The 57,474-nt window shown below is 61.4% G+C and carries 47 protein-coding genes, 1 tRNA gene and 2 pseudogenes (1 of these 50 only partly in view); 32 read left to right on the forward strand and 18 right to left on the reverse strand.

Annotated features, from left to right (window positions below):
* Positions 1–167: 167 nt before the first annotated feature.
* Positions 168–1,331, reverse strand: a complete 1,164-nt coding sequence (gene carA, locus ABFC66_RS06315) for a glutamine-hydrolyzing carbamoyl-phosphate synthase small subunit (RefSeq protein ID WP_346740097.1) — start codon at positions 1,329–1,331, stop codon at positions 168–170.
* Positions 1,332–1,675: 344 nt separating this feature from the next.
* Here carA and ABFC66_RS06320 point away from each other — a divergent pair, with 344 nt between their 5' ends.
* From ABFC66_RS06320 to ABFC66_RS06335, 4 genes are all read left to right on the forward strand, one after another.
* Positions 1,676–2,140 (forward strand): GatB/YqeY domain-containing protein, encoded by a 465-nt coding sequence (locus tag ABFC66_RS06320; RefSeq protein ID WP_346740098.1) that lies wholly within the window; start codon positions 1,676–1,678, stop codon positions 2,138–2,140.
* A gap of 210 nt (positions 2,141–2,350) precedes the next feature.
* The gene (gene dnaG, locus ABFC66_RS06325; RefSeq protein WP_346740099.1) at positions 2,351–4,258 is read left to right on the forward strand and encodes a DNA primase; all 1,908 of its coding nucleotides are present in this window, start codon (positions 2,351–2,353) and stop codon (positions 4,256–4,258) included.
* Between the two features lie 253 nt (positions 4,259–4,511).
* On the forward strand, positions 4,512–6,488 hold the full coding sequence (rpoD, locus tag ABFC66_RS06330) for an RNA polymerase sigma factor RpoD (protein ID WP_346740100.1): 1,977 nt from the start codon (positions 4,512–4,514) through the stop codon (positions 6,486–6,488).
* A gap of 344 nt (positions 6,489–6,832) precedes the next feature.
* A complete protein-coding gene (locus ABFC66_RS06335; RefSeq protein WP_346740101.1) occupies positions 6,833–7,282 on the forward strand; it encodes a hypothetical protein in 450 nt (149 codons plus the stop codon).
* A 9-nt stretch (positions 7,283–7,291) separates the two neighbouring features.
* On the opposite strand, the gene ABFC66_RS06340 is transcribed toward ABFC66_RS06335, so the two are convergent.
* On the reverse strand, positions 7,292–7,894 hold the full coding sequence (locus ABFC66_RS06340) for a TetR/AcrR family transcriptional regulator (RefSeq protein WP_346740102.1): 603 nt from the start codon (positions 7,892–7,894) through the stop codon (positions 7,292–7,294).
* Positions 7,895–7,906: 12 nt separating this feature from the next.
* Positions 7,907–8,329, reverse strand: coding sequence for an ester cyclase (locus ABFC66_RS06345; protein ID WP_346740103.1), 423 nt, complete (start codon positions 8,327–8,329; stop codon positions 7,907–7,909).
* A 136-nt stretch (positions 8,330–8,465) separates the two neighbouring features.
* On the opposite strand from ABFC66_RS06345, the gene ABFC66_RS06350 reads away from it, so the two are divergent.
* Both ABFC66_RS06350 and ABFC66_RS06355 read left to right on the forward strand, forming a co-directional pair.
* A complete protein-coding gene (locus ABFC66_RS06350) occupies positions 8,466–8,924 on the forward strand; it encodes a MarR family transcriptional regulator (RefSeq protein ID WP_346740104.1) in 459 nt (152 codons plus the stop codon).
* 30 nt (positions 8,925–8,954) lie between these two features.
* Positions 8,955–9,356, forward strand: a complete 402-nt coding sequence (locus tag ABFC66_RS06355) for a DUF1398 family protein (protein ID WP_346740105.1) — start codon at positions 8,955–8,957, stop codon at positions 9,354–9,356.
* 195 nt (positions 9,357–9,551) lie between these two features.
* Here ABFC66_RS06355 and ABFC66_RS06360 read toward each other — a convergent pair whose 3' ends face one another.
* From ABFC66_RS06360 to ABFC66_RS06375, 4 genes are all read right to left on the reverse strand, one after another.
* The gene (locus ABFC66_RS06360; protein WP_346740106.1) at positions 9,552–9,788 is read right to left on the reverse strand and encodes a hypothetical protein; all 237 of its coding nucleotides are present in this window, start codon (positions 9,786–9,788) and stop codon (positions 9,552–9,554) included.
* Between the two features lie 487 nt (positions 9,789–10,275).
* A complete protein-coding gene (locus ABFC66_RS06365) occupies positions 10,276–11,016 on the reverse strand; it encodes a hypothetical protein (protein WP_346740107.1) in 741 nt (246 codons plus the stop codon).
* Between the two features lie 140 nt (positions 11,017–11,156).
* The gene (locus ABFC66_RS06370) at positions 11,157–12,317 is read right to left on the reverse strand and encodes a hypothetical protein (RefSeq protein WP_346740108.1); all 1,161 of its coding nucleotides are present in this window, start codon (positions 12,315–12,317) and stop codon (positions 11,157–11,159) included.
* 662 nt (positions 12,318–12,979) lie between these two features.
* A complete protein-coding gene (locus ABFC66_RS06375) occupies positions 12,980–14,032 on the reverse strand; it encodes a methyltransferase domain-containing protein (protein ID WP_346740109.1) in 1,053 nt (350 codons plus the stop codon).
* A gap of 202 nt (positions 14,033–14,234) precedes the next feature.
* Between ABFC66_RS06375 and panD the strand changes: the two genes are divergently transcribed.
* Positions 14,235–14,591 carry an aspartate 1-decarboxylase gene (gene panD, locus ABFC66_RS06380; RefSeq protein WP_346740110.1) on the forward strand — a complete coding sequence of 119 codons (357 nt, stop codon included), beginning with the start codon at positions 14,235–14,237 and terminating at the stop codon, positions 14,589–14,591.
* 3 nt (positions 14,592–14,594) lie between these two features.
* Here panD and ABFC66_RS06385 read toward each other — a convergent pair whose 3' ends face one another.
* Positions 14,595–15,341 (reverse strand): SIMPL domain-containing protein, encoded by a 747-nt coding sequence (locus tag ABFC66_RS06385; protein ID WP_346740111.1) that lies wholly within the window; start codon positions 15,339–15,341, stop codon positions 14,595–14,597.
* A gap of 126 nt (positions 15,342–15,467) precedes the next feature.
* Between ABFC66_RS06385 and ABFC66_RS06390 the strand changes: the two genes are divergently transcribed.
* Positions 15,468–15,544: transfer RNA gene (locus tag ABFC66_RS06390), tRNA-Ile, on the forward strand.
* A gap of 41 nt (positions 15,545–15,585) precedes the next feature.
* Here ABFC66_RS06390 and ABFC66_RS06395 read toward each other — a convergent pair.
* Together ABFC66_RS06395 and ABFC66_RS06400 are read right to left on the reverse strand one after the other, a co-directional pair.
* Positions 15,586–16,788, reverse strand: coding sequence for an EAL domain-containing response regulator (locus ABFC66_RS06395; RefSeq protein ID WP_346740112.1), 1,203 nt, complete (start codon positions 16,786–16,788; stop codon positions 15,586–15,588).
* Positions 16,789–16,808: 20 nt separating this feature from the next.
* Entirely contained in the window at positions 16,809–20,075 is a 3,267-nt protein-coding gene (locus ABFC66_RS06400) for an MASE4 domain-containing protein (RefSeq protein ID WP_346740113.1), read from the reverse strand.
* Between the two features lie 619 nt (positions 20,076–20,694).
* On the opposite strand from ABFC66_RS06400, the gene ABFC66_RS06405 reads away from it, so the two are divergent.
* Genes ABFC66_RS06405 through ABFC66_RS06445 form a run of 9 tightly spaced genes read left to right on the forward strand, consistent with a single transcriptional unit; the run spans position 20,695 to position 29,057 of the window.
* Positions 20,695–22,074, forward strand: coding sequence for an SRPBCC family protein (locus ABFC66_RS06405; RefSeq protein ID WP_346740114.1), 1,380 nt, complete (start codon positions 20,695–20,697; stop codon positions 22,072–22,074).
* On the forward strand, positions 22,074–22,637 hold the full coding sequence (locus ABFC66_RS06410) for a 3-phenylpropionate/cinnamic acid dioxygenase subunit beta (protein ID WP_346740115.1): 564 nt from the start codon (positions 22,074–22,076) through the stop codon (positions 22,635–22,637). The genes ABFC66_RS06405 and ABFC66_RS06410 overlap by 1 nt, the downstream gene beginning before the upstream one ends.
* Positions 22,638–22,687: 50 nt before the next feature.
* Positions 22,688–23,515: a 3-(cis-5,6-dihydroxycyclohexa-1,3-dien-1-yl)propanoate dehydrogenase gene (gene hcaB, locus ABFC66_RS06415; RefSeq protein ID WP_346740116.1), complete on the forward strand. Its 828-nt coding sequence runs from the start codon at positions 22,688–22,690 to the stop codon at positions 23,513–23,515.
* A gap of 14 nt (positions 23,516–23,529) precedes the next feature.
* Complete coding sequence (locus ABFC66_RS06420; RefSeq protein WP_346740117.1) at positions 23,530–24,405, forward strand: VOC family protein; 876 nt, start codon at positions 23,530–23,532, stop codon at positions 24,403–24,405.
* Between the two features lie 25 nt (positions 24,406–24,430).
* Positions 24,431–25,282, forward strand: coding sequence for an alpha/beta fold hydrolase (locus ABFC66_RS06425; RefSeq protein WP_346740118.1), 852 nt, complete (start codon positions 24,431–24,433; stop codon positions 25,280–25,282).
* Positions 25,272–26,051 carry a fumarylacetoacetate hydrolase family protein gene (locus ABFC66_RS06430; RefSeq protein ID WP_346740119.1) on the forward strand — a complete coding sequence of 260 codons (780 nt, stop codon included), beginning with the start codon at positions 25,272–25,274 and terminating at the stop codon, positions 26,049–26,051. The genes ABFC66_RS06425 and ABFC66_RS06430 overlap by 11 nt, the downstream gene beginning before the upstream one ends.
* 9 nt (positions 26,052–26,060) lie before the next feature.
* On the forward strand, positions 26,061–27,008 hold the full coding sequence (locus ABFC66_RS06435) for an acetaldehyde dehydrogenase (acetylating) (protein WP_346740120.1): 948 nt from the start codon (positions 26,061–26,063) through the stop codon (positions 27,006–27,008).
* The gene (dmpG, locus tag ABFC66_RS06440) at positions 27,005–28,015 is read left to right on the forward strand and encodes a 4-hydroxy-2-oxovalerate aldolase (RefSeq protein WP_346740121.1); all 1,011 of its coding nucleotides are present in this window, start codon (positions 27,005–27,007) and stop codon (positions 28,013–28,015) included. Before ABFC66_RS06435 ends, dmpG begins: the two co-directional genes overlap by 4 nt.
* A 49-nt stretch (positions 28,016–28,064) precedes the next feature.
* Positions 28,065–29,057: an AraC family transcriptional regulator gene (locus tag ABFC66_RS06445; RefSeq protein ID WP_346740122.1), complete on the forward strand. Its 993-nt coding sequence runs from the start codon at positions 28,065–28,067 to the stop codon at positions 29,055–29,057.
* Between the two features lie 110 nt (positions 29,058–29,167).
* Here the strand turns inward: ABFC66_RS06445 and ABFC66_RS06450 are convergent, their stop codons facing one another.
* The gene (locus ABFC66_RS06450; RefSeq protein WP_346740123.1) at positions 29,168–32,137 is read right to left on the reverse strand and encodes a PAS domain S-box protein; all 2,970 of its coding nucleotides are present in this window, start codon (positions 32,135–32,137) and stop codon (positions 29,168–29,170) included.
* A 305-nt stretch (positions 32,138–32,442) separates the two neighbouring features.
* Between ABFC66_RS06450 and ABFC66_RS06455 the strand changes: the two genes are divergently transcribed.
* A complete protein-coding gene (locus ABFC66_RS06455; protein ID WP_346740124.1) occupies positions 32,443–33,255 on the forward strand; it encodes a tetratricopeptide repeat protein in 813 nt (270 codons plus the stop codon).
* 12 nt (positions 33,256–33,267) lie between these two features.
* Here ABFC66_RS06455 and ABFC66_RS06460 read toward each other — a convergent pair whose 3' ends face one another.
* The 3 genes from ABFC66_RS06460 to ABFC66_RS06470 are packed head-to-tail and all read right to left on the reverse strand — an operon-like array spanning position 33,268 to position 35,359.
* Positions 33,268–33,651 carry a TadE family protein gene (locus ABFC66_RS06460; protein WP_346740125.1) on the reverse strand — a complete coding sequence of 128 codons (384 nt, stop codon included), beginning with the start codon at positions 33,649–33,651 and terminating at the stop codon, positions 33,268–33,270.
* Positions 33,648–34,100 (reverse strand): TadE/TadG family type IV pilus assembly protein, encoded by a 453-nt coding sequence (locus ABFC66_RS06465; protein ID WP_346740126.1) that lies wholly within the window; start codon positions 34,098–34,100, stop codon positions 33,648–33,650. The genes ABFC66_RS06460 and ABFC66_RS06465 overlap by 4 nt, the downstream gene beginning before the upstream one ends.
* Positions 34,101–34,114: 14 nt before the next feature.
* Positions 34,115–35,359 (reverse strand): Tad domain-containing protein, encoded by a 1,245-nt coding sequence (locus tag ABFC66_RS06470; protein WP_346740127.1) that lies wholly within the window; start codon positions 35,357–35,359, stop codon positions 34,115–34,117.
* Between the two features lie 403 nt (positions 35,360–35,762).
* On the opposite strand from ABFC66_RS06470, the gene ABFC66_RS06475 reads away from it, so the two are divergent.
* The 10 genes from ABFC66_RS06475 to ABFC66_RS06520 all read left to right on the forward strand — a co-directional run bounded on the left by ABFC66_RS06475 (position 35,763) and on the right by ABFC66_RS06520 (position 45,420).
* Positions 35,763–35,960: a Flp family type IVb pilin gene (locus ABFC66_RS06475; RefSeq protein ID WP_346740128.1), complete on the forward strand. Its 198-nt coding sequence runs from the start codon at positions 35,763–35,765 to the stop codon at positions 35,958–35,960.
* A 99-nt stretch (positions 35,961–36,059) separates the two neighbouring features.
* Complete coding sequence (locus tag ABFC66_RS06480) at positions 36,060–36,593, forward strand: prepilin peptidase (protein WP_346740129.1); 534 nt, start codon at positions 36,060–36,062, stop codon at positions 36,591–36,593.
* Positions 36,593–37,453: a Flp pilus assembly protein CpaB gene (gene cpaB, locus ABFC66_RS06485; RefSeq protein ID WP_346740130.1), complete on the forward strand. Its 861-nt coding sequence runs from the start codon at positions 36,593–36,595 to the stop codon at positions 37,451–37,453. The genes ABFC66_RS06480 and cpaB overlap by 1 nt, the downstream gene beginning before the upstream one ends.
* 56 nt (positions 37,454–37,509) lie before the next feature.
* Entirely contained in the window at positions 37,510–38,928 is a 1,419-nt protein-coding gene (locus ABFC66_RS06490) for a type II and III secretion system protein family protein (protein WP_346740131.1), read from the forward strand.
* A gap of 4 nt (positions 38,929–38,932) precedes the next feature.
* A complete protein-coding gene (locus ABFC66_RS06495; protein WP_346740132.1) occupies positions 38,933–39,307 on the forward strand; it encodes a CpaD family pilus assembly lipoprotein in 375 nt (124 codons plus the stop codon).
* Between the two features lie 2 nt (positions 39,308–39,309).
* Positions 39,310–40,515: a cellulose synthase operon protein YhjQ/BcsQ gene (locus ABFC66_RS06500; RefSeq protein WP_346740133.1), complete on the forward strand. Its 1,206-nt coding sequence runs from the start codon at positions 39,310–39,312 to the stop codon at positions 40,513–40,515.
* Positions 40,516–40,658: 143 nt separating this feature from the next.
* Positions 40,659–41,924, forward strand: coding sequence for a CpaF family protein (locus ABFC66_RS06505; protein ID WP_346740134.1), 1,266 nt, complete (start codon positions 40,659–40,661; stop codon positions 41,922–41,924).
* On the forward strand, positions 41,921–42,883 hold the full coding sequence (locus tag ABFC66_RS06510; protein WP_346740135.1) for a type II secretion system F family protein: 963 nt from the start codon (positions 41,921–41,923) through the stop codon (positions 42,881–42,883). The genes ABFC66_RS06505 and ABFC66_RS06510 overlap by 4 nt, the downstream gene beginning before the upstream one ends.
* Positions 42,884–42,909: 26 nt before the next feature.
* Complete coding sequence (locus ABFC66_RS06515; RefSeq protein ID WP_346740136.1) at positions 42,910–43,851, forward strand: type II secretion system F family protein; 942 nt, start codon at positions 42,910–42,912, stop codon at positions 43,849–43,851.
* A gap of 180 nt (positions 43,852–44,031) precedes the next feature.
* A complete protein-coding gene (locus ABFC66_RS06520; RefSeq protein ID WP_346740137.1) occupies positions 44,032–45,420 on the forward strand; it encodes an MFS transporter in 1,389 nt (462 codons plus the stop codon).
* Between the two features lie 3 nt (positions 45,421–45,423).
* Here the strand turns inward: ABFC66_RS06520 and ABFC66_RS06525 are convergent, their stop codons facing one another.
* Positions 45,424–46,461, reverse strand: coding sequence for an AI-2E family transporter (locus ABFC66_RS06525; RefSeq protein ID WP_346740138.1), 1,038 nt, complete (start codon positions 46,459–46,461; stop codon positions 45,424–45,426).
* Between the two features lie 213 nt (positions 46,462–46,674).
* Here ABFC66_RS06525 and ettA point away from each other — a divergent pair, with 213 nt between their 5' ends.
* Positions 46,675–48,330 (forward strand): energy-dependent translational throttle protein EttA, encoded by a 1,656-nt coding sequence (gene ettA, locus ABFC66_RS06530; protein ID WP_346740139.1) that lies wholly within the window; start codon positions 46,675–46,677, stop codon positions 48,328–48,330.
* A 75-nt stretch (positions 48,331–48,405) separates the two neighbouring features.
* Here ettA and ABFC66_RS06535 read toward each other — a convergent pair whose 3' ends face one another.
* Together ABFC66_RS06535 and ABFC66_RS06540 are read right to left on the reverse strand one after the other, a co-directional pair.
* Positions 48,406–49,083 carry an ABC transporter substrate-binding protein gene (locus ABFC66_RS06535; protein ID WP_346740140.1) on the reverse strand — a complete coding sequence of 226 codons (678 nt, stop codon included), beginning with the start codon at positions 49,081–49,083 and terminating at the stop codon, positions 48,406–48,408.
* 185 nt (positions 49,084–49,268) lie between these two features.
* Positions 49,269–49,979: pseudogene (locus tag ABFC66_RS06540) on the reverse strand (VacJ family lipoprotein); the annotation flags it as partial.
* A 407-nt stretch (positions 49,980–50,386) separates the two neighbouring features.
* Between ABFC66_RS06540 and ABFC66_RS06545 the strand changes: the two are divergent.
* From ABFC66_RS06545 to metH, 3 genes and pseudogenes are all read left to right on the forward strand, one after another.
* Entirely contained in the window at positions 50,387–51,376 is a 990-nt protein-coding gene (locus ABFC66_RS06545; RefSeq protein ID WP_346740141.1) for a metalloregulator ArsR/SmtB family transcription factor, read from the forward strand.
* Positions 51,373–52,266, forward strand: coding sequence for a methylenetetrahydrofolate reductase [NAD(P)H] (gene metF / locus ABFC66_RS06550; protein WP_346740142.1), 894 nt, complete (start codon positions 51,373–51,375; stop codon positions 52,264–52,266). The genes ABFC66_RS06545 and metF overlap by 4 nt, the downstream gene beginning before the upstream one ends.
* 17 nt (positions 52,267–52,283) lie before the next feature.
* Positions 52,284–56,049: pseudogene (metH, locus tag ABFC66_RS06555) on the forward strand (methionine synthase).
* Between the two features lie 329 nt (positions 56,050–56,378).
* On the opposite strand, the gene ABFC66_RS06560 reads toward metH, so the two are convergent.
* Positions 56,379–57,474, reverse strand: the 3' portion of a protein-coding gene (locus tag ABFC66_RS06560; protein WP_346740143.1) for a hydantoinase B/oxoprolinase family protein. Its footprint extends 2,495 nt past the window's final position; only the last 1,096 of its 3,591 coding nucleotides appear in the window; its start codon lies off the right edge, out of view; it ends in the stop codon at positions 56,379–56,381.

Raw genomic sequence — 57,474 nt, forward strand, 5'->3', positions numbered from 1 at the left:
TCATGATCGTCGCCGGGTTCGAGTTCACCAGAATGATCCGGTAGCCCTCTTCCTTCAGCGCCTTGCAGGCCTGCGTACCCGAATAATCGAACTCGCAAGCCTGACCGATGATGATCGGGCCCGCGCCAATGATGAGAATGCTTTTGATGTCTGTACGTTTGGGCATTTCAGCGTTTCCCCTCCTCGATCAGCTTCACGAAGCGCTCGAAGAGGTAGTGGGAGTCCTGCGGGCCCGGCGAGGCTTCCGGGTGATATTGAACGGAGAAGACGGGCTTGCCCTTGAGGCGCAGCCCCGCATTGGTGCCGTCGAAGAGGGAGACATGCGTCTCCTCGACATCGGCGGGCAGGCTTTCGCGCGCGACGGTGAAGCCGTGGTTCATCGAGGTGATCTCGACCTTGCCCGTCGTGTAATCCTTCACCGGATGGTTCGCGCCATGATGGCCCTGATGCATCTTTTCTGTCTTGGCGCCGAGCGCGATGGCGAGCATCTGGTGACCGAGGCAGATGCCGAAGACCGGCTTGCCGCTGGCGACGAGCTTGCGGATTTCGGGCACGGCATAGGTGCCGGTTGCCGCCGGATCGCCGGGGCCGTTTGAAAGGAAGACGCCATCGGGGTTCATCGCCAGAATGTCTTCGGCCTTCGTGTCGGCGGGCACGACGGTGACGTCGCAGCCGACGCTCGTCAGGCAGCGCAGGATGTTGCGCTTGATGCCGAAGTCGATGGCGACGACCTTGTGCTTGAGGTCATGGCCAGCTTCAAAACCCTTGCCCCATTTCCAGGTCGACTCGTTCCAGCCGTAGCTCTGGCCGGTCGTGACTTCCTTGGCGAGGTCGAGGCCGATAAGGCCGGACCAGCCGCGCGCCTTTTCAAGCAGCGCCGGAATGTCGAACTTGCCGTCCGGGTGATGGGCGATGATGCCGTCCGGCATGCCTTTTTCGCGGATCAGGCGGGTCAGCGCGCGCGTGTCGAGACCGGCAAGGCCGATGATGCCGCGGCCGCGCAGCCAGCGGTCGAAATGCCGTGCCGCGCGATAGTTGGAGGGATTGGTGATGTCGGCCTTGAGGATGCAGCCGCGCACGCCGGAAGAGGCGGCGAGGTTCGAGGTTTCGATGTCCTCGTCATTCGCGCCGATATTGCCGATATGCGGAAAGGTGAAGGTGATGATCTGCCCGGCATAGGAAGGGTCGGTCAGGATTTCCTGATAGCCGGTGATGGCGGTGTTGAAGCAGACTTCGCCCACCGCTTCGCCCGTCGCGCCGACGCCCATGCCTTCGAGAACGGTTCCGTCCTTCAGCACCAGGATCGCTGTCGGTTTGCCGCTCTCGCTCATGGCCGTTCTCCCGCGTGATCGCGCGCCGATTCCTCCCCGGAATGCTGCGTGCCCTGCGGCATGCGCCATTCCGTGGCGGCTTTCGTCGACACTCTCATATAATGCATCTCCTGGGGAGGAAGTGTCCGCCAGATAGCGCCGGGGCGCTAGGCTCCGCTTGGCAGACTCAGTTTCCCGTCGAATTTCGCGGAAACTAAAGGAAGGCTCTCTGCGCGTCAAGTTTGCGACGGGTGAAAATAATCAAGCCTGTTCAATGCCTTATCGTCTTTCTTCGCAGGCGCGGCAAATTTGCCCCGGTTGCCCGGCTGGTTTAGGTTGTGCGCTTCAGAAATCGGAGAAGAAGAATGAGCCAGTCCTTGCGCGAAAGCATCATGCAGCAGGTCAAAGACGCCATGAAGGCGGGCGACAAGCCGCGCGTTTCGGCGCTGCGCCTGATGCAGGCCGCGATCAAGGACAAGGACATCGCCTCGCGCACCGACGGCCGCAACGAGGGCGTTTCGGACGCCGAGCTTCTCGAGCTTTTCACCAAGATGGTGAAGCAGCGCCGTGAATCCGTTGAGCTTTACGAGAAGGGCGGCCGCCCGGAACTCGCCGCGCAGGAGCAGGCGGAGATTGCCGTCATCGAGAGCTTCATGCCGAAGCAGCTCACCGAAGACGAGACCCGCGCCGCCATCGAAGCCGTGATGAAGGAACTCGGCGCCTCGTCGATCAAGGACATGGGCAAGGTCATGGCCGAACTGAAGACGCGCTATGCCGGCCAGATCGACTTCGCCAAGGCGGGCGGGCTGGCGAAGAGCCTGCTGGGCTGAGTTTTTTCATGTCGTCATGGCCCGGCTTGACCGGGCCATCCACGCCTTCCTTTTCAGGCGCAGCCTAAAGACGTGGAGACCCCGCATGAAGCGGGGCATGACGACTGAGAAGAGGGTGGGCGACTTATCCACAGCCCCCGCGCGACTCGCATTGCCGCACATGAAATGCGACAATCGCGCTTCAACCGATAATCCGGACACCGGCGCGACATGAGCTTCCCAAAAGGCTTCCTCGACGAGCTGAAGGCGCGTATCCGCGTCTCGGAAGTCGTTGGCCGCAAGGTGAAGCTGATCCGGCGCGGGCGCGAATTCGTCGGCCTTTCGCCCTTCACCAATGAGAAGAACCCGAGCTTCACGGTCAATGACGACAAGCAGTTCTGGCATTGCTTCTCGTCCGGTGAACATGGCGACGTCATCAAGTTTCTCGAAAAGACCGAGAACCTTTCCTTCATCGAAGCGGTGGAGCGGCTCGCCTCCGAGGCTGGCATGGAGATGCCGCAGCGCGACCCGCGCGCCGTCGAGAGGGTGAAGGAAGAGGCCAGCCTCATCGACGTGATGGAGATGGCTGCCGAATTCTTCCGCGAGAAGCTGCATGCGGGCGTCGGCGCGGAGGCGCGGGCCTATCTCGACCGGCGCGGCCTCCGGCGCGAGACGATCGAGAAGTTCGGCCTGGGCTATGCGCCGGAAGACCGCCACGCGCTGCTGCGCCACCTGAAGGCGAAGGGCATCGACGTCGCGCAGATGGCGGAAGCAGGGCTCATCATCGCCGGTCCCGACATTCCCGAACCATATGACCGCTTCCGCAACCGCGTGATGTTCCCGATTGCCGATGCGCGGGGGCGGACGATTGCTTTTGGCGGACGTGCGCTCGATTCCGAAGCCAAGGCCAAATACCTGAACTCGCCCGAGACGCCGCTCTTTCACAAGGGGCGTGGCCTCTACAACCTCCATCGCGCGCGCAAACCTGCCTATGACGCTGGAACGGTCATCGCCGTCGAAGGCTATATGGATGTGATCGGCATGGCGCAGGGCGGCATCGAGAACGCCGTCGCCCCGCTCGGTACCGCGCTCACCGAAGACCAGATCGGCCTCATGTGGCGCATGGCGCCGGAGCCGATCCTTTGTTTCGACGGCGACAAGGCAGGTCTTCGCGCCGCCTTTCGCGCGGTGGAGCGCGTGCTGCCGCTGCTGAAGCCCGGCCATTCGCTGCGCTTTGCCTTGCTCCCCGGCGGCAAGGACCCCGACGACCTCGTTCGCGAGGAGGGCGGCGAGGCCATGCGCGAGGTGCTGGCGGCGGCCCGTCCGCTTGCCGACATGGTCTGGGAGAAAGAAGTCTCGGCGGGCACATGGGACACGCCGGAGCGCCGCGCGGCGCTCGAAGCCCGCATCGAGGAGGTGATCGGACAGATAGCCGACCCGAAGGTGAAATCCTATTACGCGCAGGAGCTGCGCGCCCGCATCGCGAAGCTTTTCGGCCGGGAACGGGGGCAGGGGGGCAACCGCCGCCAACCCAATGACCGTGCCCGCGGGGGGCAGCAGGGTTGGGGCCAGCAGGGCGGCGGGTGGAAGGGCGGACGCTTCGTCCGCGACCCGCGGCTGACCCCGGTGACGCCGGAACTCCGTCGCTCGGCCCTCGTGCAGGACAAGGGCGCGGGCGTGCAGAAAATGGAGCAGTTGCTGCTCTCCGTTCTGCTCAACCACCCGGAGCTTCTGGAAGAATATTGCGAGGAACTGGCGCGGGTTGAGATCAAGACTCAGGCGCTTGACAGATTACGCAATGAAATCATAGATATAGCAGCCCTTCATGCGCCCCTTGACAGGGAGGCGCTGAAGAACCATTTGGTCTCTAGGGATTTGGCGGATATAGCACATCGTCTGGAAGGTGGGGCGGCGCTTGCAAGCGAACGTTTCGCCGGGCCGGGCTCGTCGCGTGAGGAAGCTGAAACCGGTTTTCTGCACACCTTGGAACGGCACCACCGGACGATTACCCTTGAGGCCGAACTCAGGGCTGCGGAGCGCGCTCTGGCAGAGGATATGAACGAAGAGAACTGGACGCGGCTGCAGGCGATCCATGCACAGCTTGAGCGTTCGGAGCTTCTCGAAGGGAAGACGGAGTAGGATATCGGGGCGGGCTGCGGACACGAAATGCAGCCGGTGACAGTCGAGCTTTCAGGGGGAAGCGGATCGGTCATCAAGACAATATCGATTAGAGGAAACCCGCGGGGTGCGCGTGGCCGGTGAAGTCGGACGCGGGCAAAGCGGGTTTCGTGAATTTGGCGCCTTCGCCTGTCGGGCGAATGGCTGCGGGACACATCAATACCTGGGCCTTTGTTTAACGGGTCCGTTCAGGTTTCAGGCGGAGAGTTGCTGAATGGCGAGCAAGACGGCAGAGCAGGCGGAAGCCCCGGAAGCGGCACCCGAGGTCGTTCAGGACGGCCCCCTTCTCGATATGTCCGACGCCGCGGTCAAGAAGATGATCAAGGCCGCGAAGGTGCGCGGCTTTGTGACCTATGACGAGTTGAACAAGGTTCTGCCGTCGGAAGAATTCTCATCCGAACAGATCGAGGACACGCTGTCGATGCTCTCCGAAATGGGCATCAACGTCGTGGAGAACGACGAGGCCGAGGAAAACGCCGAAGGCGGCGAGGCCGAAGTCGAAGCGGATGAGGACGAAGAAGAATCCTCTACCGGCAAGGCCATCGCGACCACCACCACGACGACCACCTCGCTCGACCGCACCGACGACCCCGTACGCATGTATCTGCGCGAGATGGGCTCGGTGGAGCTTCTGTCGCGCGAAGGCGAAATCGCCATCGCCAAACGCATCGAGGCCGGCCGCGAGACCATGATCGCGGGCCTCTGCGAAAGCCCGCTGACCTTCCAGGCCATCATCATCTGGCGCGACGAGCTGAACGAAGGGAAGATTCTCCTTCGCGACATCATCGACCTCGACGCCACCTATGCCGGCCCCGACGCGAAGAAGATCGACCACTCCCAGGCAGCTCTGAACGGCGAAGCGCCGCCGCGCATCGAGCCGGAAGAGGAAGAGGTCGACGACGAGGGCGAGGACAGCGAGAACTCCATGTCGCTCGCCGCGATGGAAGCGGAACTGAAGCCCAAGGTTCTCGAAAGCTTCGACCGCATCGCCAACGACTACAAGAAGCTCCGCAAGCTGCAGGACCAGAAGGTCGAGGCCGCGCTCAAGGGCGAGGATTTCGCCGTCGCCTCCGACAAGAAGTATCAGAAGCTCACCGCCGACCTCATCGTGGAAGTGAAGAGCCTCTCGCTCAACAACAACCGCATCGAAAGCCTTGTCGAGCAGCTTTACGCGATCAACAAGCGCCTGATGGCGATGGAAGGCCGCCTGCTGCGTTTTGCCGAAAGCCACGGCATCCCGCGCGAGGAATTCCTGAAGCAGTACTACAATGAAGAGCTCGACCCGAACTGGCTTCGCCGCGTCAGCCGCCTCAAGGGCAAGGGCTGGGCGAGCTTCGCCAAGGACGAGCGTGATCAGGTGAAGGATCTGCGCGGCCAGATTCACCAGCTCGCCACCGAGACCGGCCTCGACATCGGCGAATATCGCCGCATCGTCTCGACCGTGCAGAAGGGCGAGCGCGAGGCGCGCATCGCGAAGAAGGAAATGGTGGAGGCGAACCTTCGTCTCGTCATCTCCATCGCGAAGAAATACACGAACCGCGGCCTTCAGTTCCTCGACCTCATTCAGGAAGGCAATATCGGCCTGATGAAGGCGGTCGATAAGTTCGAATATCGCCGCGGCTACAAGTTCTCGACCTATGCGACGTGGTGGATCCGTCAGGCGATCACGCGTTCGATCGCCGACCAGGCACGCACCATCCGCATCCCGGTCCATATGATCGAGACGATCAACAAGCTCGTGCGCACCTCGCGCCAGATGCTCCACGAGATCGGCCGCGAGCCGACGCCGGAAGAGCTGGCCGAAAAGCTCGGCATGCCGCTTGAAAAGGTCCGCAAGGTCCTGAAGATCGCCAAGGAGCCGATCTCGCTGGAAACGCCGATCGGCGACGAGGAAGACAGCCATCTGGGCGACTTCATCGAGGACAAGAACGCGATCCTGCCGATCGACGCGGCGATCCAGTCGAACCTGCGCGAGACGACGACGCGCGTTCTGGCCAGCCTCACGCCGCGCGAGGAGCGCGTGCTGCGCATGCGCTTCGGCATCGGCATGAACACCGACCACACGCTGGAAGAAGTCGGCCAGCAGTTCTCGGTCACGCGCGAACGCATCCGCCAGATCGAGGCGAAGGCGCTCAGGAAGCTGAAGCACCCGTCGCGGAGCCGCAAGCTCAGGTCGTTCCTCGACAACTAGGTCGGCGGACGGAAAAACGAACAAAGCCCGGACATCCACTGTCCGGGCTTTTTTCATGCATCGACCATAAAACGCGGTGTCGTCCCGGCGAAAGCCGGGATCCACTCGGCGTTTGTCTTGTCGCGGTCTCGGATGGATCCCGGCTTTCGCCGGGATGACATTCCTTTTGAAGCAGGCGAGGGCATCCGCCGCTCAGTTCTTCCCTTTCCGCGCTTCCGTATCGTCGAGCTGCCGCACATCCTTCCTCACTCCAGCGTTCGCGCCCGAAGCGGTTGGATCATGGCTGGCCAAGGGGCTAGCATCTCTTCTTGCCGGCGGGGGCCGGACACAAGGGGGAGGCAATCATGGATATTCAACGGGGCGGCCGCGTCATTCTCATAAGCGGCCTCACGCTGGTTCTCGTCGGGCTTGTCTGGGGGCTCGTCGTGCCGCAGACGCCGTTTCCGAGGCTCGCGCTTACGGCGCACACGGAATTCGAGGTGAACGGCATCCTGCTCATCGTTCTCGCTGGCCTGCTGCTGAAGTTCCGGCACAGCGTCGGCCCGCGCTCGGTGGCGGTCATGGTCGCCTATGCGTGGCTTGCATGGGTAATGATGGCGTCCGAGGTGGCCAATTCCTGGTGGGGAACCAAGGGCATCCTGCCCATCGCGGCCGCACAGGCCGGCGCGACGGGCGGCGCTTCATGGCAGGAGACCTTCGTGACGCTCGCCCATGTCGTTCCGGGCCTCACGCTCATTCTCGCATGGACCTTGCTCCTCATCGGCTTTGTGAGGGGCCCTGCGACGCAAGCATGAGGCGCGGCCTTAGCTCTTCGGCTTCTTCGCCGCCTCAATCAGTGCGCGGATCGCCCACCGCTTCACCTTGCGCGCTTCCGCATCGTCGAGCTGCAGCACGTCCTTGAAGACGATCATCGCCTCCGTGCCGACGATGAGCGCCAGCGCGTTGGTGAGCGTTTCGAGCGACGCGGGGCGGAACTCCTTGCGCGAGGGCGCGAGCGCCGCCTCGATCAGCGGCGTGCGCCTGTTCTGACGGGCGGGCAGGTCGCCCGTCGCGCCGTTCGCCCGCGTCATCAGCGAATTGGCGAGGAAAAGCCGCAGCGGGCCCTCGTTTTCGAGGATCATGCGGTGAAAGGCATCGTCGACGCGGTCGACGCGCGAGACGGCATCGCCCGCCGAACTGCCATGGAACAGTTCCTCGGCGTCGGGAATGGCGACGTCGAGCGGCGCCTCCAGCAGAAGCGTTTCGACATTCGGGAAATAGCGATAGGCGGTCGCCCGCGAGACAAGCGCCTCCTCGGCGATCTCTTCGAGGCTCGGCTTGCGGCCCTGCTTCAGGAGACGCGCCGCCGCCTGAAGCAGATCCTTGCGTGTGCGCCGCTTCTGGTTGGGGCGGCCGTTGCTTTCCATCGGTGCCACGGATCAGCCCTGCGGCAGCTGTCGCATGATGGCGGCGAGATCGAGCCAGACGTTTTCGCGCTGGATATCGCCCTTGTCCGTGAATTCGAAAACATGCAGCAAGCGGAACTCCAGCGGACGTCCCTTGCCTTCGAGGCCGAAGGGCGTCCCCACGGCCTTGCCGCTCCAGAGCGATTCATCGACCATGAAGCCGTCGCCGTAATAGCGCTTGAGGTTCTGCACCTGTCCGTCCGAAAGATCGGCGAAGAGGGCCTTGTAAAAGCCGCGCGCGCCCGCGCGGTCATGCGCGGGGCCCGTCGGCCAGCCGACAATGTCATGCTCGACGTCGGGCGCCAGCGTCGCCAGCACGCCGTCGATATCGTCGCGCGCCTCGAAGCTGAAATGCTCGTCGATCTTGCGGTCCATCTCTTCCCGTGTGAGCGCCATGGCTGCCTCCTTCGTTGTCGGGTAACGGCAACATAATGAGACAAAAGTATCATCACAACAGAAAAATCTCTTACGAAAGAAGTTGCCAAGGAAACTGGTTCGAGATAGTTTCCTTGGCAACCAATGGAGTCCCGCGATGACGAAGCCGAAGATCAGTCCGCTGGAGGCGCATCTCGGCTACTGGCTGCGCTACGTATCGAACCATGTCTCGCATGCCTTCGCCCGCAAGCTCGAGGCGCGCGGCGTGACGGTCGCGGAATGGGTGGTGCTGCGCGAACTCTATGACGAGGAAGCGCTTGCCCCCAGCGTCGTCGCGGAGCGGATCGGCATGACGCGCGGCGCCGTCTCGAAGCTTGCCGACAGGCTCGTCGCCAAGGCGCTCGTCGCCCGCGCGGCGCAGGGCAGGGACCGCCGCTATCAGGCGTTGAGCCTCACGGGGCCGGCGCGCGCTCTGGTGCCAGGGCTCGCGGCGCTCGCCGACAGCAACGACGAGGAATTTTTCGGGCATCTCGCCCCCGCCGAGCGCGCGGCGCTGGCGGAGGCGATGAAGGACATTGTGCGGCGTCTCGGTCTGGGGTCGGTCCCGGTCGATTGAACGCCATCCGCGCAAAAAGGAGAGAACGGCATGAAGAGCGATGTGATCGCGGTGATCGAGGAATGCACGAAGGCTTCCGACGAGGCGCGCCTCACCTTTCCCGAAGTGGTGGCGAGGCTCGCGGCGGCGGGAGTCGAGCGCTATCACGCCGACCTGCAGCGCGCCGAAAAGACCTATTACCTGCCGGACGGCGCGTCGCATGTCGCGGTGAGTGCTTCCGTCGCCGCCGTGCCCGCCGAGATATTCTCCGCAGCCGGCGTCGACGCCGCCGTGCGCGCGGTCCAGGCGCGCGCGATCGACTACAAGGCCTTTTGCGAAAGGATCGTGGAGGCGGGCTGCGTCGGCTATCTCGTCTCGATCGCCGGCCGCCGCGCCGTCTATTACGGCCGCAGCGGCGAAGCCCATGTCGAGCCGTTCCCGCCCGCGCGCTGACGGCGCGCGGCGAGGCGACGCGGCCAATGAGCAGGCGGCCAATAAAAAAGGCCGGGCGAAGCCCGACCTTTCCATTGATCCCCGCACGGGCCGGTACATCCGCGGCGGCGCAAGGATCGAATATGTGAGGCATAAGCGGCCCCGATTGGCTGAAAGCCTCGCACCGTTTCACGACAGGACGATGAAGCCCGGTCTTTAGACGGCCTTTTTTGCGGCCTTCTTCTTCGGCGCGGGCGCTGCGGCCTTTGCCTCTGCATCGGCCTGTTCCTTGGCGAGCCTCAATTCCCTGAGCCGCGCCGTCTTGGCGTCGCGGGCGCGTGCCTCGGTCGCGATCAGAAGCCGCGCTGCCTCGGTCGTCGCGTCCGCCTTTGTGGCGCGGAGGGGCGCGGGCGGAGCCGCCTTGAAGAGCGAAGACTTGTTGCGTGCAGCCATGTTCGGTTCCTTCCGGGCTCAGAAATGAAAAAAGGCCGGGTTTGCCCGGCCTTTCCCAACCATCCCGAGCCCGTCAGGGCAGGGCGCCATTACATCCGTGGTCGCCTTCAGGATGAAGTCACCGCACCGGAAAACCGGCTACCGGCATCTCTGCCGATCCTGCTCCGCCGCAGCGCCTGAAGCGCGCAACATCGCCGCGATGACCATCGTTGGAAACTATATGGGGTGTGGAGCGGGGATTACAAGGGGGCGGGCATTCGGCCTCCCTTTGGGATTAGTGCGCCGCGAGCAGACATCTGCCGCAGTCAGTTAAAAATGACAGCTTCCGATTATTTAGCCCCAACGATCGCCCGTGCAGAAACCTCAACGCAGGCTTCGGCACGGTTTTCTGATTTGTCGCCATTACCAATGGGATTCCGAGGCGGAAGCTGCCGCTGCACCTGAAGGCAGCAGGCGGAAACGGCTAAGCGCGATCGCGTGATTTCTGCTAATCACTGAAAGATGGCGCATCCCATTCCGGCGGATCATAGATCTTCGACCGCTTTATCTCGCCGGTAAATCCCGTCGCCTGCTGCAAGACCGCCTTGTCAGCCAGCCAGTTGGCTCGATCACGGTTCGGATCGGCCATGATCTGCGTGATCATCTCGTGCGGGTCGACCGCGTAGCGGTAAAGGCCGTTGGCATCATAATCCTTCGCGTCACCAAAATAGAGCAACCGAACCTCGCTCTCATGCTGGAAGGCGTGCCGCTTCAACAAGAGACCTTCTGCAAAGCGTCGCGGACTCAGGTTTAGCTCACCGCGATTGTGCACATAGGCTAACAGCTGGGCCGTGCGTTTATACTGTACCTTGCCGATGAAACACGTGTCCTGCGGCATCGCCGGGTGCGCAGCCGCAAGCGCGGTCAGCAGTTTCCTCGGCGTCGAGCGGATTCGGACGAAGCGAACGTGAGGATCGTTCGCGTAAATGCCCCACATTGCCTCCGACAGGTTTTCCCGTGTCCAGCACTGCCCCACGAAGTTATCTCGAAATCCGAATTCGAACCGCTCTTCATTGAGAATCCCGCCGAGCCTGAGCGGAAAATTCTCGAACTTATCCTTCCAGTTGTGAACCTGACTCAGCACATTCTGCCGGTCTGCAAAAAGACCGATCACATATTCATGTCGCATGATGCGATAGACGTGCTGGTCGAGCTCCCCCTCAGCCAAATTTAGAAAGTTTCCTTCCACCTCATTCCCCCGATGTCCGGTGCCAGCCAGCTTCGCCCCGGATTGCTCATATAACGGTGCGAGTGGGCCAAGCGCAGATGGCGATGGCATGTGTCGCCGCAATTAATTTCATCCTGCGGGCAACTCCGGCTTTAAAATGATTACGGAAATCGATCGTAAAAATTGTGGATGCCGAACCTCGCGTCTGATTTGAATTCTGCCTCTGCTTGCCGAAGTTGATCTGCGACAGGCTTCAAATCTTGGTATTGCTGCAAAGCGAAATAGGCTGCGGCTAGAAGAGCTGCTGCCGCGCCAAGACCTGTGCCTAGAGTTGCAATCGCACCAGCCGCCGTCAACGCACCAGCGCCACCGAGAACCGCTTTACCAATCTCGCAGTTGACCCTGAAGTGAAGCGCAACCCTTTCGTCCTCAACTTCTGCAGCCTTTTGCCGATAGTCGCGGATTTGCTCCGAGACGGCCTTATCGAAGTCAGCTTCCTCACTGGCGTCTCGAGCGATTTGTCCCACCGCATCGAATAGGGCGTCCCGAGCTTCAGCCTGTCGCCCCCAAATGGCGGTTCTTAGCTTTAGAACGGCCTCCACGGACAACTCATCGAGACGCGCAATGTCCAAGTATTCATCATGGACCAGCTTAAGGGCGCGATTCCGGCAGTTCCAGTAGGGATCGACCTCTGATATTTGATCGATGAACTTGGCACTGTTGCGCAGAATCGTGCGCAATATGGAGTCGTGCCACTGATGGGCACCGTGTGGTACGAGGCCCTGCGTCATACAAAAACCAGTGAGCTTGATCGTGTGACCAATCCTAGCTCGCGCGACGTTAGATAGTGGTTCTCGCAAATCCTCGTTAGCAAGTGCAAACGTAATGTCTGGCAACGGTGGAATGTCGTTTATTGTGCCATCAGCATCCCCACGTGCTTCGGCGATTGCCCAAATGCGCTCTGGCACATCAAAAAGCCACCTATCATTTTGCACCGCTGCTGCCAGAAATATGGGATCGGCAGCGGCGGTCCGGAACAATGAGAGCAACATTGATAGATCGAGAGGAAAGCCGCCCAAATCGACCATCCCGATGCGGATCTCCGGTGACGGCGGTTGGTATGTCCGGACAACAGAGACGCTGCCTTGGGAGATGGCCGCTCGGGCCGCATCAACAACGGCAGCGAAATCATCGTCGTAGCCGGGGGCTTTGCCGATACGTCTCACAGGATTGGAGCTGGGCATGGAAATGACCGGCGGCATACCAAGAGCTATGCCGAATCCTGTCGATGGAAACAGGTCTCGATCATCTGGATCAAGCAACTTAACGGTATCGTACGTTAGAAGCGCGGCCTTTAAGTCCCGCAGTGTTGGTGGTCTTTCTGAGGGTATCAACAACGCCGAGCGCACGATGGACCTCTCCAACAATCTCGCGTGCCACTATAATCTCTATTATCGATGTGGGAAAGTAGCTCACATCCCGCATTCTGAAGGGTGACTGTTTCGGGTCAAAAGCAGCCCCACAAAACTTATCCCCGCCCATTCCTCCGCACCCATATTAATCCCGACCCGCTCCACGAAGGGCGTATCCGGACTGGCCGTATACGTGGAGAGGGAATGCGGCGTCCTGCGTCGCGGGGACAACCAGCCCCGCGCCCCGGGAGGGATGAATGGGTAGGCGAACACTATGGTTCGCGGAGCGCTCCGGCCGATAAAAGCCGGATGTCGCTGGTGTGGGTTGGCACCCCTAAAATCGCCGTGCGCGGGGCGGGCTCAGCCGCTCCAACACGTGCCACGCGTCACGCGTTGAACGCGGGCGGTGGAGCAGAGGCCCCGCGCATCCTTCTTTCGGGAAGGTTCGCGAGTTGTGTGCCGAAACCCCGGAGGCCGCGCCTCGCGGGGATGAGGGTGTTTATGCTCCCTGTTTTCGTCATGGCCCGGACAAGCCGGGCCATGACGGTGGGGGGATTCGGGGTAAGGCTGGTTCAGCAGCACCCGCCGCCGGTTGTCCCTGCGCCTGCCGCCTCATCAAACGGAATATTCGTCCCGCAGCCCTTGAAAATCCCGAAGTGGCGCGAGAAGTCGCCGATGAAATCGAAATGGGGCGCGAATCGGGTTTCGATCAGCATACGGAAAGTATTGCCGCAGACCGGGAAGACGCGGCCTTTCTCGATAGCGTGGTGCTTGTCGAGGATGAAGACATCCTCGCATTCCGGGATGCCGCCCTTGTAGATGACGGCCTGTCCGTGGTCCTCGCAAGATGGCTCCAGCCCGTCGAGCTTGAAGAGCCGGTAGGTCGCGGAGAAGAAGCGGGCAGGGCCGAGGGTAGCGCGCATATTCGCGTCGTTGACGGCAAGCGGACGGTCGGCGACGAGGCGCGGATCGGTAAAGCCCGTGGCCCTGGCGAGATTGAGGAAATCGTTCCAGTAGAGTGCGCCCGCCAGGCATTCGCCGAGCAGCACCGGATCGTCGCGGAGTGAAGCGGGCAGCCGCCTGTCGGCATAGACGTCGGCGAAATAGAGTTCGCCGCCCGGCTTCAGCAGTTTCCACGCGCCTTCGAGCACGGCGCGCTTGTCCGGCGAAAGGTTGATGACGCAGTTCGAGACGATGACGTCGAAGCTTTCCGGTTCGAGGCCGAGCGCGCCCAGCTCCTCGATATAGCCGTCGATGAAGGCGACATTGGGCTTCGCGTAGCCATAGGCCCGCGTCTGCCCGTCGACATGCGCGCGGGCATGGGCGAGCTGTTCCGCCGTCATGTCGACGCCGACGACCGAGCCTTCCTCGCCGACGAGGCGGCTCAGGACGAAACAGTCGCGGCCCGCGCCGCAGCCGAGGTCCAGCACGCGCGCGCCCTCGATCGCGGCAGGCACGACGAGGCCGCAGCCGTAATAGCGCGAGAGAATATCGTCATGGATTTCGGAGAGCGCCGCGCGGATATGCGGCGGCACGTCGCTCGCGTCGCAGCAGGCATCGGTCTTGAGGTCCGCCGAACCGCCCAGCACCTTTCCGTAATAATCCCTGATGCTCTCGACCGTCATGTTCCGCTCCCGCTGGCTTTTCCGTTGGGTCAGGGTGCATGGGCGGTGGGACAAGTCCAATCACAATGAGGCGAGGGCACAAAGCGGCGAGGGCACAAAGCGGCGAGGAGGGGCCCCGCGCCGCATGGACTTCCCCCGCCTTTTTCGTTAAAACCCGCGCCAAAAGAAGGGCCCTAGGGCCCATGTGACGGGAGTGCGCCCCATGATCCTCACCATGATGAAGGCCAAGATCCACCGCGCGACGGTGACCCAGTGCGACCTCAATTATGAGGGCTCGATCACCATCGACCGCGATCTGCTGGAAGCATCGGGCATTCTCGTCAATGAGCAGGTCGATGTGCTGAACATCAACACCGGCGCGCGCTTCACGACCTATGCCATCGAGGGCGCGGCGGGCTCCGGCATCATCGGGATCAACGGCGCGGCCGCGCGGCTGGCGCAGGCGGGTGATCTCGTGATCGTCATTTCCTATGCGCAGATGGAAGAGGCGGAGGCGAAACGCCACCGCCCCACAGTGCTGCTGATGGATGCGAAGAACCGCATCCTCGAACCGGCCTGATCGCTATTCGATCTCGATCACGAGCGAAACGTCGGACGTGATCTTCTGCGTGCCCGCCGCAACCGGTACCGGCGCGCTATCGCGCATCGCCATCGCCTTCATCGCAAAGACGGGCTGGGGTGCGTATCCGCCGCTTTCCGAGATGGTCACGATCTTGCCGAGTGTGACGCCCGCCGCGCCCGCATAGATCTTTGCCTTGCGTAATGCGTCCTTCACCGCATCGGCGCGGGCCTCGTCGAGCAGCGGCTCCGGCTTGTCGATGCCGAAGCTGATACCGCCAAGCTGGTTCGAGCCGAGCGAGACGAGCTTGTCGAGCGTTGCGCCGAGTTCGGCGAGCTTCCTCACCGTGACCGTCACCTGATTGCGAACCTGATAGCCGCGAATGACGGGCGCCTCGATGGCACCGTCCGGTCGCGTGGGAGGCTGGCTGTAGACGGGCGACACGGAAAATTCCGAAGTGCGGATATCGTCCCGTGCGATCTTCATCGCTTCGAGGCCCTTGAAGACTTCGTTCATCGCCTTCGTATTGGCGGCCAGCGCATCCGCCGCTGTCTTGCCCTCGGTCAGGACCCCAGTTTCGACGGTCGCAATGTCGGGATGGGTGGTGATCTCGCCCGTTCCCGTGACTGTGAGTGCCCGGCGCGGCGCCTCCTCGGCGCCGGCGGGCCCGGCAGCGCCCATGAGGGCGCCGAGGGCGATCGCGCCTGCCAGCGCGGCAGCGAAGCGGTTGAGCGGCATTCTGGCGGGCATCTGGTCCTCCGGGTTGGTTATGAGGGCAGCTTCCGGGCCGAAACCGGCAAAATTGCGGCGTTCAGTCGGCCGGAAATATCTGTTATATGGAGCCACCCTCGGCCTTCGGGCCGAAGCGCGATCTGGGGGCCTGTAGCTCAGTTGGTTAGAGCGGACCGCTCATAACGGTTTGGTCGCAGGTTCGAGTCCTGCCGGGCCTACCAGGCGCTTCCCGATGAGACGCCCGGAAGCCTCAATGCCTCGCTCATGACGGCATGCCGTCGAGGTTCCGGTAGCGCGCTTGCCAGGCGCCGACCCAGTTCATGAGGTCGGCCGCCGGGAGGGGCTTCCCGATGAAGTAGCCTTGCGCGGCATCGCATTTCCGGCTCCGCAGAAATTCCCAGTCGGCGCGGTCTTCCACGCCTTCGGCAACGGTCTTCATCTCGAGCTGCCGGGCAATGTCGAGGCTCGCCTCGACGATGGTCTGAAGGGAGCTGTCGCCGGCAGCGCCGTGAATGAAGCTTCGGTCGATCTTGAGTTCCGTAAACGGCACGTCGCGGAGCTGGGCGAGCGATGAATAGCCCGTGCCGAAATCGTCGATCGACAGGCCGACATGTTTCAGTCGAAGGCGCGTCAGGACATCGAGCGCCGCCAGCGGATTCTTCATCAGCTTTCCTTCGGTTACCTCAAGCACCAGGGTGGAAAGCGGCACTCCTTCGCGGTCGGCAATGGCGACGACGCATTCGGGGAAATCGAGCTGGCACAAGCTGTCCATGGAGACATTGACGGCGACGGAGAGGCCAAGGCCGGCGTCCCTCCATGCGCGCGCCCGGCGCAAGGCGCAGGTCAGCATGACCCGCGTAAGGTCGTCGATGAGGCTGTGCTGCTCCGCTGCCTCTATGAAGCGGGCAGGCGAGACGAGGCCATCCTCAGGGTGTTGCCACCGCACCAGAGCCTCCACGCCGACGACCGCGCCGCTGACGATATCGACCTTGGGCTGATAATAGTCGACCATCTGCCCGCTCTCGATGGCATGGGCGAGTTCGTCAGCGCCATAGCCCCTTGTCGCATCCACCTTGGCGGCGATCTTTTCCGATGGTCGCTTTCCAAGCACGTCGCGTATCTGTTCCTGCGTGACGGGCTTTTGCAGCGCGCCTGCCACATCGAGCCGATGCGCGCGGGCGAGCTCGGTCACCGTCTTCAATATCTGCCTGTTCTCTCCGCTGACGAGTACCAGCCGGCCTGCATATTCGAGACGGGCCAGATGGCGAACCAGTTCGACGCCATCCATCTCCGGCATCTGAAGATCGCAGAATATGATGTCGATCTCGACGGTGCTGTTACCCAGCATGTCGAGCGCATCCTGCGCTCTGGTGTGCGAGTGCACCTCCGCGAAGCCGAGATTGGCCAACTGGCGCTCAAGGAGCCTGAGAGCGAAGGCTTCATCGTCGATCAGTACAATCTGCATGGCCGTCTCCCGGGGGGCACTCATATCTGCCTCTCCGCCAGCAGCTCGGAGATGCGCGCTTCGACGGCGGCAAGAGCCGTTTCGACCCGCGCCTTGCATTGTTCGATGGTGGCGCCGTGTTCCGCCTTTCCTGCATTTTCCAGTTCCGCGCAGAGGTCGCCCAGAGGAATGGCGCCAACCGAGCGCGACGACGACTTGAGCTTGTGCGCGACGCCGCTGACCTTCTTGTAGTCGGCGTGCCCATAGGCATCTCTGATCTCGTCCGCCGCCGTGCGCGCGGCCAGCAGGAAGTGCTCGAGGAGTTCGCGGATGACTGCCTCCTCGCCGCCCACCAGCGATTTCAGAACCTCGACATTCAGAACCCCGTCGACGCGTCCCACAGGGTCGGTTGTCTGCGGTTGGAGCGCCGCGGCCGACGGGGCGGGCATCCACCTGTCCAACGCGGATTTGAGAAGATCGAGTTTCACAGGCTTCGTCAGGTACTCGTCCACGCCGGCCATGCGCGCCCGGTTGGCTTCTCCATGCAGCGCGTTGGCCGTCAGCGCGAGGATGGGCATGCGGTCTCCGCCTTCTTCTTCCTCGATGCGTATTGTCGAGGCGAGCGTGTAGCCGTCCATTTCAGGCATGTGAAGATCGGTTAGCAGCAGCGCATATTTTCCGTCGCGCCAAAGACGGAGCGCCTCTCTGCCGTTGCTTGCTACTTCCGCCGCATAGCCGAGCAATGCCAGTTGGCGGAGGATCACCTTCTGGTTTGTCTCGTCGTCTTCGGCGATGAGTATCAATGTGCCGGCGGCCCTGGCCTCGGCGACGCTCGGCGGTTCCGCCTGCTCCGGGAATGACTGTTGCGGGCTATCCTGCACCATCTCCGGCGAGGCGAAGCCAGCGGCGACGGCGACTGCGCGCAAGAAGACATCCCGCCTGAGGGCGTCGCCATCGATAATGACGATATCAGGCGGCTGAACGCGTACATGCTGCTGCGGGTGGCGCATGATGACCAGATGCCGTGCGTCGGGCGCGGCGGCGAACGCCTTGTGCAAGGCCTCCTCCGAAAAGCTCTCGCACGTAGCGCCCTGCACGACGACGACGGTGCCAAGGTGGCGAGCGGCCTGCGTGGCTTCTTCGGCGTTCTTGACGAGCCGCACGTCGGCCCCGGCGCGCTCAAGATAGGCGCGGAGATCATTGGCGTTGATGGCGTCGTTATCGATCAGTATGCAGCTGCATCCCGTGATATCGGGCCGCGGCCGCCGGCGCGGTTCGGGCGCCGGCTCGAATGGCAGGCGCACGGTGAAGACCGATCCGACACCCGGCGCGCTTGTCACCTCGATTTCGCCGTCCATGAGATCAGCGAGGCGCTTGCATATGGCGAGGCCAAGGCCGGTTCCGCCGAACAGGCGCGTCGTGGATATCTCTGCCTGCGTAAAAGGCGTGAACAGATCCTTGAGCGCTTCAGCGGGAATGCCGATGCCATTGTCCTCGATCCGAAACGACAGGCGGAGAGGCGAAGCAGTCTGGACGTCGACCCGGACAAAAACATGACCCCGCTTCTCACGGCGCCCGGCGGAAAACTTTATCGCATTGCCCACGAGGTTGTAGATCACCTGCCGCAAGCGCACATCGTCCGATAGCACGAAGTCCGGGATGTCGGGCGAAACGAAAACATCGAGATCCACATCCTTGCCGGATGCGACCGTGACCATGGAATTGCACAGGCCCTCGATCAGATCGCTGATCGAGATCGGTTGCCGTTCGAATTCCAGCCGTCCGGCCTCGATCTTCGAGAAGTCCAGAATGTCGTCGATGATGACGAGCAACGTGCTTGCGGACTCGCGGATGGTTCGCACCAGATCGGCCTGGTGCTCGGAAAGGCGGCTGTGAGCGAGGACTTCGATCATGCCCATGACCCCATTCATGGGTGTCCGGATTTCGTGACTCATGGTGGCGAGGAACGCCGACTTTGCGCGATTTGCCTGTTCCGCGTCCGAACGCGCGCGGGTCAGCTCTTCGAAGAGGCGATTGCGGTCGCGCAGGTCATGCAACGTTCCGACGAACAGGCTCTCTCCATCAAGGGCCACTTCGTTGGCGGTCAGATGCAGCGGCACGAGTTCTCCGTTCTTGTGTCGTCCGAACAGCTCGCGGCCCTGGCCGATGATATGCGGCTCCCTGGTTGTCAGGTAACGCCGGAGGTACTCGTCATGCTCACCCCTATGCGGCTCCGGCATAAGCATCGAGATGTTGCGCCCAAGCAGCTCCTCCGGGGCATAGCCAAGTACACGCTCCAGCGCCGGATTGGCGCCCAGGACGATGCCACGACCATCGATGGTGATGACGGGATCGTGGAGATTGCTCAGATAGGCGCGCTCCCGCGCGCTCGCCGTGGCGAGCCGGCCGTAGAGTTTTCCGTTCTCGATCAGGAGCGCAAGGAGAACGACGCCCGCTGTCACAAGCCCGTAGACGCGACCCATGTACCAGCCGACGTCATACCGGCCGTGGTTCAGGACGGCGGCCAAGGCCACATCGAATATCCAGATGCACATGATGACCATGAGCCACATGTCGAGCAGCGTGTGCTGCGTGCGCCGCCAGAGCAGCGCCAGCGCGGCGAGGCTCAGCGCCCAGACGGCGACGGCGACGAGGACTTTCCTGTCGGTATCCACATTGCCGGACATGATCTCCGGCAGGAAGCGGGAGCCGGACGTAGCGAGCAACATGAGTATGGATGCGACCGCGACCGCCACGATCCAGGCGGCGACAGCCGTCCACACGAGGGGAATATGGCGTTCGCGCTGGGTCTCCTTCTGGCCTGTGAGGAGGGCGTAGGCAATGACAAAAAGGGGAAAGGCGCCATGCCAGAAGAAATAGAGCCACGCTGTCGTTTGAGGGCCCGAACCCAGAAGGCCTGCGGGCGCGAACAGGCCCGGGAAGCTCAGCGCGTGAAAGACCGCCATCGCCGCATTGAAGAAGTATGCGGCGGCGATGACGAACAGCCTGCGTGAACGGAGAATGTCATACTGGCCCAGAAGCAGGATGGACGTAATGACGTCGCTGATGATGACGGCGGTTTGGTAGATCGGAAGAAAAGCCGGAAGCGGCGTGAGCTGAGTTTTCGCAAATGGAGCGGTGACGATGAAGGCCAAAGTGGACGCCATCATGATTGCGAACGCGAGACGCTGATCGTGCGGCGTGGGGCGCACGGTCGACAAGAAGGACGACTCCACTCCGATCTGGGGCATCGCGGGCGTCGGTGTCTGGACGCCCGAGACGCGAGTGGAAAGTTCCGGCGACGCCATGATCACTCTCTTCGTTTATTGAACGCGGGAGCGATGGAAGCCTTGCATTTTGACGTTGGAAGGCGCGGCAATCCGTTCACGAAGAAAGTCTAGAGGGCTCTGAAGAAAATCTCTATCGGCCGAATGGCAAGGTCTGCCGATGACCACAGTGAATGAGGGGGAATGGCGCCCGTATGATCAGTTGACGGCGCAAGTCATGAGGCGCTGGAACAGATGCTGAAGACGTCGAAAAAATGGGCATTTTGCGTGAGCCAATGATAGATCGTCGGCTCTTCCGGATTGTCGAAGCGTCCCTTGGTCTTATGAGTCAGCGGGACGCCTTCCGCGAGAGCACCTGCGCCGGAATGGGATGATCCGAACAAGGACGGTTGGTCTGGGTTATCCCTTTGCAAATGTTGTTGAGCGCTCCGGTCGCCTGTGGCGAGACACTCTCCTCAGGGGGCGGATCGGTTCATTCGCAGGTGCAAAAGGCGACGTGCGACCCGTTTTCAAATCCGGACGAATTATCAATTTTTTTGGACGGGGTGGTTACGCGCCCTTGCCGAATTCGCTGCATCCTTCTCGCAAGAGGAGCGCCAGACGCGAAAGCGAACATGGCCGATAGCGGGAGGAGGATGACATGGATGCGATCCATGAGCAGGGTGCGGCCCTGGGCAAGTCCGAGATCAGATCGTGCTTCGACTCCGACACGGGCACGCTGGACCGACGCGTATTCGCGGATGAGGATATCTACAATCTCGAGTTGCGGAACATCTTCGCGCGCGCATGGAACTTCATGTGCCACGAGAGCCAGATCCCCAATGTCGGTGACTATGTCATCAATTATATCGGGGAGGATCAGGTCATCATTGTCCGCGACAAGCAGGGCGATGTGCAGGTCTTGCTCAACACCTGCCGTCACCGCGGCAATGCGCTCTGCCGTGCAGAGCAGGGGAATGCGAAATCCTTCGTGTGTTCCTATCACGGGTGGAACTACGATCTGAATGGCGATCTCATCGGCGTACCGGGCCTGACCGCCTATTATCGAAAGGACATCGACAAGTCGCAATGGGGCCTGGCGAAGGCGGCGCAGGTGGACCACTTCCACGGCCTCTATTTCGCGACGCTCGATCCGGATGCGCCTTCGCTGCATGACTATCTGGGTGATGTGGGCCGCGTCGGCCTCGGTCTGCTGCTTGCGCAGGGCGATGTGGAGGTGGTCGAGGGCGTTCAGAGAAATATCATAGACTGCAACTGGAAGGTCGCCGTCGACAATCTGTTCGACTGGTATCACGTCCAGTACAGCCATGCCTCGGCGGGCATTGCCGGGTTCATGGATATCGCCGCCATCCTTCATCCGCAGAACCAGATGGTGATGCTTGGCGAATATGGCCACGCGATCAGCGGGCCTGCCATCCCGCAGGACAAGCAGGATTTCCTCGACGGGCTGTCGGATGAGGAGCGCAGGGCGCTTGCCGCCAACATTGCGAAAGAGTCGAAGGGGCCGCCGCCGCCCATTCGCATGAAGGCCGCTAAGGAGCTTCTGGGACCGGTTGGCGTGCGCTCGATGGGACACCCGAACATCTTCCCCAATCTGTGGGTTTCAACCAACGGAACCCAGCTCTGCCTCCGGCTGCCCCGCGGACCTTTCGAGACGGAGATCAGGTGGTACACGGTCCTGCCGAAGGCGATGCCCGAAGACGTGAAGAGGCAGGCAATCGCTTTCAATACGCATCTTTTCGGCCCTGCCGGCATGCTCGAGCAGGATGATGGCGAGAACTGGAGTCAGAGCACGCGCGCCTCTCGCGGCGTGAAGTCGCGAAGCTATCGGCATCACATGGCGATGGGTCTCGGCCACGACGAAGTGATGGTCGACCCTTCCGGTCAATCGCGCATCGAAACAACGATCAGCGAGCATGCTCAGCGCTGGCTCTACAGGAACTGGATGGATTGGATGGCAGCCGATAGCTGGGCCGACCTGAAGGAAGATCATTCGCGTGTGCCGGAGGGGAGGGTCTGATGCCGCATTCGGAGACTTTGACCGTCGCAGCCAGCTACGCGAACGCACTTTCGATCCAGAGTCGTATCGAGTTGCAATTCGAGATCGAGCAGTTCCTCTATGCCGAGGCGGCCTTGATCGACGGGCGGGAATATCGCGCCTGGCTCGATCTCTGGACGGACGATTGCAGCTACTGGATGCCTATCCGCCGCACGGTGACACTGTCCGATATCGACAAGGAATTCACAAAGCGGGGCAAGATGGCCTTCTTCGATGACGACAAGAGTTCCCTGACGATGCGCGTCGCGAAGATGGAGTCGGGCTCCTCCTGGTCGGAGGATCCGCCGTCACGCACCCGCCACTTCGTCAACAATGTTCGTGTCGTCGAGGTGGGTGGCAACGAGATGACCGTCGAGGTCGCCTTCATGCTCTATCGGACGCGGCTCGACACCGAGGAAAGCACGTGGGCCGGGCGCCGTGTCGACAGGATCCGGCGCGTGAATGGCGCGCTGAAGCTCTGCGGCCGTGAGATCTATCTCGACCAGACGCTTATCCGGGCAACCAACATGAGCACGCTGTTCTAGATCCTGTTCCGCTGCACTGGATCGCAATCGCTTTTGAATAGGGCAGGAACATGCCGATACTTTCGGGAGAAGTCGCGCTCGTTACCGGGGGAGCGTCCGGTCTGGGGCGCGCCATCGTCGACAGGCTGATTGAGGAAGGTGCGCGTGTGGTCGTATTCGACCGCTCCGAGGAGAAGCTGCGCGCGCTGGAGAATATCCATCGCGAGGCGGTTGCGGTTGTCGCGGGCGACGTGCGCTCGGGCGAGGACAATCGGAAAGCGGTGGCGCTGGCGGTTGATCGCTTCGGAAAGCTCGATTGCGCGATCGGAAATGCGGGCATATGGGACTACAACGTCACGCTCGACGATATGCCCGCCGAGCAGATAGACAGCGCCTTCGACGAGCTGTTTGGCGTCAACGTAAAGGGCTATCTGCAGCTCGCGAAGGCGGCACTGCCTGCGCTGGTTCGATCACGCGGCGCGCTCGTGTTTACGGTTTCGAATGCCGGGTTCGACCCGGGCGGCGGCGGGCCCCTTTACACCGCCTCGAAGCATGCGGTCGTCGGCCTTATTCGCCAGCTCGCATTCGAATTCGCTCCCTTTGTCCGCGTCAATGGCGTGGCGCCGGGGCCGATCAACACCGATCTGCGTGGACCGGCTTCGCTGGGCCTCGCCGACACGCCCATCAGCAGCATCGACCTGCCCAAGCTTGCGGGGCCTGCGGTACCGCTCGGGCGAGTTCCGGCGGCTGAGGAATATGCCGGCTCCTATGTCTATTTCGCTTCGAGACGCGACAGCGCGCCGGCAACTGGCGGTGTCCTCATCTGCGAAACGGGAATTGGAGTCAGGGGCATTGGCGTGACGGCGGCGGGCGCAGGTCTCGCCGATCGCTACAAGTAAGGGGAGCATCATTCATGAGCGTGGCGTCGCTTGGATATATCGGCTTCGAGGTCAGCGACCTCCAGGCCTGGGATGCTTATATGACGGGATTTCTCGGCTTGATGCCGGGCAGAGGCGAAGGCCCGTCCGCAAAGTACAGAATGGACGAACGGTCCTTTCGTATCCAGGTCGACGAAGGCCAGAAGGACGACCTCTCTTTCATCGGCTTTGAAGTCGCCACGCCGGAAGACCTGAAGGCACTCAGAGATCGCCTCACAGCGGCCGGCATCGATTGTTCAGTGGCGTCGAACCAGCTCGCGGCGGAGCGCGGCGTGCGTGATCTCGCCGTTCTGAAGGACCCCTCCGGCCTCCAGGTGGAGATCTATGTCGGCGCGACGGCGCTCACCCATGTGCCGTTCAATTCGCCAGCGGGCGTCTCCGGTTTCCGTACCGGAGCGCAGGGCGTCGGACATGTGGTGATGGCGGTGGACAAGATCGACGAGGTACGTGCCTTCTACACCGGGCTTCTCGGCTTCAGGCTGTCGGACACGATCGGCATAGCGATTTCTCCCGATTTCACCCTGACGCTTGAGTTCTATCACTGCAATCCGCGTCACCACACGCTGGCCCTTGTGCCGATGCCCGCTCCCAGGCGCATGCACCATTTCATGGTCGAGATGGCGACGATGGATGACGTGGGCTACGCGATGGACCGAATGGCGAAGTACGGCGTCAGGCAGACCATGACGCTCGGCAAGCACACCAACGATCAGATGGTTTCGTTTTACGCAGCGACGCCGTCGGGATTCGAAGTGGAAGTCGGCACGGCCGGGATCGCCGTCCAGGACGACTCATGGCGCGTCACCCATCATGAGGCCACCAGCATGTGGGGCCACAAGCACTGCAATTGATCTCAGCGTTTAACGGGGAGTTGTTATGAGCATTACGGAAGCGAGCACCAGCCGGTTTGTTACCGCCGGAGGAGTCAGGATTCACTATAACGAGGCCGGATCCGGCCCCGCACTCGTGCTGATCCATGGCGGCGGACCGGGCGCGAGCGGATGGTCGAACTACAACCGCAATATTGAAGTGCTCGCACGGCGGTTTCGTGTGCTCGTTCCCGATCTGCCTGGCTTCGGCAAGTCGGATATCAAGCCGAAGGGCAGCGCAATGCCCGCCTGGTATGCGACCAAGATGGGCGAGTTCCTCGACGCGCTCGGTATCGAGAAGGCGCATTTCGTCGGCAATTCGCTCGGCGGCATGGTGACGCTGCGCGTGGCGATGGACCGGCCGGAGAAGGTCGACCGCATGGTCCTTATGGGACCGGGTGGCAGCATGCCGATGTTCAGCCAGTTTCCAACCGAAGCGATCAAGACGCTGCTTTTCTTCTACGATGGTCCCGGCCCCTCGCTCGCGCGGCTGCGCGGCTTCGTGAAGGACTTCGTCTACGATCCGTCCCAGATCACGGATGAACTGCTTGAAGGACGAATGAAGACGGCGCTGCAGCCGCATATCGTCGAAACGCCGCCGATGCGCCCCGACCCGACCGCGAAGATGGAGGCGATCTGGTCCGACCCCCGTCTCGCGTCGGTGCAGCATGAAACGATGATCATCTGGGGACGAGAGGACAAGGTGATGCCGATAGATATGGCATTTCCGCTCCTCAAGCAGATACCGCGGGCGCGCCTCTTCGTTCTGCCGCAATGCGGGCATTGGGCGCAGTGGGAGCACGCGGAGGAGTTCAATCGCGTGACCGCGGATTTCTTCGGGGCAGGCAATGCCGCTTGATCTGAATGCCATTGCGGCCTCGCTCGCCGAGGCGCGGCGCGGCCGAAAGCCGGTGCCCCCGCTTACCGACAGCTTTCCCGGCTTCGACGTCGCTTCGGCCTATGCCGTGCAGGAAATCAACACCAGGCTGCGCCTCGCTGCGGGACAGCGCATCATAGGCCGGAAGATCGGCCTGACGTCGCCGGCGGTACAGGCGCAACTCGGTGTCGGTGAACCGGACTACGGCATGCTGTGGGACTGCGACGATGCGAGCGGCGACGCCATAATCGCGGCGGGGGACATGATCCAGCCAAAGGTCGAGGCGGAAATCGCCTTCATCCTCGACAAGCCGGTGAGAGAGGTCCAGCCGACGCTGGAGGGCATGGCCGCTGCAATCGGCTATGCGGTTGCGGCGGTGGAGATCGTCGACAGTGCGATCGCCGATTGGCGGATCAAGCTTGCCGATACGGTGGCGGACAATGCCTCCGGCGCGAAATTCGTTCTGGGAAAGGATCGTCGAAAGCTTTCCGAAATCGACCTGCACCTCGGTGGAATGGAGATGTGTCTCAACGGAAAGCAAGCGTCGGTTGGCGTTGCTGCGGCCTGCCTCGGCAATCCGCTGAACGCGGCGCGCTGGCTCGCTCAAAAGATGGTTGAGGTGGGGCGCCCTCTCGATGCCGGCGATGTCATTCTTTCCGGCGCGCTTGGCCCCATGGTCAATGTCGCGCCGGGCGACCGGTTCGATGTTTACGTCCAGGGGTTTGAGCCCCTGCACCTTGCCTTCGGATAGGAGAAGCGGATGGTTGATACGGCGGGCAAGGTCGGCGCTGCGATTATCGGGTCGGGCAATATAGGCACCGATCTGATGATCAAGATCATGCGCCTTTCCAAACACCTCGATATGTCGGCCATGGTGGGTATCGATCCTGCATCCGACGGGTTGTCCCGGGCGACGCGTCTCGGTGTCGCCACGACGGCGGGGGGCATCGAGGCGCTGGTGGAGATGCCGGAGTTCAAGAACATCGGCGTGGTCTTCGACGCGACCTCTGCCGGGGCGCACAGGCGGCACAACGAAGTGCTGCAGGCTCACGGCAAGCAGGTCATCGACCTCACACCGGCCGCTATAGGGCCCTTCGTCGTTCCAAGCGTCAATCTCGATGCGATGGCGAATGAGCGCAACCTGAACATGGTGACGTGCGGCGGGCAGGCAACGATCCCCATCGTTGCTGCCATCAGCAGCGTGGCGCCCGTTCTCTACGGCGAAATCATCGCATCGATCGCGTCCATATCTGCGGGGCCGGGTACGCGTGCAAATATCGACGAATTCACTCAAACGACGGCCAAGGCGATCGAAACCGTAGGTGGCGCAACGCGGGGCAAGGCGATCATCATTCTGAACCCGGCGGAGCCTCCGCTCATCATGCGCGACACGGTGCATTGTCTTTGCGCCGACGCCGACCCGTCCCAGATCGTCGCCGCTATCGAGAGGAAGGTTGCCGAGGTGCAGGCCTATGTTCCAGGGTATCGGTTGAAGCAGGCCGTGCAGGTTGAGAAGGTCGGAGGCAACCGCCCGCTCTACCTGCCGGATATGGATCGCTCCTTCACGGGCCTCAAGGTGAGCACATTTCTCGAAGTCGAAGGCGCCGGCCACTATCTGCCGCCATATGCCGGCAATCTCGACATCATGACCTCCGCCGCTCTGCGCACGGCCGAGGCACTTGTACGGAAATGGCAGGTGGCCGCATGACCGTTCCCGGCAAGCTCTATATTCAGGACGTGACGCTTCGCGATGGCATGCACGCGATCCGGCACCAATACTCTCTCGATCATGTTCGTAGTATCGCGCGCGCGCTGGACAAGGCCGGCGTCGACGCCATCGAGATTGCGCATGGCGACGGGCTTTCCGGTTCCAGTCTCAATTATGGCTTTGGCGCCTGCACCGATTGGGCCTGGATCGAGGCCGTCTGCGAAGTCGTGGAATCCGCCGTCGTGACGACGCTGCTTCTGCCTGGGATCGGCACCATCGAGGATTTGCACCGCGCCTATGGCATGGGTGTGCGGTCGGTGCGTGTGGCAACCCATTGCACCGAGGCAGATGTCGCAAGGCAGCATATCGAGTTCGCCCGCAATCTCGGCATGGATGTGAGCGGGTTCCTGATGATGAGTCACATGTCGCCACCGGAGGCTCTCGCCAAACAGGCGCTTCTCATGGAGAGCTACGGCGCGCATTGCGTCTATGTAACCGATAGCGGCGGCGCCATGACCATGGACGACGTTGCCGCGCGATTGCGCGCCTACGACGAAGTACTGAAACCCGAGACGCAGCGCGGCATTCATGCGCATCACAATCTGAGTCTCGGCGTCGCAAACTCGATTGTTGCGGTGCAGAACGGTGCGATCCGTGTCGATGCGTCTCTGACCGGCATGGGCGCAGGGGCAGGGAACGCGCCGCTGGAAGTCTTCATCGCTACCGCCGACCGCTATGGTTGGGAACACGGCTGCGATCTTCTGGCGCTCATGGATGCGGCTGAAGATCTGGTGCGACCGCTGCAGGACCGTCCTGTGCGGGTCGATAGGGAGACGCTGAGTCTCGGCTATGCAGGCGTCTATTCGAGCTTCCTGCGCCATGCCGAGGCAGCTGCGGAACGCTACGACGTTGACGTCCGAAAAATCCTTATGGAGACTGGGCGACGCCGTATGGTCGGCGGTCAGGAGGATATGATCGTGGATATTGCCCTTGATCTTTCGAGGTAGACGAGTGCGGATGACGCCGACCGTCTTGGATCTGGAGATCTGATCGAACATGGCGGGCAGGTCATACGCCACGGTGCCCGGCGCTGAAGCCGTCAGAAACGTCGCCGCCTACGGCGCGGATGTCACAGAAGATGTGCGGATGGACGGTGTATATTTCTTCCGTTCATCGGCCTCGCGTCCATTCGTCAAGATTCTCGATCCGGGCGATTTCTCCTATTGCGTCATGGTTCGACGTGGGCGAATGCGCCTGACCATCGAGTTTCCTGAGCCTCAGGTGATCGACCTTGGGCCCGGAACGATTGTCGGTGTCAGCGGGCTCGCGCCGCATCGTCTGTGCTCGATAGATGCGGGGGGCGACGTCCCGATCAGCACTTTCGACAGGGTATCTCTTTCGGAGCAGATCGATCCGCGCAGCGATCTGGAGCTCATCATCGGTGTCGCTCCATCGGAAAGTATTGCCTTGTCGAACCTCATCATCGGACCGGTCCATCTGGCCAAGGACGTAGTGCCCGAGTGCGCGCGCCGCATATGGAAGGCGGTTGAACTTCTGGACGAGGAGTTTTCGGATGGCGGGCATCCATATGGACAAGCCATTATCGTCCGAAGGATAGCCGAGATCATCCTGATCAACATGTCGCGCGCCATTCTCGTGAGCAGAGAGAAGAACGATGCGCCCGCGCCGAGATTGATGAACAGCAAGGGCGTTCTGGCGGCGATCAGGGCCTTTCTCGCGGCGCCGCTCGATGACTGGAGCGTGGGAAGGCTCGCCCGCGTTGCGGGTATGTCGAGAACGAAGTTTGCCGAGGAGTTTCGGCGGGTCATGGGCCAGACGCCAATGCAGACGCTTGGGCGTATCCGGCTCACGCTCATCGCACGCAAGCTCATTACCGAGGAAATGTCGGTCGATGAAGCGGCCGACGTGGCCGGCTACAGTTCATCCGCGGCGTTCATCAGAGCCTTCAATCGCGAGTTCCGCACGACGCCGCGCCAGTGGCGCAAGATCCAGAAAGACCGGATCGGGTCGTCGCTGCCGGCTGATTGACCGCGCTGGAAAGAAGCGTGCCTCAACGCCGATGGTATTGCCCCTTGTGGGAAGAATCCGCGCCTCACGAAGCCCGCGTCACTCGAAATCCCCGCCGCGATGACGTGATGCTAGGCGCCATTCGCATCGGGATTTTCGGCGGCGAAACGCGCGGCATCAGTCCGCATGACTTCGAGACACGCGTCGACGACATCCGGATCGTAGATCTTTCCTCTGCCGTGCCTGATCTCGTCAAGCGCCGCATCCAGCCCTAGTGCGGCCCGATAAGGCCTGTGCGACATCATTGAATCGACCACGTCCGCGACGGCGATAATGCGTGCTTCGAGGAGAATCTGGTCTCCCTTGAGGCCCGCCGGATAGCCGGAGCCGTCCATGCGCTCATGATGCTGCAAAATGATCTGCGCGATCGGCCATGGAAATTTCACGTGCTTCAGAATGTCGTAGCCCGTCTGCGGATGTGTCTTGATGAACTCGAACTCGACCTTGGAGAGCTTGGCCGGCTTGTTCAATATCTCCGCGGGAACGTTGACCTTTCCGAGGTCGTGTACGATGCCGGCGAGCCGCAATCCCCTGATGCGGTCCGCAGGAAGCCCCATCTTCAACGCAATAGCCTCGGCGATTTCGGTAACGCGCCGCTGATGACCGGCGGTGTAAAGATCACGCATCTCGACTGTATTGGCCACGGCGGCAATTGTGCTCTCCATGGCCTCCGCCATATGTGCGGCGAGTTCCTCCCGTTCGTGCCGGTCTCTGATTGCGCCGAGGCCGTAGGAGAGGTCATTGGCTAACTCCTCCAGAAGGCTGACTTCTTCGGTATCGAATGCGTCGGGTTCGGGCGCATAGATCGTCAATGCACCGTAAGCGCCGTCGGGCGCGACCTTGAGAGGAAGTGAAATGCTCGAATTCAAGCGGCGCTTCAACGCCGCCTCCCGCCACGGCGCCAGCAAAGGGTTGTTGGCGAAATTCTGATTGATTTGCGTGGTCCCGGTTCGGATCGCCGTTCCCGTAGGGCCGCGTCCTCTCTCCGTGTCAGCCCAGCTGACGTGACTCTGTTCAAGGTAGCCGTCGTTCACCCCCGCCCAGGTGACAACGCGAACCGACTTTCCGGCATCATTCTCGGCGTGTCCGATCCACGCCAGGCGGTAGCCGCCGACCTCGGTGATGACCTGACACATGCGCTGCACAAGTTCCTGCTCGGTGGTCGCGCGGATGAGCGCTTCATTTGCGCGGCTCAGTGTGCGAAGCGCGCGGGAGGTGTATTCGGCGCGCTGCTGCGCCTTAACGCGTTCCGAGATGTCGATAAGGATCGCGGAAATGCCTGAAAGAGTGCCCCCTGAACTATAGACCGGGGAGTAGACCAACGAGACATTGACCAGACTTCCATCCTTGCGGCGTCTTACGGTTTCGAAGCCGGAGACGCCTTTGCCTGCGCGCGTCATTTCGATCAGACGATCTATTTCGCCGGCCCGATCCGGCGGCAGAAACATGTTTGCGGACTTGCCGATGACTTCCTCGGCCTTGTAGCCAAGGAGCCTCTCTGCTGCCGGATTCCACGCATTCACGATGGTATTCAGGTCGGCGCCGACGATGGCGCCATTGGACGATTGAATTATTGCGGCCAACTGGTTCAGAGCGGCAATGCGCTCCTGTCTTTCCGACGTGTCGCGGATGACCAGTTGAAGCAGGCGTGTGCCGTCGCGATTGATCCAGCGCACCTTGACTTCGACCGGAAACAGGCTGCCGTCCTTTCGTTTCTGTATGTTTTGAAAGACGGTGGTTGCCTCTGTTTCCGAATCCGGAGTTTCCTCCGGCTGCATGTAATCGATGTGGGCATCGGAGGGGTGAAGGTCGCGCAACGGACGCCCGATGATTTCCGGCAATGTATATCCGTAGGCCGAGAGGGCGCGCTCATTGGCTTCGATTATATTTGCATTGGCGTCGGCAAGCAGGATGATTTCGTCAGTGTTTCTGCTGAGATAGTCGAAGCGCTGCGACATTTCGCGTTCCCGGATTTCGGCTTTCAGCTGCCTGACGATCAGATTGGCCTGTTCGCGCCGCAATATGGCGAGAAGGCTCACTGCCGCGATGAGAATGAGCAGAGCCGCACCTATAAATCCGATCGTGCGGGTGCGCTGAAAGGGCCGGTACAGCTCCTCAGTGTCGATCTTGGTTACCAGATGCCAGGTAGTTCCCGGAATATTGGTGACGGCCGCCAGCACCTCCGCGCCACGATAGTCCGAGCCTTCCATTGCCCCCTGGAAGCCCCGCACGGCCATGGCTGCCACAGCATCTGAGGAGAGGGGCACTCGGAATGGAGCCAATCGCGCCGGAGACCAATTGGAGGGAGGGTGCCGTGGTGCTGTGAGAAACAGAACAGAGCCACCCGCCTTCATCACAATGTTGGTCTCCGCCGACGAGCTTTTGCCGGGCCATTGAGCAATCAGGGGCAGAAGATTGAGCTTTGGATCGATGGCGAGAAGAACCAGCGCGATGATCTCGTGCTTTCCTCCGGACGAGAAAATCGGTGCGGTCACAAAGAGCTCGGCATAATCGGGATCCGCAGGTGAAAATCTTATCTCCGAACGCTGGGAACGGCCGGTGCGAAATGTCTCGCGCTCGATCGGGGTCGTAAACGCGCGCGCCTCGGTAACATCGCCGCCCGCGTGCAGAAGAGTGCGTCCGTCGACAGAGATCAGAGAGATGCTGCGGTAATTGCGATAGGCGTTGAGCGCATCCATGCGCTGTTCAATGCGCCTTGAGCGGTCATCGGCGGGCGCGCCATCCGCTAACCACGCGTCGATATCCCGGGTCAGGGCGAGTTGCCTGGCGAGCACTTCTGCGTCAGACGTTCGTTCGAAGAGCCAGCTGGATATCGTATCCCGGCTGACTTGCGCGATAATTTCGAGGTTCTGGCTCGCATTGTCCCTGAGAGAATTCCTCTCGCTATGAGAAATGAAATTGTCAGTGACAAGAATGGTGACGCAGAAGAGCCCAAAGAAGGCGATTGGGCGCCAGAAGAGTCTGAGTGCGTTCCATAGACGCGGAGCCGGCGCTTTTCCGTGAGTGTTTGTTGCGACCATCTGGTTCAAAGCACCGAGGATTGGCCGATCTCCTCGACGGATCACTCAAGGCGGGAAACCGGAAGTTTACTCATACGTGAGGGCTCTACATTAAGTCACTGCTGGCTGGGGCGCGAGGGAGGCCATTTCCACGCATGAGTAAATGTATTCCGATATGACACGAATGCTCGTTGCAAATATGAAGCGAGAGGCGTTGCAATACGGAACATTCGAATTTGCGGAGCCGGCACCCCGAACGCTGGCGACTGGCATTGGGACATGAGTTGATTTAGAACTTCATTGTTCGTTGGAGGCGGGTATTCGGCATGATGATACGTCTGCGGAAAAATGGGCGCTTCAAAAAGAAGACGCTGATCTGGCTTGCGGCGGCATCGCTGCTTGCGGGATGTGCCGACATCGACATCCATGGCAAAGGGGCAGCGCTGGCGAAGAAGGACGCGCAAGCGGCGGTCGACGAGGGCGGGGCCCCGCTCAGGCTGGCCCGGGCGGCCCGCGACGTTGGCGATTTCGCCTCTGCCGCCGATCTCTACAAGCGTGTGCTCGCCTCGAAGCCGGGTGATTCCGCGGTCATGGCGGAACTGGGCGCAACTCAGCTCGAGATGGGCGCGCTCTACGATGGCATCGATACTTTCAACAAGATTGGGCCGTCCGAACCCGCATATCTCGATGCCCAGATCGGTCTCGAGCGTGCGCACCTCATGCTGTCGAACCCGGACAAGGCGCTCGAATTTGCCGATAAGGCTGTGGCGATTGCGCCGAAGAATGCACGCGCACTGGTCGGGCGCGGCGTGGCGCTCGACATGCTGGCGCGCCATGCCGAGGCGCAGGAGCAATATCGCGCGGCGCTCGCGCAGACTCCGCACGATATGGGCGCTACAAGCAATCTCGCTCTGTCGCTTGCTGTGACGGGGCAATATGACGAGGGGATCCGGTTGTTGACACCCCTCGCCCGGGCGCCGAATGCGACCTCGCGCATTCGTCAGAACCTGGCGCTCATTTACGGATTGAAAGGCGACGACACTGCGGCGCGTGCTCTCAACCGCGTCGACCTGGACGAGCAGATGACTGAAAAGAACCTCATGTTTTACGCGGTAGCGCGAGAGCGCGTCGTCAAATAGGGATGCGCCGCTTCAGCTTGGGCTTATCGGGTAGCAGGCGTTGGCCGCCAGGTTCACCGTTTCCCCCACCCAGGGAATGATCAACCGGAAGGTCAGGGCGGCACTCACGCAGACATTGGTCGTTGCCTGGGTGACGGTGAATACGCTGCTGGTGATCTTGAGGCCGTATGCCTGTGTAACGGCGTAGCTCTGTATGTTTGCCGCTGTGCCGCAGGTCGTGGCATTGACCGCCGCGCAGCGTGCGGCCGCAAGCACAGCGCGGTCTAGCGTGGTTTGCGTCCAGAGAAGGCGCCCGACGTCGATGATGCCGAGCGTAAAGACGAGCACGACCGGAAAGACCAGCGCGAACTCGACCGCCGCCGTGCCGCCTTCGCCTTTGCGCGCAAATCTCCTCATTCAATTCTCACGACGGCATGCGCCGATAGAGTGGAAGGGATGGGGAGTCCCAGATAGGACAGTATCGTCGCGTGTGGAATCGAAGCGTCCACCCGTACATAATGCCCGGGCCCGTGGCCGCCCGTGCATGTGGCCGTGCAAAGCACCGCGGTTATTCCGCTTTCTCCGGGGCAGCCGCAAAACGTCTGTGGCGATGGCGTCGCCGTAATCGCGGTATTGCCGGTTGCGCTTTCGACGGCGTTCGTTATGCCTGCCGAATCCCAGCCATTCTGCGCGGCATAGCTCGCGCCCGCCTCGGCCGCCTCCTGTACCATCATCGACTCGCGAACGGCGAAGCCTATTTCGACCAGACCGGCCAGCATGATCAACAGAACGGGCGCGATGATGCCGAACTCGATCGCGGCTGTGCCGGCTTCGTTGGCTATCTTGAACAATGATCTTTGGCGCATTGTCATCGGCTCTCCTACTCGACCAATTTCGTGGCACCACCGCCGATCGTCGAGACGCCGGTTCCGACGCAGTCGTTGTTCAGCGCCGCGTTGTTGCTGATATTTATGTATTTGGCCACGATCTGCGTGCACTTGGATGTCGTTGTGATGCCATTATTATTGAAGTTGACGGTGCCCTCCGGAAAATAGAGCACGCCCTGGACATTGAGATTGACGTTGTTCGAAAAGACTTGCGTCCCGATCGCGGTCGGACCGTAGAACGCAATTCCTGCGAAGGTGCCGCTCGTCGGTGCAACCACATTGATGATGTTGCTGTTGCCCAGGTTTATGGTGTAGTTGCCATTGATGATTATCGTCACGCCGCTGGTGGCCTTGATTGTTACGCCGTTGCCGGTAACGAATTTGCTGTCGACGTAATATGTGCCTTGGCTGAGTGTGACGGTCGAGCTGTTCTTGAAATCGAAACCGCTGCAATAGTGGCCCGCCGAAAGAGTCTTCGTGCCGTTTACAATGCCGCTTGTGGAGGTGCAGCCAGGCGGAGTGCCCGCCGTCAGGCTTTCGTACGGATTTTCGACCGCCGTAGCGTGTTGGAAATTCGGAGAGCCCTGAAGATCCGAGTTGTTATTGAGCAGCCACTCGCCGACCACGTTTACCGGCCCGCGGATGACGGCGTTCTCGCCCAGGGTAAGGGCTGGTGAGCTGCTGGAATTGACCGCGACGCCGCAGTCGGGATTGGCTACGACGGCGTTGTTTGCCACGAACGCAGCAGGTGAGCCGCCGGAGCCCAGAGCGAGAAAGCAATATTCATAGCTTCCACTGTTCGCCGCGACTGCCATTGCCCCCACAGGAAGAATCCCGGATCGAAACAGGCCCAGGAGCAGCTGATTTTGGGGCTGGCTGACGATTACTTCGACCGCGCCCTCGAGGCCTGCATTGCCGGTACTGACCACAGGCGGAGAGTTGACAGTCACTGTGACGCCGTCCACGCCGTTCACGAATCCTGAAGCACTCGCGACGGATCTCGCCTGCATGGCGTAATCGGCCGGAACCCCCACCGCGAGGGCGCGCGCTCCGGAAATTGCCGCGCTATCCGCCGCCGATTGCATCTGCCGGTGTTTCATGAGGAGAAAAACGACGTCGGTGCCCAGGGCGATAAGGCCGATCGTCATGACCAGCGTGAGTCCGACATAGATAGCGACCGTGCCGCGCGTTGCCGGAATGAGCAGGGACGACAGAAATCTAAACAGGCGAAGCGGCATGATCCGGTGCTTTCATGTTCCTCATTGCCATCCCAGGGTGCTCGCATAGAGCAGTTGCAGAGCCACTCCAGGCGAGTGACTGACGCTGAATGATGCGCCAGATCAACGTTGTTTTATATCGTCGAAATGCCGCTTCGAGAAAAAAGAGTGGTATGCGGAGAAAGATGCGCGTCGGAGCAGGTAGAAAAATATCCGCTTCACCGTAAGCCCATCAAAATATGTCTCAATATGGGCAATTAAGTTTTGCCATTCCTTGAAAACGATATTGACCTCTCGCGTCCTTCGGAGCGTTGTAGACAATGTCTAATGGGCGCGATTATCGCGAAGAATGATCGTCGCCTGACGTTTTGAACGAAGGCAAAGCGAGTGTTTTGCCTTGATAATCAAATAAGGATTATTCGCGATGTCCATTCTCAAAGACACTTCGAAGAAGATTGCGACGGCTCTCTCCATCAGGTCGGAGAGCGGGGTGACGGCCGTCGAGTATGGGTTGATCGCGTCTCTCGTGGCGCTCGCGATCATCGTCGGCGCGGGTCTGCTCGGCACAAACCTGAACGATCTGTTCACCTACATTGCGGGTAAAGTTGACACGCCGTCCTGAGGCGCGGCTGGAAGGGGCTTTGGGGGGTGTCTTTCGTCTCTGCATCTGGCAGCGACGGGATGCGTCCCCCCACCTTGGTGGGGCCTGAGCGAGGACGATGTGACCACACCGGTTTTTGCGCTTTGGGGAGTTGCGTTTACTGCAGTGCTCGCGAGTGTCGTGCGGGACTTGCGGGATAGGATAATTCCCAATGTTCTGGTGTTGGTCGTCTGCGCGGCGGGGGTCGCGATGCAGATTTTCAACGAAGGATGGAGCGTCTGGTACGTGTTGCTCGCTGCGGCGGTGGTCTATCTCTGCAGCGCGGCGCTGGCCTATTGGGGGTTCATCGGCGGCGGCGATGCGAAGCTGATCATCGCCTCCAGTCTTCTGGTGCCGCCCGGTCAGGTCGTTGCTCTGATGCTCAGCATCGCGCTGGCGGGGGGGTTGTTGAGTTGCTTCTACCTTGCCGCAAAGGCCGTGTTGGCCCGCAGCGCGCTTGCCGAAATGCAGGGCGACGGTGGGATGACGGAGGGGGCGCCCATATCAACGTTTCTGCGCACGGAAGCCAACAGGATTCTGGCAGGTGAGCCGATGCCATATGCTGTCGCCATCTTTGGCGGGCTGGCATTTCACTTCGTCGTCGAGGTCATTTGATGCAACTGCGGAACATCCTGCTCATATTGGGCTTTCTGGCGCTGCTCGCGGGCGTTGCGCTTGCGGTTATCTGGGCGCGGTTGCCGGCGGAGAGGCCTGCGGAGGAGAGTGCAGCGGCACAGCGTTCCGCCATACTTGTAGCGACTGCCGATATTCCGAAAGGCGCACAGCTGCGAGCGGATCAGTTCACCTGGAAGGAAGTCCCGGCAAGCGACATCGCCCCGATCAATATTGCGCGTGGACAGGAGCCGTCCGGCCTTTATGTGGGCGCAGTTGCGCGTCGAGCGATTGCTGCGGGAGAGCCGCTCGATCGCAATGCGCTGGTGCTGAGCAACGAGCGCAATTTCCTTGCCGCGGCGCTGACACCCGGAATGTATGCCGTTGCCCTCTCGGTAGAGCCGTCGCAAATCGCGGCGGGATTGATCCGTCCCGGCGATCATGTCGACGTCATCCTTTCTCAGAGCTTGGGCGATCGGGGCGGGCTGCCGGTTGCGGTGGACGGCACCGTGCTCAGGGACATTCGCGTCGTGGCGGTAGACCAGTGGTTCGCCGGAACCTCTCCGGCGGGCGAGCGGGCCGCGTCTTTGGCGCCAGCTGCAACGAAAATGCCGAAGAACGTGACCTTGGAGCTGACGGAAGGCGACGCGAAGCGGCTTCTCGTGGCCACACAGATCGGACGCGTTACTCTCGCTCTTCGGTCTCTTGAAGGCTCGTACATTGTGTCCGAGGCAGCGATCGAGGGGCCGGGTCCGGTATGGTCGGACGAAGTGTCGCCCACATACCGCGCGTCAGCCGAAGCGCCGGTCGCAAAGTCGGGTGAGTTGGTGCGCATCATCCGCGGCTCAAAGGGTGGGGAATGATCGAAATGCTGTGCAGGATGAAGACGAGTAACGGCAGACGCGCTTCGGCGATCTCGATGCCGTCGCAGATCCGCAGATGGACGGTCCAGGCCGTCGCATCGAGCCTGTTGCTCGCCGCCGTAGCTGTTGGAGTCATCGGCGAGACGGGCGAAGCCCTGGCGGCTCCTGCGGCGCGGCAAGGGTCCGTTGTCGTCGAAGCCGACAAGGCGAAGCTGATACATCTTCCGGCGCCGGCATCGACGGTCTTCGTCGCCAATCCGGATGTTGCCGACATTCAGGTGCCTGATCCGCAGACGATTGTGGTTCTTGGGAAGCGAGCGGGCTCGACGACTGTTTACGCTTTCGACAGTGCAGGGAATGCAACTGGCTATTCGGTTCTGGTGAGCCATCAGACGGGCAATCTGACGTCGGATATCAAGCGTAACATTCCGGATGCGACGGTCGGCGTTACGAGTACGCCGAGGGGTTTCGTCGTCAATGGGAGCGTGGTTTCGCCGCTCGATGCAAACCGCATGAAGTCCATATCGTCTCAGTATCTCGTTCCGAACGAGCAGGCGATCCTCAACGCCGGCGTTACCAGCTCGACGCAGGTCAATCTGCGTGTGCGCGTGGCCGAAGTGTCGCGCGACGCCGAGAAGCAATTCGGTTTCAACTGGGACGCCCTCTATAACAACGGAAAGCTCGCAATCGGACTTCTCACGGGGCGAAAGCCTGCGTCCGCATTCGGAACCTTCATCCGGGACACCTCGTCGGCCAATCTCGACTCGCTCGGTGTCGGCTATCAGAACGGCAACTGGGACATTGCGGGTCTCATCGATGCCTTGAGAGATGAAGGGCTGGTCAGCATTCTGGCTGAGCCAAATCTCACAACGACTTCGGGCGAGCCGGCGAATTTCCTCGCGGGCGGTGAGTTTCCCGTGCCGGTATCTCAGGGGCTGCAGCAGATAACGATCGAGTGGAAGCGCTACGGCGTCAGCGTCGATTTCACGCCAACCGTTCTCACCGGGAACCGGATCAGCGTGAAGGTCCGGCCGGAGGTGAGCGAGTTGTCGAACTCTGGAGCGGTCACGCTCGACAACCTAGAGATTCCGGCGGTAACCGTGCGGCGCACCGAAACCACGGTCGAGCTTGCCAGCGGACAGAGCTTTGCAATTGCAGGCCTGTTTCAAAACAACGTGCAGAATCAGGTTAGCGAGTTTCCATGGCTCGCTGATATCCCGGTTCTCGGGGCGCTGTTTCGTTCGACGCGCTTTCAGCGCCACGAGAGCGAGCTCGTGATCATCGTCACGCCCTATATCGTTCAGCCTGTCTCGTCGCCTGGCGATCTGAGTTCGCCCACAGACGGGCTCGTTTATGCGAGCGACCTCGAGCAGCTATTGCTCGGGCGGTTGACGAGCACCAAGTCGGGCTCGCCCGTGCCGGCGTCGCCTAATCAGCCGCATCTCAACGGTGCAGCCGGGTTTATCGTGGAATGAACAAATGACACAGCGCAGGCGCAACTCATGGCTTAATGCCGCTGCCGCAGTTTCGATCGTACTTCCGATCATCTCGCTGTCATTCGATAGCGTGGCGGCGGAGGAGGCTTCATGTGGGCGATGGAGCACCCAGCTGGGAGCCAATCACGACAATGCGCCAACCTTTCATGGACCATGCGCGAATGCGCATAATCTTGAGAAGATGATCGACAAGAAGAGCGACCTCACGCAAGGCAGGCCGCTTGGGCCGGCCAATGCAGAGCGCGAGGCGGCGGCCGTCAAGCGTTATGAAGAGGGCAAGGTCAAGACCTCGACCGACTACAAATCGTCGTCGCCAGTCTCCATCTTTGGTGGATCTTCATCCTCGTCAGGGAACTAGTGATGCAAGGTCGTCCTAACGTGACAGAAGAAATCGGCTCGGGGCAAGCCTCCGCCACCGTGATGCTTTATCTGAGCGACAGCTACAGCGAGAACGTGTTTCGGACGCGTCTGAATGTAATCGGCATCCAGAACCCCTATATCGGCAAGGGGGGCATTCTTGGAGCGATCAGGGACCTTGCGAAGATGCGTTCGCCGCGTCTGTTGATCGTCGACATTGCCGGCGTCGAGGATCCGATCGATCGCGTCAACGAATTGGCCGCGCTTTGCGACCCGCAGGTCGGCGTGATCGTCGTCGGTGAAACGAATGACGTTGTGCTTTACCGCAGCCTGAAGAATGCCGGTGTCGCGGAATACTTCTTCAAGCCGATCGTCGGCGACGTCGTCGGATATACCTGCAATGCGCTATTGAACGGCTCCGTTGAGCAGCTCAGTCCAGGTATCGGCATCGGCAAGCTCGTGCTCATGCTGGGTACGCGGGGCGGGGTCGGTGTGACGACCATTGCGACGCAGATGGCGCTTTACCTTGCAAACGAACGCAAGCGGAGAACCGTTCTGGTCGATCTGGATCTTGAATCCGGAGATATCGCGCTCCAGCTCGGCGTAGAGCCGCAGCGTGCGCTCGGCGAAGTTCTGGCGCATCCGGAACGCATCGACGATCTCTTCCTCGAACGCGGCGTCACGCATATTTCGGATCGCCTGGATCTGCTTGCGTCGCTGGAGGCGCTGGACGGTTCAAGCCATGTCGAGGAAGACGCAGTGCTCTCCTTGCTGACCAATCTGCTGCGCACCTATCGCTACGTCTTCGTCGATCTTCCGGCCTATTCCGCAGCGCGGCTGCCGCGACTCATGAGGCAGCCAAGCACCTGCTTCCTGGTCAGCGATTGCACGTTGACGGCCGCGCGCGACGTGGCCCGATGGCGCACCGCGATTGGGGCGGACTCGGTCAACCGGACGACCTTTCATATTCTCAACAAGAAAGGCGCCGATTTTGCGCTGCCGCTTGAGGAATTTCTTCACGCGGTTGGCACACCGCCGGATGCAACTATCTCGTACAGGCATGAAGTGGGACGCGCTTCGGTTCTCGGCGCCAACGAAGTGCTGAAATGCAGATCGTTCCTGCAGGAACTCAAACCGGCGCTGCAAACGATTTCCGGCGAAGGAGCCGCCACGGCTACGCGCGGATTTCTCCGAGGGCTGTTCGGCTGATGGCAGGACCCTTCACGTTCGGTAAGAAGCCAACGGGAGAGGAGCCGTCCGAAGCCGGCTCCGCCGGACCAGTAGTGCAAACTGGGCCATCGCCGAGAGCGCCGCGTCCGGACTCGGATGCGCGCGTAAAGACGAACGTCAAGGTGATCGAGTTCGTCGAGGATCAGGTCTTGACGATGATCGAGCCTGCGCTCGCGGTGCGACTGTCTCCCGACATGTTGCGCAAGCGGGTAGAGGATCTCATTTCGGCAGTTGCCGCTCAGCACCAGCTGCTCATTAACCAGGAAGAACAACGGTCACTCGCCGAGCTTATCGTGGATGACATGGTGGGGCTCGGCCCCATAGAGCCGCTGCTGAACGACGAAACCGTATCCGACGTGATGATCAATGGACCGAACATGGTCTATGTCGAGCGCAAGGGTAAGCTTGAGCGCACGCCCGTTCATTTCCGAAACGATGCGCATGTGATGCATGTGGCGCAGCGTATCGCGTCGTCCGTTGGCAGGCGTATCGATGAATCGAGCCCCATGCTCGACGCGCGCCTGCCGGACGGCAGTCGTGTGAATGCGATCATTCCGCCTCTGAGCCTCAAGGGCCCCTGCATATCGATCCGAAAATTCTCGAGAAGTGTCATGAACTTCTGGCGCTTTACGGAGCTGGGCACCGTCTCGCGGGAGATGGGAAGAGCGCTCGAAATCGCCGCGCGATGCCGTCTCAATATCATCGTTTCGGGAGGCACCGGCTCCGGCAAGACGACATTCCTCAATGCGCTCTCCCTCATGATCGATCACGGTGAGCGCATCGTGACGATTGAAGATGCTGCCGAGCTTCAGTTGCAGCAGCCACACGTGATCCAGCTTGAAACGCGTCCGGTCAATGTTGAGGGAAAGGGTGAGGTAACGCAGCGCGACCTCGTCCGGAACGCGCTCCGAATGCGCCCCGATCGCATCATTCTCGGCGAGGTGCGCGGCGGCGAAGCATTCGACATGATGCAGGCGATGAATACGGGCCATAACGGATCCATGTCGACCATTCACGCGAACTCGGCGCGAGACGCGCTCGCGCGAATTGAGAACATGATCCTCATGGCGAACGTGAATATTCCGATGCAGTCGATCCGCATGCAGATTGCGAGCGCGCTTGACCTCATCATTCATACCGAACGCATGCGCGACGGCGTACGGCGCGTCACGGAAGTCGTGGAGGTCGCGGGTATCGAGAACGACACCATTCTGCTTGGGACGCTGTTCAGCTATCGCTACCTGGGGCAGAACCCGGATGGATCCCTTGACGGGTACTTCAAGAGCGAGGGCGGGCGTCCGCGTTTCCTGCCGCGTGTCGAGTATTTCGGCTTCGGCGAAGAGTTCCTAGAGGCGATGACGCCGACGAAGCAACCGGAGCGCAAGTGAGAGAACTCGTACCATATTTCGGAATATTTGCGCTGCTCCTGTTCGGTGCGGGCTCGTTCTTCGGCGTCTTCGCAATCCGGCGGGAGATGCGTCGAAATATCCGGCACAGAGCCAAGCTTCTATCGCCCGCACGGCCGCCATGGCTTCGGAGCGAGAATGACGAAGAGGATCTGGCGCTGCCGGTCGTCATCGGTTTCCGTATCCGTTCGTTTTTCTCGGCGGGACTCGCGCGGCGGTGGGGAATGACGACACATGGCGGCGTATTGATTGCCGTCAGCATCATTTCGGTCGCCGTCGCATGGATGTTCCTGTCGGCCCTGTTGCATCTGCCGATCTACATCGTTGTGCCCGGTCTTGTTGTGGCCTTCTATTTCGGACCGAGGCAGTTGCTGAAGAACCGGCAAAGGCAGGTTGAGGACACTTTCACCGACCTCTTTCCGGAGGCGGTCGACATGATCACGCGTATCGTAAGGGCGGGCTTGCCGATCAATGTTGCGATCCGCGCTGTCGGCAACGAAGCGCCTCCGCCAGTGAACCAGGTCTTTTCGACGCTTGCCGCGGAAGAGAAAATCGGCGTTCGTTTTGACGAAGCGCTGGCGGCGGCGGCGGACCGTATCGGGCTGCCGGATTTCCGCTTCTTTGCGGTTGCCGTCGCCCTGCATTATTCAACAGGCGGCAACATTGCCGCGACGCTTGAAATTCTCTCCGACATCGTGCGCAAGCGGAAGGCCACGAGAATGAAGGCAAAGGCGACGACCGCGGAAGTGCGAACCTCCGCCATCGTGCTGGGTTCGCTTCCGTTCGTCGTCATCGGTGGTCTGCTTGTCCTGAGCCCGCAATATCTCGCCCCGTTGAGCACAGACCCGCGTGGAAACGTCATTATCGGTCTTGCTGTCGGCTTCCTCGCTGCGGCCTATTTCTCGATGCGGTGGATGATGCAGCGAGCGACAAGAATCTAGTCGAGGGATGTGAGAAAGAAACGCCCATGGGCCCGCAAGATATAAGTCAGACCGGCATGATCCTGCTCGGTGCGGCGCTCTCGCTCATCTGGGCGGGGGTGATCATGGTCATCTACTCCATCCATATGCGCCGACAGACGATCGATCGGCGCATCGGCCTGATCAGCCCGAAGGCGACGGTGAAGTCGGCCGAGCCGAACCTCGAGGTGGCTATCGGAAAGGCGAAGGCGGCACACGATCTGCCGTCGGGTATGACTGAGCGTGAGCAGCACGAGCTGTTGCGCATCTTCACCCGTTGGAAAGTGCCGCAGGGCTACGCCATGCAAGCCTATGCGGCAACGCGGGTGTTGAGCGTTGTCTTGCTTGCATCGCTGACCTTCTTCGCCTTTTCCTATCTTCCAGCCATCGGCGGCAACGCGCTCATCCATTATCTCCTGGCGATGGCTTTCGGTGTTATGGGCTGGATTCTGCCTCATTACGTCATCCAGAAACTTGCGGCGCATCGCGCCATGACGGCGGCAAGAGGCTTGCCCGATGCGCTTGAGCTGCTTGTGATCTGCGTCGAGGTGGGGCTTGCGCTCGAAGACAGTATCAAACGGGCGGCGGCCGAATTGCAGCACACGAACCCCGACCTGGCCGAGGAGCTTTACCTGACTTCCGCCGACCTCGAAATTCTGCCCAGCCAGGACCAGGCGCTCGCCAATCTGGCCGCACGGTTGGAGGTGCCAAGCGTGCGCTCTGTGGTGAGCACGCTGACGCAGACGCTTCGCTACGGTACGCCGCTCGTGAACGCCTTGCGACTGGTGGCCTCCGAATTGCGCAATACCTCCCTCATCGAAATGGAGGAACGCGCAAACAAGCTGCCGACGCTGATGACGCTTCCCATGATCCTCTTCATCATGCCGACGATCTTTCTGGTCGTAGGCGGACCTGCGGCGCTTCGTCTGGTCGACACCTTCTTCAAATAATCTCTTGAGCCGATGCCGCTGCTCTGCGCGTTTTTGCGACGCCGGCTGCCTCATGTGTAGGCAGTGAGCGGATATTCGCTGCTTTTCAAGTCGGCACGCTTCGAGGCCGCGATTGAACGATTGCCAAAGCTTCGTGGAACGCCTATTTCCGGCCAGCCTGGCAAAGGATAGAGCGGTTACATGACCTCGACGGCGGCGCGCGCGACCGGTTGGAAGGAAGTGCTGGGGGGCGGACGCCTCCCGCGTTTTGCGCTTCTTTGCCTTGGTATCTGGCTCAATGCCGCCGACGCGTTGATGACATCCACGATCATGCCGAGCGTGGCGCGGGATATTGGCGGATACGCCTATTTCGGATGGGCCATTGCCGCCTTCATGCTCGGATCGGTCATCGCGGGCACGAGCGCGGGGCAGTTCTCGCTGCGCTTTGGCGTACGCCGCGCCATGGTCGTCGCGGCACTGGCTTATTCGGCCGGCTGCGTCATCAGCGCTGCGTCGCCGGAGATCGCAAGTTTCCTCATCGGACGTCTTCTGCAGGGCATCGGCGCGGGGTGGATCGTCGGCCTCTGTTATGTCGCCGTCGGCACCATGTTTCCCGAACACATGCTTGCGCGCGTCCTTGCCGCAGTGTCGGGCGTGTGGGGCATCGCCACGCTGCTGAGCCCGCTGATCGGCGGCCTCTTTGCCGAAGGGAGCCTCTGGCGCTGGCCGTTCTGGCTCTTTGCGCTTCAGGGGGTGGCGTTCGCGCTTGCTGCGATGAAGCTTCTCGATGGAGGTGGCGTTGCGCGCATACGCCACTCGCTGCCGCTGAGACAGTTGGCAGTTCTGACGGTCGGCATTCTTTGTATTGCGGCGGCGGGGCTCGTGCCGGATGTGATGCGCGCGGTTCTTCTTGGCATCTCCGGTCTTGCGGTACTGATCTTCTTCGTCTGGCTCGACGGGCGTTCGCCGGTTCCGCTGTTGCCCCGTCAGACGGGCATGCCGTCAAGTATCCCGGCGGCCGCCTATACGATGATCTTCATGCTTTCGGCCGGTACGATCAGCTTCGGCGTCTACGGCGCGGCAATCATGCAGGTGCTGCAGGGAAGTTCGCCGCTTGTCGCGGGCTATGTTATCGGGGTGGAAGCCTTCGCCTGGACGGTGACGTCGCTTCTCGTTGCCGGCGCCGGTGCGCGATGGCACTCGCTCTATATCAGGATCGGCGCGAGCCTGATCGTTGCGGGCGTTGCCGGTCTTGCCTTTGCCATGCCGTATGGATCGATTGCGGAGATCATTGCCTGTGCGGTTCTGCAGGGCGGCGGCTTCGGCTTCTGCTTTGCCTTTATGACCAGGCGGCTTCTCGCGAGCGTGACGACTGAAGAGCGCGCCGTGGCGTCCTCGGCGGTGCCAACCATGCAGCTTGTCGGGGGCGCGGCGGGGTCCGCCGGCGCGAGCGCCATCGCAAATTTTCTGGGCTTCGGACAGGGGATCGACGCGGCGACGGCGGCGTCGGGAAGCTTCTGGCTCTTTGCCTGCTTCGTGCCGGTTGCGGCGGTGGGCTGGCTCGCTGCATGGCGTCTCGCGCGCCTCTAGCGGTCAGATCAGCCCGCGAGCCGAGAGTTCGTCCTTCACATAGGCGTAGTAGATCGGCGCGGCGATAACGCCCGCCACGCCGAATGCGGATTCCATCACCAGCATGGCGACGAGAAGTTCCCATGCGCGCGAGCTGATGCGCGAGCCGATGATGCGCGCATTGACGAAATATTCGAGCTTGTGCATGGCGACGAGAAATACCAGCGATCCGGCGGCGGCATAGGCCGATATGCCAAGGCTCACCACGACGATCACCGTGTTGGAAATGAGATTTCCGACGACCGGAAGAAGGCCGGTGATGAAGGTCACCGCGATCATCGTCTTTACCAACGGCAGATTGATGCCGAACATCGGCAGGACGAACACCAGATAAATGCCGGTGAGCACGGTATTGAGCGCGGATATGCGCACTTGCGCAAAGACGACGCGGCGGAACGCCTCGCCAAGCAGCTGCGCCCGGACGAGAAGGGCGCCGCGCAGCGGCGGCATGGTCGAGGGCTCCGGTGTCGCGTCGCCCATCGCGGCGAGCCCGCCGATGACGGCGCCGACGATGATGTGAACGATGAGGCGGCCAAAATTCTCGCCCAGGCTTTGCAGCGCGCCCGCATTCTCGCGCAACCATTGCGATGCCTGCGTCTGCCATTCGCCGGAGTTGGCGGGCAGGTAGTCATGCGCCCAGACGGGAATATAGCTCCTGGCGGCCTGCACGATTTCGGCCATCCGGCGCAGCAGCACGATCACGTTGTCGGAACTGTCGTTGAAGAGCGAAGTCACCCCCATGATGCCGGTGGTGAGGAGCAGAACGAAGAGGATGGAAAGGACGGCCAGCGCGATGAGCTTGGATGTGCGATGGGTGAGGCGTCCGACGCGCAGGCGGCCCGCGACCACGTGGACAAGCTCATAGACGAGGACCGCGGCCAGGAACGCAGCGAGCAGGCCGAGCTGAACGACGCCGAGAAGGGCAATGCCCATGAGGACCTGGGCAGCCAGAACATAGCGGCGGTCGTCCCCTCCGACCTGGAAATTCGTCGGCGCTGTCATGATGCTGCCTTCTCTCTGCGCATTTCTGCGCCTTGCCCGCCCGCGCGGATCATACAGGCGCCTTCTATCCCGGCCTAGTTTCAATATAGGCGCGACATGGCGTCAAAACAGGTGGGCATGCGAGGTCCGAGGCGCCGCGGCCCGTCATTGCCCGCCAACCCCTGATCGGCTAGAAGAGGCCACATATTTCTCCGAAATCGAGAGCGACGACGCATGGCTTCCTATCAATATGTCTACGTCATGGACCGCCTGTCCAAGACCTATCCGGGTGGCAAGCAGGTTCTGAAAGACATTCGTCTGTCCTTTCTGCCGGGCGTGAAGATCGGCGTTGTCGGTCTTAACGGTGCCGGTAAATCGACACTGCTCAGGATCATGGCTGGCGTCGACAAGGACTTCACCGGCGAGGCCTGGGCGGCCGAAAGCGCGCGCGTCGGCTATCTCGCACAGGAGCCGCAGCTCGATCCCGCCAAGGACGTGTTCGGCAACGTCATGGACGGTGTGAAGGAAAAGAAGGCGCTGCTCGATCGCTATAACGAAATCGCCGTCAATTATTCCGACGAGACCGCCGATGAAATGGCGAAGCTCCAGGACATCATCGACGCGCAGAACCTCTGGGATCTCGACAGCCAGGTCGAAATGGCCATGGACGCGCTGCGCTGCCCCGAAGGCGATGCGGACGTATCCAAGCTCTCGGGCGGCGAGAAGCGCCGCGTGGCGCTCTGCAAGCTGCTGCTCGAAGGCCCCGATCTTCTGCTGCTCGACGAACCGACCAACCATCTCGACGCAGAGTCGGTCTCCTGGCTTCAGAACTATCTGAAGGAATACAAGGGCACCGTCGTCCTCGTCACCCATGACCGCTACTTCCTCGACAATGTGACGGGCTGGATTCTCGAGCTCGATCGCGGTTCAGGCATTCCCTATGAGGGCAATTACTCGTCCTGGCTCGACCAGAAGCAGAAGCGGCTCGAACAGGAAGGCCGGCAGGACGAGGCGACGCAGCGCACGCTCGCCCGAGAACTCGAATGGATCCGGCAGAGCCCCAAGGCGCGTCAGGCCAAGAGCAAGGCACGTATCCGCGCCTATGATGACCTGCTCGCCGAAGCCGGGCGCCAGACGGACGGCAAGGCCCAGATCGTCATTCCGGCGGGGCCGCGTCTCGGCGGCGTCGTGGTCGAGGCCGATCACCTCACCAAGGCCTTCGGCGACAGGCTCCTGATCGACGATCTCTCGTTCCAGCTTCCACCCGGCGGCATTGTTGGCGTCATCGGCCCGAACGGCGCCGGCAAGACGACGCTGTTCCGCATGCTCACCGGGCAGGACAAGCCCGACAGCGGCACGCTGAAGGTCGGCGATACGGTTGTCATGGGCTATGTCGATCAGAGCCGAGACGATCTCGACCCGAACAAGAACGTCTGGGAGGAAATCTCCGGCGGTACCGACATCATCGAACTCGGCAAGATCACGATGCCGAGCCGCGCCTATGTCGGCGCGTTCAACTTCAAGGGTAGCGACCAGCAGAAGAAGGTCGGCGTTCTTTCGGGCGGCGAGCGCAACCGCGTTCACCTCGCCAAGATGCTGAAGTCGGGCGCGAATCTTCTGCTCCTCGACGAACCCACCAACGATCTCGACGTCGATACGCTGCGTGCGCTCGAAGATGCGCTGGTCGCCTTCGCGGGCTGCGCCATCGTCATCAGCCACGATCGCTGGTTCCTCGATCGCATCGCCACGCACATGCTTGCTTTCGAAGGCGACAGCCATGTCGAATGGTTCGAGGGCAATTATCAGGAATATGAGGAGGACAAGAAGCGTCGCCTCGGGGCGCAGGCGGAAATCCCGCACCGGATCAAATACAAGCGCTTCAGCCGCTGATCCTCTCGGTCTTCCCAAACAAGAACGGCGCGGAAATTTCTTTCCGCGCCGTTTTTCTTTGAGTTGGTCGGCCGCTTACTGCGCCGTGGTCGCTGCCGTCGTCGGCAGCTTGCCGTTCTCGGCATCCGCGATCTGCTGCTTCAGGTGATCGAGAAGGGCAGCGAAGTCGCCATTGTGATTGTTGATGACGGAGGTGAAGGCGGAGCGCTGCTCCTGGGCCAGCCACACGCCGACGACATTGACGTCGAAGAGCTTGTAGCCGCCGTCCTTCTTCAGAAGCCACCATGTGACCTTCACCGGCTCGCGACCATTGGTGAAGTTGATCTGGCTCTGCACCAGCGCCTGCGTGTCGCCCTTGAGCTGCGAGCCCGTAATGACGAGCTTCTCGTCGTGATAGTCGGACAGGCGCGTCACATAGACCTTCACCACGAAATTGTTGAAGAGCTTGATGTACTCGCTCTTCTGGTCGGGTGTGGGCGTGCGCAGAAACTGGCCAAGGCAGAAGGCCGCGATGCGCTGCATGTCGGCATTGGTGTCGAGCAGGGCGGCGAACTGCGCTTCACGCCCGGCACGGTCCAGGCTCTTGTCGCTGATGATCTTGATGGCCTGCTGCGACACCTCCGACACCCATGCCTCCGCGGCAGGGTCGGTGTTTGCAGCCTGCGCCGGAAGCGATCCGACGATGGATGTGAGAAGGGCGACGCAGAACGCGACCGGCGCGACTGCGGATCGCACGAAGTTAAGGGGGCTCATGGCCTGGTCTCCTGCAGACGAAACGCGAAGCTAAATTGTGGCGTCAACGCCGATACCGAACGGCGGCATCGCTCCTATTTAGCAGGAGCGACAGACTGCGGTTCGTTTGTGTCGAAATTTAGGTTCTCGATGTCGGGAAGCTTCTCGTTCGACACATTGCCGTTGGCAATCTCGTTGGCGCGCGTCTGGCGATAGAGGCTGCGGATCGTGGCGTAGTAGTCGACCGACGTGCGTTCGATCTGATCGAGCGTCTTGAGGTTGCGCGACCGGACGTCGACGCCGTTCACGACAAAGCGCGCGACGGGAACGGTGTACGGACCATTCCAGTAGATATAGGTGAGCGGGTCGAAGAACTGGTCCACCGCATAGCCGGCCAGGTCGCGGGGCGGCTTGGGCCCAAGGATCGGCAGGAAGAGATAGGGGCCTTCCGGCGTGTTCCAGGTCGCGAGCGTCTGGCCGAAGTCTTCGTCATGCTTCGGATAGCCCATGCCGGTCGCCGGATCGAAGAGGCCGAGAACGCCGATCGTGGTGTTGATGCCGAAGCGCGAGGCGGTCGTGCCCGCGCGGTCCCATTCGCCCTGAAGCGAATCGTTGGCGAGGATGACCGGCGAGTCCAGATTGTCCATGAAGTGGCGAACGCCGTCGCGCGCCGGATCCGGCACGACGCCCTGATACCAGGTCGCCACAGGCTTGAGGATGATGATGTCGAGGAAGCGATTGAGCTCGAAGAAATAGCGGTTCAGCGGCTCGATCGGGTCGTTGGTCTCTTCATAGGCCTTCACAGCCGCCGGGTTCGAGGCGTCGGGGTGCGTTGCGCAGCCTGCGAGCGCGAATGCCAACATGATGCATGCTGTCTTGGCGCCTGCGTTCGCAATCCTCGCGAATACTGTCATCATATCCCCACTTCTCTTCATCTTTTCCGATCAAGCTGCCCGTTTGCCTGCAAGGGGCGGTCATTCGCCGGGCCACGTTCCCGGCGCCAACGCTTTCGCAGGCCTCGGTTAAATCTCTGTTGCCACAGCCCGGTTCCACTGGCCGACTAAAATATTAAGCATATCGCTTAACGCCTAATGAACGCCGTCGCCCCAGATGTGCGGCATAGGCAGAGACTCTCATGTGGCACTTTAATTATCACAGTGAATCTTCGTTAACCAGCTAACCCCCTGTCACTGCTGCATTGATCGCTCATCTGTGTTGCCGAAATGCTGCGGTGCAAGGCAGTCTTCATTCCGGCTTGATAAGACATAAAGATATGTTTATATAGTCGTCGAATTCGCAAGTGCGAGGTGGGATGGAAGGGCTTTTGACAGGCTTGAGAGCGGCGGGAGAGCCGACCCGGCTGCGCCTGCTTGCCATCCTGGCCAAGGGCGAGCTTACGGTCACCGAACTCACCCAGATCCTCCGGCAGAGCCAGCCAAGGGTGAGCCGGCACCTGAAGCTGATGTGCGAGGCCGGACTGCTGGACCGCTTCCGCGAGGGAAGCTGGGTCTTCTATCGCCGGGCGCATGAAGGACAGGGCGCTCGTCTGGCGACGCTCCTTACCGGCCTGGTGCCTGCGGGCGACCTGACGGTCGCGCGGGACATGGAAAGGCTGGAGGCCGTCCGGGCCCTTCGCGCGGATCGGGCAGCGGCCTTCTTCAGCGCCAATGCCGAGCAATGGAACCGCATCCGCTCCCTCCACGTATCCGAGGCCAAGGTCGAGGAAGCGCTGCTGGAGCTTGCGTCCGGCCATAAGACCGGAACGCTGGTCGACCTGGGAACGGGCACGGGGCGGATTCTCGAACTCATCGGCGCCGAGGCTGAAATCGGCATCGGCATCGACCTCAGCCCGGAAATGCTCGGTCTGGCCCGCACGCATCTCGAGCAGGCAGGCGTCGACCATTGTTCGGTGCGGCAGGGCGACCTCTACGACCTGCCGTTGCAGGACGAGACGGCCGATCTGGTGACGCTGCATCAGGTTCTTCATTATCTCGACGATCCCGCGGCCGCAGTCGCCGAGGCCGCCCGTGTGCTGAAGCCCGGCGGCCGATTGCTGATCGCGGATTTCGCCCCCCACGAGCTCGACTTTCTCCGTGACGAGCAGGCGCATCGCCGCCTCGGCTTCACCGAGGACGAGGTGCGAAGCTGGCTCACCCAGGCGGGTCTCGAGGTGAGGGAGGTGCGCGAGTTGCCGCCGGAAGGTGGCGAGGAAGCAAAACTCACGGTCGTTATCTATGCGGCCGACAAACTCAAAACCGGCGCGGTGCAGAGGCGCAACGCGACGAGCGGTCAAACGGCGGGGATGAAGGAATGAGCGGACGAAACACACAGGCGGAGGCGCGCACCAGCGTCTCATTCGAATTCTTCCCGCCCCGCACGCCGGAGATGGAGGAAAATCTGTGGCGCGCGATCCGGCGTCTCGAACCGCTGCGCCCGGAATTCGTGTCCGTGACCTATGGCGCCGGCGGCTCCACGCGCGAGCGCACTCACGCGACAGTGAAGCGCATCGTGCAGGAAACGACGCTGACGCCTGCGGCTCACCTCACCTGCGTCGGTGCGAGCCGCGATGAAGTGAACGACGTCATCCGCTCCTATTGGGAGGCGGGCGTGCGCCATATCGTGGCGCTTCGCGGCGACATGCCCGAACTTGGCGCGGCCTACAAGCCGCATCCGCAGGGCTATCAGTCGACACCGGAACTCGTCGCTGGCATCAAACAGATCGCCGGCTTCGAGGTCAGCGTCAGCGCCTATCCCGAAGGCCACCCGGAATCGCCGTCCTTCGAGGCAGATATCGAGCTTCTGAAGCGCAAGGTCGATGCGGGCGCAACGCGCGCCATCACGCAATTCGCCTTCGACACGGAGCGCCATGCGCGCTTTCTCGAAGCGGTGCGGCGTGCGGGTATCGAAGTTCCGATCGTGCCCGGCATCATGCCGACGACCAATTTCAAGGGCACCAAGCGCATGGCTGAACGCTGCGGTGCCAGCATTCCGAAATGGCTCGACGACTATTATATTGGTCTCGACGACGATCTCGAGACGCGCAAGCTCATCGCGGCCTATGTCGCGGCGGAGCAGGTGAACCGCCTGCGCGCCTATGGCTTTGACCGCTTTCATTTTTACACGCTGAACCAGGCCGATCTCACCTTCGCGATCTGTCATGTGATCGGGCTCCGGCCCGAGCGCGTGGCCGCTCCCGTCGCGTGAGAGAAAGGACCGCCGCCATGACCAGAGACGAACGCATCGCCCGCCTGAAACAGGAGATCAACGAGCGCGTGCTCGTGCTCGACGGCGCCATGGGCACCATGATCCAGGGCTACAAGCTGACGGAAGCGGACTTCCGCGGCGAACGCTTCAAGGATCACCCGGTGGACCTCAAGGGCGACAACGAGCTTATCTCGCTCGTGCGTCCCGACATTCTGCGCGACATCCATCTTGCCTATTACCGGGCGGGCGCGGACTTCGCCGAAACGAATACGTTCAGCGCGACCACCATCGCGCAGGCCGACTACCATCTGGAGTCGGTCGCCTACGAGATGAATGTCGAAAGCGCCCGCATCGCGCGTCAGGCCGCCGATATCGCCGAGAGCGAGACGCCGGGCCGCGTCTGCTATGTCGCGGGCGTACTCGGGCCGACGAACCGCACCGCCTCGATCTCGCCCAAGGTCAGCGATCCCGGCTTCCGCAACATCAGCTTCGATCAGCTTCGCGACGCCTACAAGGAAGCGACGCGCGGCCTCATTGAAGGCGGTGCCGACACGATCCTTGTTGAAACGATTTTCGACACGCTGAACGCCAAGGCGGCGCTCTTTGCGGTCGATGAGGTTTTCGAGGAGATTGGCTTCGAACTGCCCGTGATGATCTCGGGCACGATCACCGACATGTCGGGCCGTCTTCTCTCTGGCCAGACGCCGGAAGCCTTCTGGAATTCGGTTTCCCATGTGAAGCCGCTTTCCATCGGCCTCAACTGTGCGCTGGGCGCGAAGGAGATGCGCGCCCATATCGACACGCTGGCCCGCGTGTCCGATGTGCGCGTCAGCGCCCATCCCAATGCCGGCCTGCCGAACGAAATGGGCGAATATGACGAGAGCCCCGAGCACATGTCGCATCTCGTGGGCGAGTTCGCGACCTCGGGTCTCGTCAACATCGTAGGCGGCTGCTGCGGCACGACGCCCGCGCATATCCACGCCATTGCCGAGGCGGTGAAGGGCGTGAAGCCGCGCACGCCGCCCGCCGTCGAGCCGCGCCTGCGCCTCTCCGGTCTCGAAGCCTTCACCGCGCCGTAAGCCTGCTCAGAAAAGAAGTGAAATGACCAACGCCTCTGCCAATTTCATCAATGTCGGCGAACGGACCAACGTCACCGGATCGGCGAAATTCAAAAAGCTGATCGTCGAAGGCCGCTTCGACGAGGCACTGGCCGTTGCCCGCCAGCAGGTCGACAATGGCGCCCAGATCATCGACATCAACATGGATGAGGGCATGCTCGACAGCGAGCAGGCCATGGTCACGTTCCTGAACCTCATCGCCGCCGAGCCCGACATTGCCCGCGTGCCGGTCATGATCGACAGCTCGAAATGGTCGATCATCGAGGCCGGTCTCAAATGCGTACAGGGCAAGGCGATCGTCAATTCGATCAGCCTCAAGGAAGGCGAGGACGCTTTCCTCGAACATGCCCGCAAGATTCGACGCTATGGCGCGGCAGCCGTTGTCATGGCTTTCGATGAGGACGGGCAGGCCGACACGGCGGAGCGCAAATTCGCGATCTGCGAGCGGTCCTACAATCTGCTGGTCGACAAGGTCGGCTTCCCGCCGGAAGACATCATCTTCGATCCGAACATCTTTGCCGTGGCGACCGGCATCGAGGAGCACAATAATTACGGTGTCGAATTCATCGAGGCGACGAAGCGCATCAAGCAGTGCCTTCCTCATGCTCATGTTTCCGGCGGGGTTTCCAACATCTCCTTCTCCTTCCGCGGCAACGAGCCTGTGCGCGAGGCGATGCATTCGGTGTTCCTCTATCACGCCATTCAGGCCGGTATGGACATGGGCATCGTCAATGCGGGGCAGCTCGCCATCTATGACGAGATCGAGCCCGAACTGCGCACGCGCGTCGAAGATGTGATCCTCAACCGCCGTCCCGACGCGACCGAGCGCCTGCTGGAAATTGCCGAACGCTACAAGGGCGAGGCGGGCAAGAAGAAGGAAGAAGACCTTTCGTGGCGCGAACTGCCCGTAAAGGAGCGCCTGACCCATGCTCTGGTGAAGGGGATCAACGCCTTCATCGAGGAAGATACCGAGGCGGCAAGAAAGGAAGCGACGCGGCCGCTTGACGTCATCGAGGGCCCGTTGATGGACGGCATGAACGTCGTCGGCGACCTTTTCGGCTCGGGCAAGATGTTCCTGCCGCAGGTGGTGAAGTCGGCCCGCGTGATGAAACAGGCCGTGGCCTATCTGCTTCCCTTCATGGAGGAGGAGAAGCGCCTCACGGGCGCAACGCAGAAGGAAGCTGCTGCAAAGGTTCTCATGGCGACCGTGAAGGGCGACGTCCACGATATCGGCAAGAACATCGTCGGCGTCGTGCTCCAGTGCAACAATTTCGAGGTGATCGACCTCGGCGTCATGGTGCCCGCGCAGAAGATCCTTGAGGTCGCGCGCGCGGAAAAGGTCGACGTCATTGGCCTTTCCGGCCTCATCACGCCCAGTCTCGACGAAATGTGCCACGTCGCCGCCGAGATGGAGCGCGAAGGCTTCGACATTCCGCTGATGATCGGCGGGGCGACGACCAGCCGCATTCACACTGCCGTCAAGGTCCATCCCAACTACAAGCGCGGGCAGGCCGTCTATGTGACGGATGCGAGCCGCGCCGTGGGCGTCGTCTCGAACCTGATTTCGCCAACGGCAAGGGAAAAGTACATCGCCGATATTCGCGACGAATATGCGAAAATGGCGGCTGCTCACGCCAATGCGCGCGGCTCCCGCGAGCGTCAGACGCTTGAGGCCGCGCGCGCGCATCGTCTCAAGATCGACTGGGCAGGTTACAAGCCCGTGAAGCCGAGCTTCCTCGGAACCAGGGTGCTTGAAGACTATCCGCTCGAAAAGCTCGTGCCCTTCATCGACTGGACGCCTTTCTTCGCGACATGGGAACTCGCGGGCCATTACCCGCAGATCCTGAAGGACGACAAGATGGGCGAGGCGGCGCAGGCTCTGTTCGACGACGCGCAGGAAATGCTCGCCCAGATGGTCTCCGAGAAGTGGCTGAAGGCGTCCGCCGTCATCGGCTTCTGGCCCGCGAACCAGATCGGCACCGACGATATCGAGCTTTACACCGACGATAGCCGCAAGGAGCGCCTGACGGTTTTCCACTCGTTGCGTCAGCAGATGGCGCGGGGCACGTCCGACCGCGCCAACATGGCGCTTGCCGACTTCATTGCGCCCAAGGAGACGGGCATTGCCGACTATATTGGCGGCTTCGCCGTGACTTCAGGTCATGGCGAGGACGAGGTGGCGAAGCGCTTCGAGGAAAAGAACGACGACTACAAGGCGATCCTTTCCAAGGCGCTGGCGGACCGCCTTGCCGAAGCCTTCGCCGAACATCTCCACGCCCGCGTACGCCGCGAGTTCTGGGGCTATGCGGCGGACGAACAACTTTCCAACGAGGAAATGATCGCCGAAAAGTATCAGGGCATCCGTCCTGCGCCGGGCTATCCCGCGCAGCCCGATCACACCGAGAAGCGGCCCCTCTTCGATCTGCTTGATGCGGAGAAGGCTGCGGGCATCAAGCTCACGGAAAGCTTCGCGATGTGGCCGGGCGCTGCCGTGAGCGGCCTCTATTTCAGCCATCCGCAGGCGGAATATTTCGGCGTCGGCCGCATCGAACGCGATCAGGTGAAGGATTACGCCGCGCGCAAGGGTATGACATTGGCCGAATGCGAACGCTGGCTCGCGCCGATCCTCAACTACACGCCGGGATCGGACGAGGCGGCGGCCTGAGCCACGGGCGTCAGAAGACGCCGAACGTGACCGCGCCGACAAAAAGGAATGCGAGACCGGTAACGGCGTAACCGACTTTCGTGGAAAAGGTCATGCTGGCCTCCCGAGAGTGGTTGATACGCAATGGGCGTGACCCGAGACTCTGCGCAAGTTGGGCCAAGGCGCAAGTTCAATCGCGCATGCGTCGCCGCTGCAACATTGTGGCCTCGCTGCATGGGCGGGAAAGGGCGGGATTCCGCGGCGCGCGAAGGCGGTGTGCTCATCAGGCAATGCGACGTTTCGCGCCTGCGGCATGCTTCCCTTATGCCGCGACTCGAGAAAATGACATTTCACATTTTCGCGGGGCCAAATCCGCCGCCGCCCGGTGTCCTGATGATGATGGCGTCGCCCGCATCGAGTTCGACCTGATCTGAACCTGACAGTTCTTCTACGCGTCCATCGGCGCGACGAATTTCATTTTCGCCGAGCGCCGCAGACGCGCCGCCCTCAAGGCCGAATGGCGGCACGATGCGGTGCGTGGAGAGGATGGAGACGGTCATCTTCTCGCGGAAGCGGATGCGTCTCGATACGCCGTCGCCACCTTTGTGGCGTCCCGCGCCGCCGGAGCCGCGCCGGATGGAGAAGTCTTCGAGCAGAACAGGGAAGCGCCATTCCAGCACTTCCGGGTCGGTGAGGCGCGAATTGGTCATATGCGTGTGCACGGCGGAAGCGCCGTCGAAATCCGGCCCCGCGCCGGCGCCGCCGCAGATCGTCTCGTAATATTGGTAACGCGCATTGCCGAAGGTGAGATTATTCATAGTGCCTTGCGCGGAGGCCATGACGCCGAAGGCGCCGAAGAGCGCGTCCGTCACCGCCTGGCTCGTCTCGACATTGCCGCCGACGACGGCTGCCGGAAAGCGGGGGCTGAGCATCGTGCCCTCGGGAATAATGATCTCGAGCGGCTTGAGGCAGCCTTCGTTCAGCGGAATGTCGTCATCCACCATGCAGCGGAAGACATAGAGCACAGCCGCGCGTGCGACAGACGAAGGCGCGTTGAGATTTGTCGGGAGCGTGGCGCTGGTGCCGGTGAAGTCGATCCTTGCCGAGCGCGCGGCGCGATCGACGGCCACAGCCACATTGATGACCGACCCATCATCCATCTTCTGCTCGAAGCGCGCATCCTTCAGCCTGCCGATGACGCGGCGCACGCTTTCCTCGGCATTGTCCTGCACATGGCCCATATAGGCTTCGACGACATCGAGGCCAAATTGCGCCACCATCTTGCGAAGTTCCTGCGCGCCTTTCTCGCAGGCCGCGATCTGGGCGCGAAGATCGGCGATGTTCTGGTCCGGGTTGCGGGCCGCATAGGGGCCTGAGGAGAGAAGCGTGCGCATTTCTGCTTCGCGAAAGCGGCCCCGTTCGACCAATCGGAAATTGTCGATGAGG

It is taken from the genome of Parvibaculum sp., assembly GCF_039680535.1.
Classification (GTDB): Bacteria; Pseudomonadota; Alphaproteobacteria; order Parvibaculales; family Parvibaculaceae; genus Parvibaculum.

What these genes read in the sequence shown, in the direction of transcription:
- carA (WP_346740097.1), bottom strand. Translation starts at nt 1,331, where the DNA reads ATGAGCGAGAGCGGCAAACCGACAGCGATCCTGGTGCTGAAGGACGGA.
- ABFC66_RS06320 (WP_346740098.1), top strand. Translation starts at nt 1,676, where the DNA reads ATGAGCCAGTCCTTGCGCGAAAGCATCATGCAGCAGGTCAAAGACGCC.
- dnaG (WP_346740099.1), top strand. Translation starts at nt 2,351, where the DNA reads ATGAGCTTCCCAAAAGGCTTCCTCGACGAGCTGAAGGCGCGTATCCGC.
- rpoD (WP_346740100.1), top strand. Translation starts at nt 4,512, where the DNA reads ATGGCGAGCAAGACGGCAGAGCAGGCGGAAGCCCCGGAAGCGGCACCC.
- ABFC66_RS06335 (WP_346740101.1), top strand. Translation starts at nt 6,833, where the DNA reads ATGGATATTCAACGGGGCGGCCGCGTCATTCTCATAAGCGGCCTCACG.
- ABFC66_RS06340 (WP_346740102.1), bottom strand. Translation starts at nt 7,894, where the DNA reads ATGGAAAGCAACGGCCGCCCCAACCAGAAGCGGCGCACACGCAAGGAT.
- ABFC66_RS06345 (WP_346740103.1), bottom strand. Translation starts at nt 8,329, where the DNA reads ATGGCGCTCACACGGGAAGAGATGGACCGCAAGATCGACGAGCATTTC.
- ABFC66_RS06350 (WP_346740104.1), top strand. Translation starts at nt 8,466, where the DNA reads ATGACGAAGCCGAAGATCAGTCCGCTGGAGGCGCATCTCGGCTACTGG.
- ABFC66_RS06355 (WP_346740105.1), top strand. Translation starts at nt 8,955, where the DNA reads ATGAAGAGCGATGTGATCGCGGTGATCGAGGAATGCACGAAGGCTTCC.
- ABFC66_RS06360 (WP_346740106.1), bottom strand. Translation starts at nt 9,788, where the DNA reads ATGGCTGCACGCAACAAGTCTTCGCTCTTCAAGGCGGCTCCGCCCGCG.
- ABFC66_RS06375 (WP_346740109.1), bottom strand. Translation starts at nt 14,032, where the DNA reads ATGACGGTCGAGAGCATCAGGGATTATTACGGAAAGGTGCTGGGCGGT.
- panD (WP_346740110.1), top strand. Translation starts at nt 14,235, where the DNA reads ATGATCCTCACCATGATGAAGGCCAAGATCCACCGCGCGACGGTGACC.
- ABFC66_RS06385 (WP_346740111.1), bottom strand. Translation starts at nt 15,341, where the DNA reads ATGCCCGCCAGAATGCCGCTCAACCGCTTCGCTGCCGCGCTGGCAGGC.
- ABFC66_RS06395 (WP_346740112.1), bottom strand. Translation starts at nt 16,788, where the DNA reads ATGCAGATTGTACTGATCGACGATGAAGCCTTCGCTCTCAGGCTCCTT.
- ABFC66_RS06400 (WP_346740113.1), bottom strand. Translation starts at nt 20,075, where the DNA reads ATGGCGTCGCCGGAACTTTCCACTCGCGTCTCGGGCGTCCAGACACCG.
- ABFC66_RS06405 (WP_346740114.1), top strand. Translation starts at nt 20,695, where the DNA reads ATGGATGCGATCCATGAGCAGGGTGCGGCCCTGGGCAAGTCCGAGATC.
- ABFC66_RS06410 (WP_346740115.1), top strand. Translation starts at nt 22,074, where the DNA reads ATGCCGCATTCGGAGACTTTGACCGTCGCAGCCAGCTACGCGAACGCA.
- hcaB (WP_346740116.1), top strand. Translation starts at nt 22,688, where the DNA reads ATGCCGATACTTTCGGGAGAAGTCGCGCTCGTTACCGGGGGAGCGTCC.
- ABFC66_RS06420 (WP_346740117.1), top strand. Translation starts at nt 23,530, where the DNA reads ATGAGCGTGGCGTCGCTTGGATATATCGGCTTCGAGGTCAGCGACCTC.
- ABFC66_RS06425 (WP_346740118.1), top strand. Translation starts at nt 24,431, where the DNA reads ATGAGCATTACGGAAGCGAGCACCAGCCGGTTTGTTACCGCCGGAGGA.
- ABFC66_RS06430 (WP_346740119.1), top strand. Translation starts at nt 25,272, where the DNA reads ATGCCGCTTGATCTGAATGCCATTGCGGCCTCGCTCGCCGAGGCGCGG.
- ABFC66_RS06435 (WP_346740120.1), top strand. Translation starts at nt 26,061, where the DNA reads ATGGTTGATACGGCGGGCAAGGTCGGCGCTGCGATTATCGGGTCGGGC.
- dmpG (WP_346740121.1), top strand. Translation starts at nt 27,005, where the DNA reads ATGACCGTTCCCGGCAAGCTCTATATTCAGGACGTGACGCTTCGCGAT.
- ABFC66_RS06445 (WP_346740122.1), top strand. Translation starts at nt 28,065, where the DNA reads ATGGCGGGCAGGTCATACGCCACGGTGCCCGGCGCTGAAGCCGTCAGA.
- ABFC66_RS06450 (WP_346740123.1), bottom strand. Translation starts at nt 32,137, where the DNA reads ATGGTCGCAACAAACACTCACGGAAAAGCGCCGGCTCCGCGTCTATGG.
- ABFC66_RS06455 (WP_346740124.1), top strand. Translation starts at nt 32,443, where the DNA reads ATGATGATACGTCTGCGGAAAAATGGGCGCTTCAAAAAGAAGACGCTG.
- ABFC66_RS06460 (WP_346740125.1), bottom strand. Translation starts at nt 33,651, where the DNA reads ATGAGGAGATTTGCGCGCAAAGGCGAAGGCGGCACGGCGGCGGTCGAG.
- ABFC66_RS06465 (WP_346740126.1), bottom strand. Translation starts at nt 34,100, where the DNA reads ATGCGCCAAAGATCATTGTTCAAGATAGCCAACGAAGCCGGCACAGCC.
- ABFC66_RS06470 (WP_346740127.1), bottom strand. Translation starts at nt 35,359, where the DNA reads ATGCCGCTTCGCCTGTTTAGATTTCTGTCGTCCCTGCTCATTCCGGCA.
- ABFC66_RS06475 (WP_346740128.1), top strand. Translation starts at nt 35,763, where the DNA reads ATGTCCATTCTCAAAGACACTTCGAAGAAGATTGCGACGGCTCTCTCC.
- cpaB (WP_346740130.1), top strand. Translation starts at nt 36,593, where the DNA reads ATGCAACTGCGGAACATCCTGCTCATATTGGGCTTTCTGGCGCTGCTC.
- ABFC66_RS06490 (WP_346740131.1), top strand. Translation starts at nt 37,510, where the DNA reads ATGCCGTCGCAGATCCGCAGATGGACGGTCCAGGCCGTCGCATCGAGC.
- ABFC66_RS06495 (WP_346740132.1), top strand. Translation starts at nt 38,933, where the DNA reads ATGACACAGCGCAGGCGCAACTCATGGCTTAATGCCGCTGCCGCAGTT.
- ABFC66_RS06500 (WP_346740133.1), top strand. Translation starts at nt 39,310, where the DNA reads ATGCAAGGTCGTCCTAACGTGACAGAAGAAATCGGCTCGGGGCAAGCC.
- ABFC66_RS06515 (WP_346740136.1), top strand. Translation starts at nt 42,910, where the DNA reads ATGGGCCCGCAAGATATAAGTCAGACCGGCATGATCCTGCTCGGTGCG.
- ABFC66_RS06520 (WP_346740137.1), top strand. Translation starts at nt 44,032, where the DNA reads ATGACCTCGACGGCGGCGCGCGCGACCGGTTGGAAGGAAGTGCTGGGG.
- ABFC66_RS06525 (WP_346740138.1), bottom strand. Translation starts at nt 46,461, where the DNA reads ATGACAGCGCCGACGAATTTCCAGGTCGGAGGGGACGACCGCCGCTAT.
- ettA (WP_346740139.1), top strand. Translation starts at nt 46,675, where the DNA reads ATGGCTTCCTATCAATATGTCTACGTCATGGACCGCCTGTCCAAGACC.
- ABFC66_RS06535 (WP_346740140.1), bottom strand. Translation starts at nt 49,083, where the DNA reads ATGAGCCCCCTTAACTTCGTGCGATCCGCAGTCGCGCCGGTCGCGTTC.
- metF (WP_346740142.1), top strand. Translation starts at nt 51,373, where the DNA reads ATGAGCGGACGAAACACACAGGCGGAGGCGCGCACCAGCGTCTCATTC.